Origin of the sequence: Mesorhizobium sp. M0019 (genome assembly GCF_040323975.1) — a bacterium.
Classification (GTDB): Bacteria; Pseudomonadota; Alphaproteobacteria; order Rhizobiales; family Rhizobiaceae; genus Mesorhizobium.
Genome location: NZ_JAMYVK010000053.1, coordinates 1 through 43,434 on the forward strand (window position 1 = coordinate 1; position 43,434 = coordinate 43,434).

Annotated in this window: 46 protein-coding genes and 1 pseudogene; 16 read left to right on the top strand and 31 right to left on the bottom strand. The window is 63.2% G+C overall.

Features of this window, described 5'->3' with window-relative positions; genetic code table 11:
• Both NKK47_RS28400 and NKK47_RS28405 read right to left on the bottom strand, forming a co-directional pair.
• Positions 1–181: pseudogene (locus tag NKK47_RS28400) on the bottom strand (FadR/GntR family transcriptional regulator); the annotation flags it as partial.
• A gap of 147 nt (positions 182–328) precedes the next feature.
• Positions 329–1,318, bottom strand: coding sequence for a sugar-binding protein (locus NKK47_RS28405; RefSeq protein WP_023675805.1), 990 nt, complete (start codon positions 1,316–1,318; stop codon positions 329–331).
• Between the two features lie 427 nt (positions 1,319–1,745).
• Here NKK47_RS28405 and NKK47_RS28410 point away from each other — a divergent pair, with 427 nt between their 5' ends.
• The 11 genes from NKK47_RS28410 (at position 1,746) to NKK47_RS28460 (ending at position 12,111) form a co-directional block, all read left to right on the top strand.
• On the top strand, positions 1,746–2,486 hold the full coding sequence (locus NKK47_RS28410) for an ATP-binding cassette domain-containing protein (RefSeq protein WP_023675804.1): 741 nt from the start codon (positions 1,746–1,748) through the stop codon (positions 2,484–2,486).
• Positions 2,487–2,520: 34 nt separating this feature from the next.
• Entirely contained in the window at positions 2,521–3,519 is a 999-nt protein-coding gene (locus NKK47_RS28415) for an ABC transporter permease (RefSeq protein WP_352458732.1), read from the top strand.
• 314 nt (positions 3,520–3,833) lie between these two features.
• Positions 3,834–4,661 (top strand): AraC family transcriptional regulator, encoded by an 828-nt coding sequence (locus tag NKK47_RS28420; protein WP_352579097.1) that lies wholly within the window; start codon positions 3,834–3,836, stop codon positions 4,659–4,661.
• Positions 4,662–4,769: 108 nt separating this feature from the next.
• On the top strand, positions 4,770–5,213 hold the full coding sequence (locus NKK47_RS28425) for an SRPBCC family protein (protein ID WP_352579098.1): 444 nt from the start codon (positions 4,770–4,772) through the stop codon (positions 5,211–5,213).
• 33 nt (positions 5,214–5,246) lie between these two features.
• The gene (locus NKK47_RS28430; protein ID WP_352579099.1) at positions 5,247–6,041 is read left to right on the top strand and encodes an FAD binding domain-containing protein; all 795 of its coding nucleotides are present in this window, start codon (positions 5,247–5,249) and stop codon (positions 6,039–6,041) included.
• Between the two features lie 49 nt (positions 6,042–6,090).
• On the top strand, positions 6,091–6,573 hold the full coding sequence (locus NKK47_RS28435; protein WP_352579100.1) for a (2Fe-2S)-binding protein: 483 nt from the start codon (positions 6,091–6,093) through the stop codon (positions 6,571–6,573).
• 14 nt (positions 6,574–6,587) lie between these two features.
• Positions 6,588–7,955 (top strand): xanthine dehydrogenase family protein molybdopterin-binding subunit, encoded by a 1,368-nt coding sequence (locus tag NKK47_RS28440; RefSeq protein ID WP_352579101.1) that lies wholly within the window; start codon positions 6,588–6,590, stop codon positions 7,953–7,955.
• Position 7,956: 1 nt separating this feature from the next.
• Entirely contained in the window at positions 7,957–8,961 is a 1,005-nt protein-coding gene (locus NKK47_RS28445) for a xanthine dehydrogenase family protein molybdopterin-binding subunit (RefSeq protein ID WP_023675798.1), read from the top strand.
• 9 nt (positions 8,962–8,970) lie between these two features.
• Complete coding sequence (locus NKK47_RS28450) at positions 8,971–9,852, top strand: AAA family ATPase (protein ID WP_352579102.1); 882 nt, start codon at positions 8,971–8,973, stop codon at positions 9,850–9,852.
• 235 nt (positions 9,853–10,087) lie between these two features.
• Positions 10,088–11,224, top strand: a complete 1,137-nt coding sequence (locus tag NKK47_RS28455; protein WP_352458741.1) for a vWA domain-containing protein — start codon at positions 10,088–10,090, stop codon at positions 11,222–11,224.
• Positions 11,224–12,111, top strand: coding sequence for an amidohydrolase family protein (locus tag NKK47_RS28460; protein WP_352579120.1), 888 nt, complete (start codon positions 11,224–11,226; stop codon positions 12,109–12,111). The genes NKK47_RS28455 and NKK47_RS28460 overlap by 1 nt, the downstream gene beginning before the upstream one ends.
• Before the next feature lie 218 nt (positions 12,112–12,329).
• Here NKK47_RS28460 and NKK47_RS28465 read toward each other — a convergent pair whose 3' ends face one another.
• The 21 genes from NKK47_RS28465 to NKK47_RS28565 form a co-directional block, all read right to left on the bottom strand.
• Positions 12,330–12,737: a carboxymuconolactone decarboxylase family protein gene (locus NKK47_RS28465; RefSeq protein WP_352458743.1), complete on the bottom strand. Its 408-nt coding sequence runs from the start codon at positions 12,735–12,737 to the stop codon at positions 12,330–12,332.
• A 367-nt stretch (positions 12,738–13,104) separates the two neighbouring features.
• Complete coding sequence (locus NKK47_RS28470) at positions 13,105–14,601, bottom strand: sugar ABC transporter ATP-binding protein (protein WP_352458297.1); 1,497 nt, start codon at positions 14,599–14,601, stop codon at positions 13,105–13,107.
• Entirely contained in the window at positions 14,601–15,659 is a 1,059-nt protein-coding gene (locus tag NKK47_RS28475; protein WP_352579103.1) for an SMP-30/gluconolactonase/LRE family protein, read from the bottom strand. Before NKK47_RS28475 ends, NKK47_RS28470 begins: the two co-directional genes overlap by 1 nt.
• Complete coding sequence (locus NKK47_RS28480; protein WP_352579104.1) at positions 15,656–17,779, bottom strand: ABC transporter permease; 2,124 nt, start codon at positions 17,777–17,779, stop codon at positions 15,656–15,658. The genes NKK47_RS28475 and NKK47_RS28480 overlap by 4 nt, the downstream gene beginning before the upstream one ends.
• 83 nt (positions 17,780–17,862) lie before the next feature.
• Positions 17,863–18,888: a sugar ABC transporter substrate-binding protein gene (locus NKK47_RS28485; protein ID WP_352579105.1), complete on the bottom strand. Its 1,026-nt coding sequence runs from the start codon at positions 18,886–18,888 to the stop codon at positions 17,863–17,865.
• Positions 18,889–18,947: 59 nt separating this feature from the next.
• Positions 18,948–19,934, bottom strand: coding sequence for an ABC transporter permease (locus NKK47_RS28490; protein WP_352579106.1), 987 nt, complete (start codon positions 19,932–19,934; stop codon positions 18,948–18,950).
• Positions 19,935–20,214: 280 nt separating this feature from the next.
• Positions 20,215–21,657, bottom strand: coding sequence for a DHA2 family efflux MFS transporter permease subunit (locus NKK47_RS28495; RefSeq protein ID WP_352579107.1), 1,443 nt, complete (start codon positions 21,655–21,657; stop codon positions 20,215–20,217).
• A 226-nt stretch (positions 21,658–21,883) separates the two neighbouring features.
• Complete coding sequence (locus tag NKK47_RS28500) at positions 21,884–22,684, bottom strand: 3-methyl-2-oxobutanoate hydroxymethyltransferase (protein WP_352579108.1); 801 nt, start codon at positions 22,682–22,684, stop codon at positions 21,884–21,886.
• 37 nt (positions 22,685–22,721) lie between these two features.
• Positions 22,722–23,036 (bottom strand): MocE family 2Fe-2S type ferredoxin, encoded by a 315-nt coding sequence (locus tag NKK47_RS28505; RefSeq protein WP_352465283.1) that lies wholly within the window; start codon positions 23,034–23,036, stop codon positions 22,722–22,724.
• Positions 23,037–23,080: 44 nt separating this feature from the next.
• A complete protein-coding gene (locus NKK47_RS28510) occupies positions 23,081–24,169 on the bottom strand; it encodes a fatty acid desaturase family protein (RefSeq protein WP_352579109.1) in 1,089 nt (362 codons plus the stop codon).
• A gap of 91 nt (positions 24,170–24,260) precedes the next feature.
• Complete coding sequence (locus NKK47_RS28515) at positions 24,261–25,442, bottom strand: aldose 1-epimerase family protein (RefSeq protein ID WP_352579110.1); 1,182 nt, start codon at positions 25,440–25,442, stop codon at positions 24,261–24,263.
• Between the two features lie 34 nt (positions 25,443–25,476).
• Complete coding sequence (locus NKK47_RS28520; RefSeq protein WP_352579121.1) at positions 25,477–26,259, bottom strand: ATP-binding cassette domain-containing protein; 783 nt, start codon at positions 26,257–26,259, stop codon at positions 25,477–25,479.
• Complete coding sequence (locus NKK47_RS28525; protein WP_352579111.1) at positions 26,256–27,260, bottom strand: ABC transporter permease; 1,005 nt, start codon at positions 27,258–27,260, stop codon at positions 26,256–26,258. Before NKK47_RS28525 ends, NKK47_RS28520 begins: the two co-directional genes overlap by 4 nt.
• 61 nt (positions 27,261–27,321) lie before the next feature.
• Entirely contained in the window at positions 27,322–28,263 is a 942-nt protein-coding gene (locus NKK47_RS28530) for a sugar ABC transporter substrate-binding protein (RefSeq protein WP_023675781.1), read from the bottom strand.
• Positions 28,264–28,300: 37 nt separating this feature from the next.
• Positions 28,301–29,215 carry a sugar phosphate isomerase/epimerase family protein gene (locus tag NKK47_RS28535; protein ID WP_352579112.1) on the bottom strand — a complete coding sequence of 305 codons (915 nt, stop codon included), beginning with the start codon at positions 29,213–29,215 and terminating at the stop codon, positions 28,301–28,303.
• Between the two features lie 26 nt (positions 29,216–29,241).
• Positions 29,242–30,330, bottom strand: coding sequence for a Gfo/Idh/MocA family protein (locus tag NKK47_RS28540; RefSeq protein ID WP_352579122.1), 1,089 nt, complete (start codon positions 30,328–30,330; stop codon positions 29,242–29,244).
• A gap of 50 nt (positions 30,331–30,380) precedes the next feature.
• On the bottom strand, positions 30,381–31,442 hold the full coding sequence (locus tag NKK47_RS28545) for an ABC transporter ATP-binding protein (protein ID WP_352579113.1): 1,062 nt from the start codon (positions 31,440–31,442) through the stop codon (positions 30,381–30,383).
• 1 nt (position 31,443) lies between these two features.
• Positions 31,444–32,535, bottom strand: a complete 1,092-nt coding sequence (locus NKK47_RS28550) for an ABC transporter ATP-binding protein (RefSeq protein ID WP_352579114.1) — start codon at positions 32,533–32,535, stop codon at positions 31,444–31,446.
• Complete coding sequence (locus NKK47_RS28555; RefSeq protein ID WP_352579115.1) at positions 32,532–33,491, bottom strand: carbohydrate ABC transporter permease; 960 nt, start codon at positions 33,489–33,491, stop codon at positions 32,532–32,534. The genes NKK47_RS28550 and NKK47_RS28555 overlap by 4 nt, the downstream gene beginning before the upstream one ends.
• Positions 33,488–34,348, bottom strand: coding sequence for a carbohydrate ABC transporter permease (locus tag NKK47_RS28560; RefSeq protein WP_254820511.1), 861 nt, complete (start codon positions 34,346–34,348; stop codon positions 33,488–33,490). Before NKK47_RS28560 ends, NKK47_RS28555 begins: the two co-directional genes overlap by 4 nt.
• A 78-nt stretch (positions 34,349–34,426) precedes the next feature.
• Positions 34,427–36,040 carry an extracellular solute-binding protein gene (locus tag NKK47_RS28565; RefSeq protein ID WP_352458310.1) on the bottom strand — a complete coding sequence of 538 codons (1,614 nt, stop codon included), beginning with the start codon at positions 36,038–36,040 and terminating at the stop codon, positions 34,427–34,429.
• Between the two features lie 372 nt (positions 36,041–36,412).
• On the opposite strand from NKK47_RS28565, the gene NKK47_RS28570 reads away from it, so the two are divergent.
• The 3 genes from NKK47_RS28570 to NKK47_RS28580 are packed head-to-tail and all read left to right on the top strand — an operon-like array spanning position 36,413 to position 37,835.
• Positions 36,413–37,444: a LacI family DNA-binding transcriptional regulator gene (locus NKK47_RS28570; RefSeq protein ID WP_352579116.1), complete on the top strand. Its 1,032-nt coding sequence runs from the start codon at positions 36,413–36,415 to the stop codon at positions 37,442–37,444.
• Positions 37,445–37,455: 11 nt separating this feature from the next.
• A complete protein-coding gene (locus NKK47_RS28575; protein ID WP_023675774.1) occupies positions 37,456–37,668 on the top strand; it encodes a hypothetical protein in 213 nt (70 codons plus the stop codon).
• A gap of 2 nt (positions 37,669–37,670) precedes the next feature.
• Positions 37,671–37,835 (top strand): SIP domain-containing protein, encoded by a 165-nt coding sequence (locus NKK47_RS28580; RefSeq protein WP_023675773.1) that lies wholly within the window; start codon positions 37,671–37,673, stop codon positions 37,833–37,835.
• Here NKK47_RS28580 and NKK47_RS28585 read toward each other — a convergent pair.
• The 3 genes from NKK47_RS28585 to NKK47_RS28595 all read right to left on the bottom strand — a co-directional run bounded on the left by NKK47_RS28585 (position 37,832) and on the right by NKK47_RS28595 (position 39,934).
• Positions 37,832–38,254: an aconitase X swivel domain-containing protein gene (locus tag NKK47_RS28585; protein WP_352458313.1), complete on the bottom strand. Its 423-nt coding sequence runs from the start codon at positions 38,252–38,254 to the stop codon at positions 37,832–37,834. The genes NKK47_RS28580 and NKK47_RS28585 overlap by 4 nt on opposite strands.
• Positions 38,251–39,498, bottom strand: coding sequence for an aconitase X (locus tag NKK47_RS28590; RefSeq protein ID WP_352579117.1), 1,248 nt, complete (start codon positions 39,496–39,498; stop codon positions 38,251–38,253). The genes NKK47_RS28585 and NKK47_RS28590 overlap by 4 nt, the downstream gene beginning before the upstream one ends.
• 184 nt (positions 39,499–39,682) lie before the next feature.
• Positions 39,683–39,934 carry a hypothetical protein gene (locus NKK47_RS28595; RefSeq protein ID WP_352579118.1) on the bottom strand — a complete coding sequence of 84 codons (252 nt, stop codon included), beginning with the start codon at positions 39,932–39,934 and terminating at the stop codon, positions 39,683–39,685.
• Positions 39,935–40,209: 275 nt separating this feature from the next.
• On the opposite strand from NKK47_RS28595, the gene NKK47_RS28600 reads away from it, so the two are divergent.
• Positions 40,210–40,542, top strand: a complete 333-nt coding sequence (locus NKK47_RS28600) for a hypothetical protein (protein ID WP_352458316.1) — start codon at positions 40,210–40,212, stop codon at positions 40,540–40,542.
• Between the two features lie 289 nt (positions 40,543–40,831).
• Here NKK47_RS28600 and NKK47_RS28605 read toward each other — a convergent pair whose 3' ends face one another.
• The 4 genes from NKK47_RS28605 to NKK47_RS28620 form a co-directional block, all read right to left on the bottom strand.
• Positions 40,832–41,050, bottom strand: a complete 219-nt coding sequence (locus NKK47_RS28605) for a DUF2934 domain-containing protein (RefSeq protein WP_352458317.1) — start codon at positions 41,048–41,050, stop codon at positions 40,832–40,834.
• An 86-nt stretch (positions 41,051–41,136) separates the two neighbouring features.
• Positions 41,137–41,349: a hypothetical protein gene (locus tag NKK47_RS28610; protein WP_352458318.1), complete on the bottom strand. Its 213-nt coding sequence runs from the start codon at positions 41,347–41,349 to the stop codon at positions 41,137–41,139.
• A 124-nt stretch (positions 41,350–41,473) separates the two neighbouring features.
• Positions 41,474–41,779 (bottom strand): DUF1236 domain-containing protein, encoded by a 306-nt coding sequence (locus tag NKK47_RS28615; RefSeq protein ID WP_023675766.1) that lies wholly within the window; start codon positions 41,777–41,779, stop codon positions 41,474–41,476.
• Between the two features lie 342 nt (positions 41,780–42,121).
• Complete coding sequence (locus tag NKK47_RS28620; protein WP_352458319.1) at positions 42,122–42,418, bottom strand: hypothetical protein; 297 nt, start codon at positions 42,416–42,418, stop codon at positions 42,122–42,124.
• A 169-nt stretch (positions 42,419–42,587) separates the two neighbouring features.
• Here NKK47_RS28620 and NKK47_RS28625 point away from each other — a divergent pair, with 169 nt between their 5' ends.
• Positions 42,588–42,863: a hypothetical protein gene (locus NKK47_RS28625; RefSeq protein ID WP_352579119.1), complete on the top strand. Its 276-nt coding sequence runs from the start codon at positions 42,588–42,590 to the stop codon at positions 42,861–42,863.
• Between the two features lie 51 nt (positions 42,864–42,914).
• Here the strand turns inward: NKK47_RS28625 and NKK47_RS28630 are convergent, their stop codons facing one another.
• On the bottom strand, positions 42,915–43,214 hold the full coding sequence (locus NKK47_RS28630) for a hypothetical protein (RefSeq protein WP_023675763.1): 300 nt from the start codon (positions 43,212–43,214) through the stop codon (positions 42,915–42,917).
• Positions 43,215–43,434: the final 220 nt, after the last annotated feature.

Below are 43,434 nucleotides of genomic sequence, written 5' to 3' on the forward strand. Positions count from 1 at the left end.
TGGGCAGGATGGTTCCCGGCGGATAGTCGCCGCGCACGATCCTCAGCCCGATTTCGTTGGCGAGCGAGGCGTGCACACTCGAGCCGGGAAAGTGTGCGGCATCGGCACGCCGAACGACGGCCGGCCGCTCAGCCTCGGCCTTGAATTTGGCGGGTCGCTTTTTTGATGTCGCGTCCGGCATTGGTATTCCCCGGCAACTGCTTGTCGAAAGCCTGAACTCAGGGCACGACAAAGCAGCGGCCTACGCTCCAAAGCAGCGTCGCCTCGTGCGTTTTGTATGGACAGTGCGAACGGGGCGCCCGTCGAAGGGCGCCCCGAAATTGCGAACCTACTTCTGGATGCAGGTGTCGACGGTGTCCTTGGTGCATTCGTCGAGGCCGGTGAACACCGGATCGGCGACTGGCTTGCCGTCGACCAGGTCGATCATCACCGAGGGCGCCTTGTAGCCCATCTCGAACGGCCGCTGGCCAACCAGCGCGGTCACCAGCCCGTCACGAGCAATCGCCACCTCGTCGCCGATCGTGTCGGCGGCGCCGATGACGAAGGCGTTGCTGGCGATCTTGTCGGCCATCGGCTTGAACAGGTCGCGGTAGGGCTGCGGAGCACCGAACAGCGGCCAGCCGCCCATGATGCCGAAGGCGTCGAGATCGGGATTGGCGGCGAGGATGTCGGTCATCGCCTGCACGCCCTTGGCGCCGTCGTCATTGGTGAACACCGGGCAGCCGGCAACTTCCGTCCAGCCGCCTTCGCCCGCCAGCGCCGCGAGGCCGTCCTTGCCCGACAGCGCGTCACGCATGCCCTGCGCGCGGCGCAGGATGTTGTCGGCGGCCGGATTGCCTTCGATGGTGCAGATCTTGCCGCCATTCGGCTTGGCCTTCTTGATGTATTCGCCGATCTTGTGACCCATCAGGTAATTGTCGGTGCCGAGATAGGTCTTGCGCAGCGCCGCATCTTCCTTGCTGAGGTCGGCGTCGAGGGTCATGATCGGGATCGACGGATTGGCGCTTTTGATCGTCTGCGCGATCAGCGGCGCGTTCGATGGCGAAATCGCCATTGCCACCGTATCGGGCTTGCTCAGCATGTCCTGGACGATCTGGGCTTCACCGGCCTCATCCGAGGTCGATGCCGGTCCGGTGTAGAAGCACTCATATTCCGAGCTGGCGTTTTCCTTGTTCCATTTCTCGCAACCCTGGTGGATGGCCTCGAAGAATGGATTGTCGAGACCCTTCACCACGATGACGAGCTGTTTCTTGGCCATAGCCGGCCCGGCACCCAACGCCATGACGGCGGCGGCAGCGAGCAATAGTGATTTCCTCATGTCAGTCCTCCCTTTTGAAACAAACGGACACCGCGTGCCCGCCACACACAGACCGACCCGGAGCAAGATGACAGAGGACGTCGCACTCGTGTCGCCAAGCCAGGTCGATAAGCATTTTCATATTCAGTCTCAGACCGGCACCGACAGATATCGCTGGTTACCAAATCCCTGACCGACAAACCCTCACCGATTCCTTCCGGCAACCCGGTGCCTCGGCGCAAGCTCCTCCGACACTTAGCTAATATCGCCTTGTCACCGACGTCAATGCTATTTGTCCTACAAAACTGATTTTTCGAAAGAAGCCGTGGTTGACGCCAAGGAGGCTTATGCGTAAATGGGCAAAATCGCTGCTTCCGGGAGGAACTGGGGAGAGCGAATGGCCGCGGCAGAACCGCAGGCCGCAAAGCACGGGGAGGCAAGAAGGCTGGTGGCGGTTCTCGAACTCACCAACATCTCGAAGCATTTTGGCGCCATCCAGGCGGTCAACGACGTTTCGTTGTCGATCGAGGCCGGACAGGTTGTCGGCCTGATGGGCGACAACGGCGCCGGCAAGTCGACGCTGGTCAAGATGATCGCCGGCAATTTCCCGCCGAGCCATGGCACGATGCAGATGGACGGCAAGGAGCTGATCCTGCACAAGCCGGTCGAGGCGCGCCAGCACGGCATCGAAATCGTCCATCAGGACCTGGCACTGTGCAACAATCTGACGGCCGCCGCCAACGTCTATCTCGGCCGTGAATTGCGCCGCGGCCTCGGGCCGCTTCGCATCCTCGACTATGCCGCGATGTACAAGCGTGCCGGCCAGATCTTCGCCGAGCTGAAATCCGAAACCCGCCCGCGCGACCTGGTCAAGCAAATGTCGGGCGGCCAGCGGCAGGCGGTGGCGATCGCCCGCACCATGCTTTCGCAGGCCAAGATCGTGCTGATGGACGAGCCGACGGCGGCGATCTCGGTGCGCCAGGTCGCCGAGGTGCTGAACCTGATCCGCCATTTGCGCGACCAGGGCATCGCCGTCGTGCTGATCAGCCACCGCATGCCCGACGTCTTTGACGTCGCCGACCGCGTCATCGTCATGCGGCGCGGCCGCAAGGTCGCCGACAAGACGATCGCATCGAGTTCGCCGGAAGAAGTCACCGGGCTCATCACCGGCGCCATCGAACAGGTATGATTGACGCCTCAACCATGAGTAAAAAAGGTCGATAATGGCAGTCACCCTTGATCAGACGATCGCGCACAAGCAGCACACCTTGCTGAGCAAGGTGTTTGCCAGCCAGACCTTCTGGGTGGTGATCGCGGTCATCCTCGCCTGCCTGTTCCTGTCGGTGGCAACGGATTCCTTCGCCACGACGAAGAACCTCTACAACATCACCCGCAACGTCACCTTCGTCGCCATCGTCGCGCTCGGCATGACCTTCGTCATCATCACCGGCGGTATCGACCTGTCGGTCGGCTCGGTGCTTTGCCTGTGCTCGATGGTGCTGGCCGTGACCATGCATGCCGGCTACGGCATCGAGATCGGCATTGCCGCTGCGATCGCCACAGCGCTGATCATCGGCGCCTTCAACGGAGTTCTGATCGCCTATCTCGGCTTTCCGCCTTTCGTGGTGACGCTCGGCATGCTGTCGATTGCGCGCAGCCTAGCCATGGTCGCCTCCAACAACACCGTCGTCTTCCAGTTCGGGCCGGATCACGACAAGCTGCTGGCGCTGGGCGGCGGCGCCTGGGTGTTCGGCATCGCCAATCCGGTGCTTTACATGATCGTGCTGGCGTTGATCACCGGCTTTGTGCTGCGCTGGACGAAATTCGGCCGGCACATCTTCGCCATCGGCGGCAACGAGCATGCGGCAACGCTGACCGGCGTTCCGGTGCGCCAGATCAAGGTCGTCGTCTACATGATCTCGGCAATGGCGGCTGGCCTTGCCGGCATCATCCAGACCGGCTGGCTGGGCGCGGTCACCACCAATCTCGGCAACGGCATGGAGCTTCAGGTGATCGCCGCCACCGTCATCGGTGGCGCCAACCTGGCCGGCGGCATGGGCACAGCCTTCGGCGCGGTCGTCGGCGCGGCGCTGATCGAGGTCATCCGCAACAGCCTCGGCCTGCTCGGCATCAATGCCTTCTGGCAAGGGGTGTTCATCGGCGGCGCCATCCTGCTCGCCGTGCTGTTCGACCGCATCCGTAATTTCAGGCGCAACGACTGACGTTCAAGCGCAGCCTCCCCCTTCTCCCCTTGTGGGAGAAGGTGTCGCCGAAGGCGACGGATGAGGGGTGCTCCAGCTTGGCATCGCCTCATTTCTTCCAACACCCCTCAACCGTCTCGGCGCTAGCGCGCCGATCCACCTTCTCCCACAGGGGGAGAAGGGGACGCGCTCCTATCGCCGAGTCTGAAAATCCGCGGTGCGGCGCGTGGCCGGCGCCCGGACGTGCGCATCGGTCTTGACGCAAGCCCGAACTGAGCCGCACAATCGCTCGCAGCAGGCGAAGGGAGGCCAGTCGCCTGCGGGAGGATATACCCATGACGGAAGCGATCAGGCTCTACTGGGGCCGGTTCGGACATGTTTCTGTCCTGAACGTCGCCAGCGACTTCGTCACCCATGCCCATGTCGAGGCGCATATCATCATCTGGCTGGAAGGCACCGCCGGCGAGATGACCATCGGCCGCGAGACGGTGCGGCTTGGACCGGGCACCGCCGCCGGCATCAATTCCTTCCAGCCGCACAGCCACGCTCTGTCCCGCGACGGCACGCCCGGCCTGTTCCTCGCCTTTTACATCGATCCGGACTGGGCTCGAAGGCGCCGCGAGCTGCCTTCCTCCGCGCCGCTGTTCTCCACCCCGGCAATCACGCTCGAGCCTTGGCTGCACAAGGCAGCGGCCAACCTTCTCGATCATCTCAGCGACAATGAGAGCATCGAGGACATCGCCAACTACGAGATCGAGCGCTTCATCGACAGCGTACTCGACGCCGCCGATGCCTCCGCACCGCAGACGGTGCGCGCCCGCGTCAACACCATGCAGGATTTCCGCGTCCGCAAGGCGATCCAGCTGATGAAAGCCAATGTCTGCGAGCGTATCTGCTTCGACGACGTGGCGCGCAGCGTCGGCCTGTCGCGGCCGCATTTCTTCGCGCTGTTCAAGGAACAGACCAATCTGACGCCCAACGTCTATTGGAACACGCTGCGCATGGAGGAAGCGGTGCGGCAATTGCAATGGTCGCAGGAGCCGCTGATCTCGGTCGCCTGCAATCTCGGCTTCACCACGCAAGGCAATTTCTCGCGCTTCTTCCGCGACCATGTCGGCGTCCCGCCGACGCTTTACCGCGAGGCGGCGCGGGCGATCAGCTGAGCGCCCGTTTTTTCAGACTATTTGATAGGCGTTCAAGACGCATTGATAAGCGCTGCCGAGCCTGCCGCCCTACCCTCCCAAGCAGCTGATTTGCAAGGGAACGATCATATGGCGAAAGTCACCATCTCCAGTGTCATCGACGCGCCGGTCGAAAGGGTCTGGGCGCGCATACGCGACTTCAACGGCCTGCCGACCTGGCACCCGCGCATGGTCGAAAGCCATATCGAAGACGGCAAGGATGCCGGCACGATCGGCTGCGTGCGCAATTTCCAGCTCGCCAGCGGCGCCCGCCTCCGCGAAAAGCTGCTCGATTTCTCCGACGAGAATTTCCTCGTCAGCTACTCCATCCTGGAGACGCCGCAGCCGCTCACCAACCACAAGTCGACGCTGCAGTTGCGGCGGGTGACCGACGGCGACCGCACCTATGCCGAATGGACCGCCAGCTTCGACGCCGCTCCCGAGGAAGCCGATAAATTGGTCGAAGGCATGGGCGCCAATGTTTTCCAGGGCGGGTTCAACGCCCTGAAGAACCACTTTGCCGGCCAGAGTTGAATGACGGACTAAGCCCGAAAAAGGGAGCGTTCCATGGCGCTTGCACTGCAGACTTTCGCGACGGTGAAGGACGCCGGCGCGGCGCTGAAAGCCGCCGGCACCCGCTATCTCGGTGGCGGCACGCTGGTCGTGCGCGCCGTCAATGAAGGCGACGTGTCGATCTCCGGTTTCGTCAGGTCGACCGACCCGGCGCTGTCAATTATCCGCATTTCCGGCGGCGAGGTCCGCATCGGCGCTTCGGTGACCATGGCGGCGGTCGCCCGTCACCCGGATCTCACCCCCCTTGCCCACGCCGCGCGCGCCGTCGGCGGCCCGGCGATCCGCAACATGGCGAGCGTCGGCGGCAATCTCTTCGCGCCAACGCCTTACGGCGATTTCACCGTTGCGCTGCTGGCTTTGGATGCAACCGTCAACACCGGCGACGGCGAACTCCCGATCGAAACCTTCCTGGCGAAACGCGAAAGCAACCACGCCATCGTCACTGCGGTCGGCTTCACGCTTCCGAAGGAAGGCGGCTTTCGCTTCCTGAAAGTGTCGAGGGTCAAGCCAAAGGGCATTTCGGTGCTGAGCATCGCGACCGTGCTGGAGCACGCACCGGACGGCACTGTGTCGTCCGCGCGGATCGCGCTCGGCTGCATGGCCGACCGGCCGATCCGTGCCAGGGCGGCGGAGAAGGCCCTGATTGGCCGGGAACTCACGAGCGAGGGCATCGCACCGGCACTGGCTGTTGCCCGCGACGGCACTTCGCCGCGAACCGATCCCATCGCCAGTGCCTGGTATCGCAACGAAGTCCTGCCGGTCCATCTCGGCCGGCTGCTGCTCGCCTGAAAGACCGTGGCGCGTATGTCCGCCTGGCTGCGGCGAAAGGAGTAAAAAGATGGCAAAGGTCCCGGTTCAGTTCACGCTCAATGGTGCGGAGAAAGCCGAGTTCATCGACAGCGGCACAACGCTGCTTCACGCGCTGCGCGACAAGATCGGCGACACCTCGCCGAAGGGCGGCTGCCACCAGGGCACTTGCGGCGCCTGCTCGGTCATCATCGATGGCGAGCTCAGGCTGTCCTGCCTGACGCTGGCCGAGACCTGCAACGGTGCGACCGTCACCACCACCTCGGGACTGGCGGATGGCGGCGTGCTGCATCCGCTGCAACGCGCTTTCCTCGACGCCTTCGCGACCCAATGCGGTTTCTGCACGCCGGGCATGATCATGGCCGCCAAGGTGCTGCTCGACCAAACCCCGAACCCCAGCCGCGAGGATGTGGTCGAGGCACTGTCCGGCAATATCTGCCGCTGCACCGGTTACGAGCCGATCATCCAGGCAGTTCTGACCGCCGCGCGCTCCAATTCGCAGAACGCGGCTTGAGGGGAGTTAAGAAAATGGAACTCCGCAAGAGCTATTTCGCCGACCAGCGCAAGGACGATCTGCACGAGATCGGCCAGCCGCGGCCGCGTTCGGATTCGCCCGGCCATGTCACCGGCAAGACCGCCTATTTCGCCGACCGCAATTTTCCCGGCATGCTGCACCTGAAGATGGTGCGCAGCCCGCATCATCACGCCCGCATCCGCAGCATCGATACGTCAGAGGCGGAAAAGCACCCCGGCGTCGTCAAGGTGCTGACCGCCAAGGATGTGCCGCACAATGTCTACACCATCCTGATCCTGATCCAGATCGGGCCGGAGGACGAGACGGTGCTGGCCGACGGCAAGGTGCGCTGGAAGGGCGAGGCCGTGGTGGCGGTGCTGGCCGAGACCGAGCGCGCCGCGCAGCAAGCCGCCGCCAAGGTCAAGGTCGATTACGAGGTGCTGCCCGCCGTCTTCGACATGGAGGAAGCGCTGAAGCCCGGCGCGCCGATCGTCAATGAGTACCATGGCCGGAACTACTATCTCTACGATAGCGGCGAATGCCGCAAGGTGCGCTTCGGCGATGTCGAGGCAGGCTTTACAGGAGCCGACCACGTGCTCGAACAGACCTACCAGTCTTCACCGATCGAGCATGCGCCGACCGAAACGACCGGCTGCATCGTCGCGCCGGAGGGCAACGACCGCTTCACCTGCTACACCAACACGCAGGCGATGTTCTTCACTCTCGATAACGCCTCGATCATCCTGCGGATGCCCGGCAACAAGCTGCATTTCGTCGGCGGCACTGTCGGCGGCGGCTTTGGCGGCAAGGTCGACGTCATCGTCGAGCCGATCGCCATCCTTGGCGCCAAAATAACAGGACGACCGGTCTGTTTTATCTACAGCCGCGAGGAAGAGATGCAGATTTCCTCGCCGCGCGCCGCCGAGAAAGTCGTCATCAAGGACGGCGTCATGAACGACGGCCGCATCGTCGCGCGCAAAGTGACCGGCTACACCGACGCCGGCGCCTATTCGCGCCATTCGCCCTACGGCGCGCAGAAGGGCGCCGGGCATTATCCCGGCCCGTATACGATCCCGAATGTCTGGATCGACACCTACTGCGTCTACACCAACCGCACCCCGTCCTCGGCGATGCGCGGTTTCGGGGTTACCATCGGCGATTTCGCGCTGGAGGTGCAGATGGACAAGCTCGCCCGGCTGATCGGCATGGACCCGCTCGAATTCCGTTTCATCAACGCCTATCGCGATGGCGACATGAAAGCACATCGGCAGCCGACCGAGGGTGCTGCGCTGATCGAGTGCATGCAGGAAGCCTCGCGCGCCGCCAACTGGCCCGTGGCAGAAAAATTCATGGCGATGTCGTCTTACGCGAAGGGAGTTTGAGATGGCGATCAGGCGCGGACGCGGAGTCGCCGCGATCAATTATCCGACCGGCATGAATCTCGGCGGCGACCCGACGCAGGCGCTGGTCCATTCGACGCCGACCGGCAATTTCATGGTGACGCTGTCGAGCGTCGATCTCGGCCAGGGCATGAAGCAGATCATGGCGCAGATCTGCGCCGAGACGATCGGCGTGCCGACCGACCGTGTCGTCGTCGACACCGCCGACACCGACACCGGCCCGCATTGCATGGGCACCTTCGCCTCGCGCGGCACGCACCGCGCCGGCAACGCCGTCATCCAGGCGGCCAGGGAAGCCCGCCAGGTGATGCTGGAAGTGGCGGCCGAGGAGCTGGAAGTGAACGCGTCGGATCTCGAGACCGACGGCCAGGGCAACATCCTGGTCAAGGGCGCGCCGCAGAAATCGATCTCGATCTTCGATGTCGCGCTGTCGGCGCATTTCAAGCGCGGCCGTTCGATTTCCGGCCGCGGCATGTTTTTGATCCCGCGCTCCTATCCGGAAAAGGAAACCGGCGCGATGAAGCCGTCGACCTGCTATGCGCATGCCTGCACGGTGGCCGAGGTCGAAGTCGACGACGAGACCGGCGAAGTCACCGTGCTGACGGTGAAGAACGTGTTCGAGATCGGCCGCGCGCTGAACCCGAAAATGGTCGAGCAGCAACTCGTCGGCGGTTCATGGATGGGCATCAGCCATGCGCTCTACGAGACGACCGAACCCTATTACCCCAACCGCGACCATGGCGGCACCGACTTCAACCAATATCTGATGCCGGGTCCTGGCGATCTTGCCGAAACCGAGATCATCGTGCTGGAACGGCCCTCGGCGGACGGGCCGTATGGCGCCAAGGGGCCGGGCGAAATGTGCGCCAACCCGCAGATCCCGGCGGTCGCCAATGCCGTCTTCGACGCCGTCGGCGTGCGCATCGACACGCTGCCGATCACGCCGGAGCGCATCCTGCGGGCGCTGAAGGCGCAAGCCCCGAACTGAGTGCTGGAAATGCCCAAGAGAAGCGCCGAGACAGTCGCGACTTCGCCGGAGGCGGTGGCGTCCCGCCTCGCCGCCTCGCGCTATCTCGCCGATGAAAGCCTGGCCACCGCAATCTTCCTGGCGATCAGGCTGGGTAAGCCGCTGCTGCTCGAAGGCGCGCCCGGCGTCGGCAAGACCGAAGCGGCGAAGGCGACAGCCGAACTGCTCGGGCGCGATCTGGTGCGGCTGCAATGCTACGAGGGCATCGACGCCGCACATGCGCTCTACGAGTGGAACTACCAGCGCCAGCTGCTCGCCATCCGCCATGCCGGCGAGCACGAGATCGACATCTATGACGACCGCTTCCTGATCGCGCGGCCGCTGCTGCAGGTGCTGAAGGCACCGGAAAAACGCGTGCTGCTGGTCGACGAGATCGACCGGTCCGACCATGAATTCGAAGCGCTGCTGCTGGAATTCCTCTCCGATTTCCAGATCAGCATTCCCGAGCGCGGCACCATCCGCGCGACGGCGCAGCCGATCGTCATCCTGACCTCGAACCGCACCCGTGAACTGGCCGAAGCGCTGCGGCGGCGCTGCGTCTACCACTGGATCACCTATCCCGACGCCGGGCGCGAAGCCGAGATCATCATGCTGCGCGCCGGCGATGTCGCCGAGGCCACGGCGCGCGCCGTGGCTGCTGCCGTGCGCGACATTCGCGCGCGTCCGTTGGCCAAGCCACCAGGCATCGCCGAGGCGGTCGAATGGGCCAACGCCGCGACCATCCTCGAAAAGGGCGGCAGCCCGTGGCCGGAAGCGTTTCGCCGCGCCATCGGCGTGCTGATCAAGGACGAGGAGGATCTATCCTGCATCGCGCCGGAGCTCGGCAAGATTGTCGAGGAGGCGCTGGCGTGAGCCGGGAAGTCGGCAATCCCCTCCTCCCGTCCATTCCGCAACGTTGGCGGGACAGCACCCCCCTCTGTCCTGCCCTCTTTGCCACCACTTGGCATCTCCCCCTCAAGGGGGGAGATCAGATGTCATCCCGGCTTTCGCTAAACTCCAACATTGCAGAAATGAGCGGAGCGTCAAAGCTGCCAATCTCCCCCCTTGAGGGGGAGATGTCCGGTAGGACAGAGGGGGGCGCGAAGGAATGATGCGGGGAGAAAGCTTGCCGCGCGCCGCAACCCCAATGCTCGGCTTCGGCCGGCTGCTCCGCCGCTATGGCTTTGCTGTCGCGCCGGAGCAGGTATTAGACTTCATGCAGGCAGTAACCCTGCTCGGTCCCCGTTCGATGGCCGACATCCGCGAGGCCGCCCTCGCCACGCTGGCGCCGCCGCCCGACCGCCGCGACGAATTCGAGGCGCATTTCCGGAGCCATTTCTATGGGGATGCCGCGGCGCTGGTCGAAGGCGACGCCGACGAGGAAGCCCGCATCAAGGACGACGGCAAAACCAGCAAACAAGAAATCGAAGTGGTCCACCAGGAGGAAGGCGGCGAACTGTCTTCGGCCAGCGAACAGTTGAGCGTCCGCGAGTTCCAGCGTGACAGCGACGGGCTTGCCGCCTTCCGCCGCAAGCTCGCCACCGCCTTGCCCGCCCGCCGCTCCTTCCGCACCGTGCGCACGAATGCCCGCGGCAAGCTCGACCTGCGCCGCTCGCTGCGCGAAATCGTCAGTGCCGACGGCGATATCCCCTCGCCGCTGCTGCGCCGGCGGCAGACAGTGCCGCGCAAGCTACTCATGCTGATCGACGTGTCCGGCTCGATGAAGCTCTACACATCAGACTATCTCAAGCTGGCACACGCGGCGGTGCAAGGGGCCGACCGGGCGGAGGTCTTCACTTTCGGCACACGGCTGACCCGCATCACCTCGGCGCTGCGCATTCGCGACCGCAATCAGGCGCTGGCCCGCGCCGCTGCCCAGGTCGACGACTGGGACGGCGGCACCCGTATGGGACCGACGCTGCTCGCGTTTCTATCGGTGCCGCGCTTCTCCGCCTTTGCACGCGGGGCGGCGATCATCATCCTGTCCGATGCGCTGGAGCGCGGCGATCATGCCGAGCTGGAGACCGCGATGCGCCGGCTGAGCGCCCGCGCCTTTCGGCTTTCGCTGGCGACGCCGTTGGCCGGCGACCCGCGCTTCCGGCCGGCAACGGCAGCGCTTCGCACCGTCCTGCCAGTGCTCGACGATCTGGTCGACGGCTCCTCGATCGCCGGTCTCACCGAGTTCATCCTGTCGCTCGCCCGCCCAGCTCCGGCGGCCGCGGCAATCTGGAAAAGGGTTTCGTGATGCAGAAGGCGATCGACGCGCATTTCCACATCTGGCGCCGAGAGGACCAGCCCTGGCTGCGCGGGCCGATGGTGCCGCGCATCTTTGGCCCCTACGAGCCGATCCGCCGCGATTATCCGATCGAGGAATTCCTCGCCGACCAGCAAGGTTCGGGTGTCGAGAAGGCGGTCTATGTGCAGACCAACTGGGCGAAGGAGGATTTCGAGAACGAGGTCGCCTTCCTGCAGAAGACCGCGGAAGAAACCGGCTGGCCGCACGCCATCGTCGGCTATGCCGACATGACGGTGGACGACGTGCGTCACCAGATCGACCGGCTGATCAAATACCCTCTGCTGCGCGGCGTGCGCATGCAGCTGCACTGGCACGGAACGCCGGCCTTCCGCTTCGCCGCCTCGGCCGATCAGGTCATCGACCCCAAGGTGCGGGCCAATGTCGCGCGGCTGAAGGATTACGGCCTGTCCTTCGACCTGCAGCTTTTCCCCGCCCAGATGAAGGACGGGCTGACGCTCGTCGGCGACAACTCCGAGACGAATTTCATCCTCACCCACGCCGGCATGCTGACCGACATGGAGCCGGAGACCACCGAGGCGTGGAAGTCCGGCCTGCGCACGCTGTCAGCGGCGCCCAACCTCTATGCAAAGCTGTCCGGCCTCGGCACCTTCGTCCACCGCAACGACCCGGCGCTGATCAGCTATATCGTCGACAACGCCATCGACATCCTCGGCAGCAATCATCTGATGTTCGGCTCGAACTTCCCGATCGAGAAGCTGTGGACCAGCCATGCCGAGCTGATCAAGGCGCATCGAGAGGCGGTGGCGAAACACGGCGCGGCGGCCGAGGCGGATATCTTCTGGAACACGGCGGAGAAGGTATATCGGCCGGTGTGAGGCGCATCCCTTCTCCCCTTGTGGGAGAAGGTGGATCGGCGCGCAGCGCCGAGACGGATGAGGGGTGCTGGAATAAACTCGGCGGAGAAAATCCCAGCGATTTGAAGCGCTTACGTCTCCAATGCCGCGATCCGTCCAACACCCCTCATCCGACCGAGCTTCGCTCGGCCACCTTCTCCCACAAGGGGAGAAGGGAAGGCGCCGCGCCGCGCCTCGCCTCACCTCACCTCGAACTGCGGATCGACCGGTATCTGCATCGCGGTGACCATCTGGTTGGTCTGCCCGGCCAGCCCGATGATCGAGACCAGCTCGCCATGCTGCGCGTCGGTCATGCCTTTGGCCCGCGCTGCGGCGGTGTGCGAGTGGACGCAATAGGAGCAGCCATTAGCGGTCGAGACGGCGATGTAGATCATTTCCTTGGTCAGCGGGTCGATGGCGCTGTCAGCGACCATTACCGCCTTGAGCTGTTCCCAGACCCGCTTCAGCGACGCCGGATCATTGGCCAGCCCGCGCCAGAAATTGTTGACGAAGTCGGATTTGCGCGTCGCGCGGATGTCGTCGAACACAGCCTTCACGGCGGGAATCGCCTCGACGTCGGCATCGGTCAGAAGTTTCGTCGTGGCCATGGCTTGGTCCTTTCGTTTGGATCGTTATGCGAGGTCGTTGAATCAGGTCGGGAGAAAAGGCGGCTAACCGCCTTGGATGAATCAGCAATTGACGCGCTGAGGCAAGATCGTAAGGCTGGCCGAGGCCCCTCACCTTCGTCATCCCTGGGCGAAGCAGGAGCGAAGCTCCGTCGCGGAGACCCTGGGATCCATGCCGTGACCTCTGCCGATGGGTGCAGCGGAGCAGGATGCTGCACCGCTGCAGCGATCGGATGTCGCGGCATGGATCCTGTGGTCTGCGCCGCATCGCTTCGCTCCTTGCTTCGCCCCAGGATGACGAATGGATTGGCGACTCGGCCAATTGTCGAAGTACGCATCTGCCAGAAACCTAATGCACCGCCGCATACATGATCTTCTCCTCCGTCGCCTCCGCAGGCGAGAACTCCTCGACGATGCGGCCTTGCCGGCAGACCAGGATGCGGTCGGACAGGTTCATGATCTCCGGCAGGTAGGACGAGATGACGACGACGGCCAGGCCCTCGTCGGCCAGTCGGTTGATGATCTGGTGGATCTCGGCGATGGCGCCGACATCGACGCCGCGCGTCGGTTCGTCGAAGATGACGATGCGCGGCTTCTGCACCAGCCCCTTGCCGATCACCACCTTCTGCTGGTTGCCGCCGGAAAGCTCGACCACCCGGGCATTGTCGTTGATCGCCTTGACGTTCAGTGTCTTGGTCCATTTGGCCGACAGCGTCCGCATCTCCTGTGCATTGATCACCCAGCCCTTTTCCCGCCCCGCTGCCAAAAAGCCGCCGAACAGGTTCTCGGGAATGTCCATCGTCTCGAAAATCCCCTCGCTCTTGCGATCTTCGGTGACATAGACGATGCCGTCCGCCACGGCCTCGCTCGGCACGAGATAGCGGACCGGCCGATCGTGCAGCTCGATAGTGCCGCCGCGCAGGAAGTCGCGCTTGTAGATGCCGGAGACGATCTTGAACGTCTCGGTGCGGCCCGAGCCGATCAGCCCGAACACGCCGGTGATCTGGCCCTCGAAGATCGAGAAGGAATTGTTGCGCACGACATTGCTCATCGAGATGTCCTGTACCGACAGCACCTTCCTGCCGGCCCTGCGCAGCCTGGCCTCGTCGCGCTGGCTGTAGAGCTGTCCCGAAAGCGTGCGCCCGACCATCGCCGCGACGATCCTGTCGCGATCGAAAGCGGCGGTATCGTCGGTGATCACCAGCTCGCCGTCGCGCAGGATGGTGATGCGGTCGGCGATATCAAGCGCCTCTTCGAGCGCATGGCTGATGAAGACGATCGACACACCCCTTGCCTTGAGCCGGCGGATCAGCGCGAAGAAGTGCCGCTTTTCCTCTGGCGTCAGCGTCGCCGTCGGCTCGTCGAAGATGATGATCTCGGCATTGTGGTGGACGGCGCGTGCAATTTCGACCATCTGCCGCTTGGCCGCGCCCAGCGTCGCCACCATGGCATTGGGGTCGACGGGAAAATTCAGCGACTGCAGGAACTGCTGCGCCGAGATGTAGGTGCCGCGCAGCCGGTTGAGAAAGCTTTCCGTGCCGAGATAAAGGTTCTGCGCCACCGTCATCGACGGCACCAGGCTGGTCTCCTGGAACACCATGGCGATGCCGGCCTCAAGTGCCGCATGCGGCGAGGCGTAGGCGATCTCCTGCCCCTTGTGGAACATCTTTCCCGATGTCGCGTCGACGACGCCGGCGATGATCTTGGTCAGCGTCGATTTTCCCGCGCCGTTCTCGCCGAGCAGCGCGTGAATCTCGCCCTTGCGCAGCTCGAAGCTGATATTCTTCACCGCGGGCACGCCGCGATAGGTCTTGGTCACGTTCTCCAGGCGGACGATCGGTTCCATCAGCGATGCCCTCCTGGAGCCAGGTCGATAGCCAGCAGGCAATCGCCGCCTTTCGAGGCAATGAACAGGCGACCGTCTTTCTCCGCCACGCTGCAGATGCCGTGGCGCGTGCCGTTGGCGCGGCTGTGCAGGCTGTACTGCGGCCGCATGTCCCGATCGAGCCTGACCACCAGCCCGTAGGAGCGGCTCGGCGACCATGGCTTGTGCATGCCCATGGTGCGGATGCCGCCGCATTGCAGCGGCTCGAGGAAGCTGCGGTTGGAGGCGAGTGCCGGCGCGATCCAGTGCTGCGGCGGCACTTGCGCCAGCATGTCGTTTCGATAGTGCTTTTCCTGCAGCACGAATTCGATCAAACGGTTGCGGGGCGCAAACAGTGCCAGCCAGGCGCCGCCATCGGCGGCAGGCGATAGCCGCGCGGGATAGCCGGGAAGATGCGCCAGCACTGTCGAGCGGCTGCCTGTCGCGCCGTCGAAGCGGATAAGTTGGTGCCGCCAGCTCTCGCTGACCAGCACATCCTTGCCTGTTGGATGCAGCCCATAGGGAAAGGCGATGTCACCGGCGAGCTTGCGGAATTCGCTGCCTGCCGGATCGCGCTTCCACAGCGAACCCGACGCACCCTTCTTCATCAGATCGGCGGCCCATTGCGACGGCCCGTGGTCGGCCGAGCCATTGGCCAGCCAAAGCGTGCCATCTTCTGCGTAGACGAGTGCCGTTATGCAGCGGATCTCGGCCGGCAGGGCGGCCTCCTTGGCTGCAATCAACAGCCTGCCGCTTTCGAGCCCAACCGTCAGTTCGCCGGCGGGCGAGCGCGCGAGCGCGGTGACTGCGGCCGGAAATGTCTCGACCAGAACAGGCGCGCCACCGGCGGTGACCGCGTAGACGGCATTGCCGCTGGACGCCAGCAGCCGGCCGTCGGCGACCAGCAGATTATCGGGCTCGAGCAGTTCGGCGAAGGCCGCAACATCGTCCAGCAGCGTGTTCGGCCTGAAGGCGCCGTCGAGCGGCGGGATGGTCACCGCCTTGCCGCGGAAGATGTCGAGGATCGGGTCCAGCATCATGCCTTCGCCCCCCAGTAGGAAGCGGGGCTGGTCCAGTTCGGGTCGGCCCCGGCAATCCGGTAGCGGCCGATGCGGTTGTTGAGAATACCGCCGACGAACAGAAAACCCTTGTGCTCGCGCATCGAAGTCACCATCGGATGCGCGGTGCCCGACAGATCGCCCATCGCTTCGACGATGCCGCCTTTCTCGTTGAATTTCACCACACCGCCGGTGTTGATGTTGGGAAAAAGCCATTCGTCCTGCGGCAACCGGCGCGTCATGCGCTTGCGCATGTCGGGGTGGCGCAGCGACAGGTCGAAGCTCGGCGTGCGCATGCCGAGCCAGGCCATCCAGTAATTGCCGTCTGACGCTCGGTTGATGTTGTCGGGGTAGCCCGGCATGTCGCGAATGACGCATTCGGCGGCGCCCGCTTTCGGCCCCACCAGCCAATAGCGATGCACGCGGCACGCCCAGCTTTCGGCAAAGAACAGCGACTTGCCGTCATGCGCCATGCACACGCCGTTGGTATAGCGATAGCCGTCGAGCAAAGTCTTCGTCGAACCGTCCTTCGGGTCATAGACGAGCAGCCGCCCGGTGGCGCGGTTCTCGATCGAGTCCAGCGCCCAGTCGTGCGCGTCATAGCGCTTGGTGGAATCGGTGAAATAGATGCGGCCGTCCGGCGCGATGTCGCAATCATTGGGATCGCGCAGCCGCGCATCGTCGACGATGGAAGTCCAGGAGCGCGACGTTTCCGCCGAAAGCCGCTTCACCTCCCGCTCCGGCGAGACCGAATAGAGGCCCATCGCGCCGACGCAGCTGATCAGATTGCCTGTTTTGTCGAAGGCCAGGCCGAGTGGAAAGCCGCCAATATGGGCAAAGACCTCCGAGCGCTTATAATCCGGCGCGAAGAAACGGACGATCTCGCCATGCCTCGTGCCGCAATAGAGATGGTCGTCGCGGTCGAGGATGACGTCTTCCGGCCCTTCCAGCTCGCCGAGCCCGATATGGTCAGCCTCCGACAGCCGATTGTCGAGCTCGTAAGGCGTGCCCGAGCCCGGTGCCGCCGACTGCGTTGCGCCCATCTTCAGATAGACCGGTGCGACATAGACCTCGTCCAGCACCTTGTGTCGGTTCTTCAGCCAGCGAATGTCGATGGTGACTGCGACGGCCAGCATGATGCCCAGCACCATCTGGTTGGTGCCGGTGCCATAGCCCAGTCGGATCAGCCCGTTGGTCATCGTCAGCACGATGATCGCGCCCATCAGCCCCTTGATCACCGAACCGCGGCCGCCGCCCAGGCTGACGCCGCCGACGACCGCCGCCGTCAACGCCATGACCTCGAGGTTGAGGCCTGTGCCCGGCCCTGCCCCGCTCAGCCGGCAAGCGATGAGGAAGCCGCCGAGCGAGGCGCAGAAGCCGGAGAACACATAAGTCATGAACACGGTGCGGCGCACGCGGATGCCGGCATTGTGGGCCGAGCGCCGCGACCCGCCCACCGCCTGCACATGCCAGCCGGGCCGCGAGCGCGTCAGCGCGACGTGGGTGATGATGGCCAGGATAATCGCCGCCCACACCGCAACCGACAGGCCCCAAAAGGTATCGTCGCCGATGAAGTCCAGCACATCCGATGTGGCATCGGAAAGCTGCACGTCGGCGGCATAGGTGGTGACCAATATGTCGAACAGCGCCCGCCCGAAGATGAAGGTGACCAGTGTCGTCAGGAAAGCGCGCAGGCGGAAATAGCCGATCAGATAGCCATTGATCGCGCCGAACAGCAGGCCGGTGACGATCGAGGCGGCCAGCGCCAGCCACACCGACTGTTCGAGGATGAAGAAGACGAACACGGCGGAAAAGCAGGACAGCGCGAAGATCGAGCCGACCGAAAGGTCGATGCCGCCGCCCAGCATAACCACCGTCATGCCGGTGACCACCAGCGAGAACTCGCCGAGCTGGCGGGTCGATTCCTGCAGCGACATCGGCTTGAAGAAGCCGGGGATGATCGAACCGAACACACCGAGCGTCGCCACCAGCGCCAGGAAAGGAATGGCGTTGTCGGTCCAGCGCTTGCTTAGGATCTCGCCGACGAGGTGGTCGGGCACGAGATTGTAGCGCCAGGATTGAAGGCGTTCGCGAAAGGACATCGGTTGCTGCTGCCACTCAAGAGAGAAAGAGGCGGCCGAACCCGGTCCGGCCACCTCGTCGATGCTTGCAACGGACCCGCCGTTTACTTGGCCGCAGCTTGGGCTTGCAGTGCTTTCAAGTCCCAGCAGCTGTCTGGCTTGAGGTCGGCCTTGGTCGTCGCCTTCTCCAGCGTGTAGATGTAGGTGTGCGAGGTGCCGGCCGGCTGGCCGCTCTGCAACAGGAACTTGATGACGGCGTTCATGTCGCCCGACTGGCGGGCAAGATCGGTCATCACCACCGCGCCATAAGTGCCGTCCTGCAGCTTGTCGCAGTCGGCGGTCTTTTCGCCACCGCCGGTGGTGACCAGAAAGACTTTGCCCTCGAGCTTGGCATCGCGGATCGCAGCCGATGCGCCGGTCGCGTCGCCGTCCCAGAAATCGATGATGGCGCAGATGTCGGGGTTCTGCTGCAGCATCGTCGTCGTCACGTTGCGCGAGGTCGTCGCATCCCAGTTGGAGTCAGGCTTGGCCACGACCTTGAAGTCGGGGTTCTTGTCCAGCACCTTCATGATGCCGGCATACTGGTACAGGCTCGACGAGTTGGCCTGGTCGCCCTGCACCAGCCCGATCTTCTTGGACGAGTTCGGCCCACAACCCTTGATCGCCGCTTCGGCTTCCAGCTGGCCGAGCCGATCCCAGTCGCTGCCGACAAAGGCATCGGCCGGGAAGTTCGCCGGATTGTCGACCAAAAGCACATAGGTGCCGGCCGCCTGCGCCTTCTTCATCAGCTTGGCATAGGAGTTGAGGTCGGGCGAGTGGATGATCAGCACGTCCGGCCTGGCGTCCGACGAGATCGCGTCGGTTATCGCCTGCGCGCCGGCATCGACCACCCAGTTCGGGTCACGCGTCTCGAACACGCCACCCCAGGCCTCGACCTCCGTCTTCAGGTAATGCGCCCAGCCCTGTGCCAGGTCGAAGCCCATCGCCATCGGTACCAGCATCACGCGCTTGCCCTTGAGTGCTTGCGAATAGGCGCCCGGACCCGGATCTTCGGCCGCGAAGCCTGGCGCCACAAACGCGGAGACGGCAAGCGCTGCCGCGGCAGCCATAAATGTCCTGATGATTTTCATGTCACATCCTCTGGTTTGGTCGTTGTCGTTCGCGGCCGGCCCCAACCGTTCGCGTCAGTCTAAATGTCGCCTTGCTGCGCGGTCTGCTCGTCGCGCGGATTGATGAATCCGTCGACGATGATCGCCGCCAGCAGGATCGCGGCCTTGATCAAGTTCTGATAGAGCAGCGGAATGTCGATGATGGTCATCGCGTTGAGCAGGATGCCAATCAGCGCGGCACCCACCAGCACGTTGCGCACCCCGCCCCGCCCGCCAGACAGACCGATGCCGCCGATCACCGCCACCAGCACGATGTCGTAGAGCAGCGTGGAATTGACGATGCGGGTGTTGATCGAATGCAGGCTGGCGGCGGTGAGCAGGCCGGCCACCAGAGAGACCAGGGCCGACAGCACGTAGCGCAGCACCAGCATCGGGCGCACTGGAATGCCGATGTTGCGCGCGGCGACCGGGTTGTCACCGGCGAAATAGACGTAGCGGCCCCATTTGGTGTAGCGCAGGAACAGGAAGAAGGCGAAAGCCAGCCCGGCGAAGACAAACACCTCGACCGGGATGTCGAGGAAACGCAGCCCGCCCAGAAGCTCGACCCAATGGCCGGGCGGCACCGGCACGGCGTCCTGCGTGATCAGTTGTGAACGCACATAGCCGAAGACGAAGGATGCGGTCGCCAGCGTCACGAAGATCGCCGGAACCTCGGCGTAGGCGACCAGGATTCCGTTCAACAGCCCGATGGCGAGAACGCCAGCGAGCACATAGGCGAAGGCCAGCCCGTCGGATGTTCCCGAATTCAGCAGTTTCAGATACCAGGCGACCGACATCGCCATGATCGCCACCGCCGACAGGTCGATGCCCCTGCCGATAATGACGACCGCCATGCCAAGCGCCAATATTCCCAGCACCGAGACCGAGCGCACGATGGCAACAAGATTGTTCGAGTTGATAAACCCAGGCAGTCCGATGGCGGCGGCAATGAACAGCACAACCGCGATGGCAAAGACAATGCCCTCCTGGTTCAGGCTTCTCCAGTTTAGCCAGCCGGTCGCGTTCATTGCCCGCTTTCACCCGCGATGGCTACGCCCTGCTCCCTCTGCGGCCATCGGAACGAAAGCTAATCGGCTCAAGACCAATTCGTCAAATGAATCCGCGCATTGCAGGCCGGCTTGCGAGGAAATTCTGCGGTTGGACGCGCCGAGTGGCGAGGCTGGCGCAATGCCAGGAACTCAAGCACTTTTGCAATTAACCGTGCCGATCGGAGCGCTCGTAAAAGTTTGTTCCACAACGAGCGAAGCAGGCAGAATTTATGTCCGCGCTCGCCGCTGGATTCCCGCGTCAAATCCGCAAAGCATGGCCCGAGACCTCGGCGCCGGCAGCGTTCGGTAACGCCAGAAAGCGGAACGAGGCGACGAGACCGATTGCGCCGATCACCAGGAAGGCAAGGCGGAAGTCGACGAGATCGAGCGCTGCCGCGCCCCTGGCGATCTGTGACAGGTTGAGCAGTGCCGCCGCCACCGCCACGCCGAACAGCATCGCCACCTGCTGCAGCATGCTGGACAACGTCGCTGCCGAGCTGCGCTGCTGTGAGGCCACATCGGCGAAGGCCAGCGTGTTGAGCGCGGTGAACTGCATCGAACGCGACAGGCCGGCGATCAGCATCAGCACCACCACCAACGCTTGCGGCGTCTGCGGCGAAAGCGCCGCGCAGGCCATGATCGACAAGGAGGCGATCACCCCGTTGACGATCAGCACCGAACGGAAGCCGAAGCGCCTCAGCGTCGGCGTCGTCACCGCCTTCATGCCGAGATTGCCGAGGAAATAGGCCAGGATCATCATGCCCGCATCGACTGGGCTCAGTCCGAAGCCGACCTGGAACAAAAGCGGCAGCAGGAACGGCGTGGCGTTGATGGCGATCCGGAAGATCGTGCCGGCCGACAGCGTCGAGATGGCGAAGGTCTGCACCTTGAAAGCTGTGAGATCGAGCAGCGGATGGTTGGCGCGTCGCAGATGCCGCACCGCCAGCCAGCCGACCAAAATGCCCGCGCCGAGCAGTGCCACGGTCGGCAACACACCCTCCTGCGGATGCGCGATGCGCTCGAGGCCATAGAGCATCGCGGCGAGCCCCACCGAGGTCAGCAGGAAGCCCGGCCAGTCGAGCGGCCTAGCGCCGCCTTCGCGGTCGCCGGGAATGAAGCGGGCGACCAGTGCCAAACCGGCAACCCCAAGCGGAATGTTGATAAAGAAATTCCAGTGCCAGGAGAGATAGGTGGTGATGAAGCCGCCAAGCACCGGCCCGACCACCGGCGCGAACAGCGCCGGCCAGGTGATCAGCGCCGTGGCGTTGAGAAGCTCGGATTTCGGCGCATTGCGCAGCACCAGGATGCGGCCGACCGGCGTCATCAGCGCGCTGCCCAGGCCCTGAACCGCGCGTGCGGCGACGAACTCGGCCAGGTTCTGTGAGATGCCGCAAACGAGCGAGGCCAGCGTGAACAGGGCGATCGCCACGAGGAAGATGTTGCGCGCGCCAAAACGGTCGGCAAGCCAGCCGGACAGCGGCACGAACACCGCCATGGTCAGCATATAGACGGTGATGCCGATGCTCATCGCCACCGCCGGCACGCCGAAGGATTCTCCCATCTGCGGCAGCGAGGTCGAGATGATGGTCGAATCCAGAAGCTGCATGAAAAAGGCGACGGCGACGATCAGCGCCACCCGCCGAGCTTGCCGCGCCGCCGGCGCGGTTTCGGGCAAGGCTTTGTTTTCGGGAATGGCGGTCATGCAAAGAACTGTCCGAAGGGGAATTTTCACCCGCTCCATCGGCAACCGCACAATTGTCCGGCAAACCGATGACGCACCGGTTTCAACAGCATCTGGCCGGTGCCGTCCAGACCTGGTCCAACAAACTTTCGTGTGGCATCGCAGCCGGCCATGCGATGACCTGGCCCTGGCGCCGAACCGGCCTTTTACGATCCGCGATGACGCTTCGTGCCGCTGCCGGCGTGTCTTATACGGCTTCGATCTTCTCCAGGAACAGGCTGAGCTGGTCCGGGTCCATGTGGACGACGTGCCTGTCTTCGGGATACGCCAGGCTGTTCACATCGGCGACGTATTCGGAGAAGGCGGCGATGCGTTCGGCCTGCAGGCGATCGTATTCGGCGGCGAAATTGCGATAGACCTTGGAATGGCGCGGCATGTGGCCACGGTTCTGGCCGAGGATGTCGTCTGCGAACAGATACTGCGCGTCACAGCCGGTGCCCGCTCCCATCGACAGCATGATCAGCGAAGTGCGCTCCGAGATCGCCTTGGCCACTTCCACCGGCACCACTTCGATCTCGGCGCCGATCGCGCCGGCGGCCTCCAGTTGCTTCACCGCCTCGAACACCTGCATGGCGGTATCGGCGGTCTTGCCGACAGCCTTGAAGCCGCCTGTCCAGGTGGCGCGTGACGGGATGAGGCCGACATGGCCGATTACCGGAATGGCGTCGTCGGCCATCCGCTTGATGGTGGCATAGCCGGCGCTACAATAGACCGCATCGGCGCTGGCCTTGTAGAGCCGGAACGCCCAGCGGACGAAATCATCGGCGGTGCCGATCTCGAAGAAATTCTCGCCCGGCATGGTGAACAGGCTGGGTGCCGCATCGCGGTATTGCGGATTGAGCACCAGCTCCGGCGGCACCGAGACGATATCGACGCCGGCGCGTTCGGCGGCCTCGGCCTCGTCCATCGTCAGCACGCGCAGCATCGTCAGCTGCCGCTTGCCCTTCATGGCACGCAGGTCTGCGACGGTCGGTCTTTTCCGGCTCATGGATTTTGGTCCCCTTTGCTACGTGACAGAAGGCCGGTCAGGCGATCTGGATCATCACCTTGCCAGCTTCCACCTTGACCGCATAGGTCTGCAGATTGACACAGACGGGAGCCCCTTTGGCCTGGCCGGTCTTGTAATTGAAGCGGCCATTGTGCTTTGGGCATTCGATGATGTCGTCCATGACAAGCCCATCGGCCAGATGCGCCTTCTCATGCGTACAAAACCCGTCGGTGGCGAAGAATTCATCGTCCGGCGAACGGTAAATCGCGAAGGTGCGGCCGCCATGGTCGAAGCGGATGACATCTTCCTCTTCGACATCGTCCACGGCGCACGCTTCGACCCAATCGGCCATTTTATATCTCTCCTGAAATTTTCTGCTTGGCGCCGGTGCGGTGCCTATTCAGCCGCCGCCGACATGTTCACTTCGTGGAACTCGCCACGATAGGGCCTGGCCGTCGGCGGCAGTTCGCGCTTGAGGAAATAATCCTCGTATTTGAGCTGCCTGAGCAGGACAGGCCAGACCTCGCGATAGGCATGCCATATCGACGGGTTCGGCTCCGGCAGATCGTGCTTGATCAATTCATGCAGCTTGGGCAGCGCGTGATAGGGCACCATCGGAAACATGTGGTGCTCGACGTGGTAGTTCATGTTCCAGTAGATGAACCGGCTGATCGGGTTCATGTACACGGTACGGGTGTTGAGCCGGTGGTCGACGACGTTGTCGGCCAGACCGATGTGTTGCAGCAGGCCGGTCATCACCATGTGCCAGGTGCCGTAGAGGCGCGGCACGCCGATGAGCACCACCGGTATCCACGACCGCATGAAAACGGCGAGCGCGATCGTCGCGATGTAGATGGCGATATGCCAGCGCCCCGCGATGACGGCCTTGTGCTGTTCCATCTCGGGAACGTAGCTTTTCTCGTCGGGCGTCAGCTTGCCGAACGCCTGGCGTACCAGCGCCGGAAGCGAATAGCGGAAATCGAGGATGCCGGTGAAAGCCAGCGCCGCACGCAAAAGGTCCGGCGGGCGCATCACGGCGATCTCGGCGTCGCGGCCGACGATAATCGTGTCGGTGTGGTGGCGGGCATGGCTCCAGCGCCAGGTCACCGGGTTGCGCATCAGCATGAAGCTGGCGATCTGGTAGACGACATCGTTCATCCAGCGCGTGCGGAAGGCAGTGCCATGGCCGCATTCGTGCCAGCGCGAGTCGCTGGACGAGCCGTAGAGCACGCCGTAGACGAAGAAGAACGGCACGCACCACCAGGTACCCCAGAAATAGATGGCGCCGGCGGCCGAGCCGAGGATGGCGACGATCCAGATGATCGTGTCGCGGATCGCCGGGCCGTCTGAGCGCTGCATCAACTCCTTGATCGCCTTGCGGGGGACATCCGTGTGGTACCACTCCGCCGAGGCCAGTCCCGTCTCGATTGCCCTGCGCGTGCTTTCGCCGACCAGGCTGTAATCGCGCTTTACCGTGCCAGCCATTGTGACCTCCAATTCCCGATCGGCCGCGAGCCCTCCCCGCTCCGGCCGGAGCCAGCCTCCCAACTGGTGTCCCGTATCCTGTTCGCCATTATTACGACCTGCCTCCAAGAACAGGAAAACGGCCCGACGGCTGGGGATAATCCGGCTGCGGCTGCCTGGCGATTGCCGCGATCCGGCTCTCGGCGGCGGCGATCTCGCCGGCGCCGTCGAGAACCCGGAACACGGCATCGTAGGAGCGGCTCTCGCCGTGCTCCAGCCAAATCATCTCGCCGCGTTCGCGCGCCGCCAGATTTCCCAGCACATGATTCGTCGAGGGCTCGATCCCAAGCGCGTACTGCCCGGCCTGGAAATTCTGCCATTGATAGGCGCAGGGCAACTGGTCCTTGCGCGTGACCACCTCGAAGCCGAGGCCGAGCCTGTCGTTGACCACCGCCACCGGCACTTCGCCGGCGCTGTCGGCGCCGAGTTCGTGCTGCCAGACCTGTTCCTTGAACCCCAGTTGCGGCGCCGGCACCGTGCGGTAGCCGACCTTCTGCGCTTCATAGCGCTCGCCGGCATGGCCTGCCCAGATGACGTCGCGGATCGGCGCCAGGTAGCGCGCGCCCTCGTCGAGCACCGGATGGCTGACATTGATGTGGTAGAAATACATATGCGGCGTACGGTTGAAACCGTGATTGACGACACGGTCCGAAAGCCGGATCTCGTTGCCGCCGACATCGGCCTCGATCCGCCGCAGCAGGTGCAGATCCTCGCCGAATACAGTCGATTGCTGGACGATGCCTTCGGCCCACAACACGCAGCGGTCGCCGTCCCAGGTCTCGCCATAGCCGGTCAGCCGCGCCGGGATGGTGCTGACGCGGCCGTGCAGCGAATGGCGCACCATCGTCTTCGGCGGGTAGTTGTAGGTATCGGCCGGTACTTCGTTCATGAACAATATATGGTCGAGGCCGCAGGTCAGCAGAAGGCCGGAAAACGACCGCGCCCACGCCAATCCCTCCTCGCCTTCATACTCGTGCAGGCCGGGATGGCGAAAACCGCTCGGCGAGTGCCAGCCGATCGCCTGGCCTTTGAAGTCGCAGTCGGCGATATCGAGCGCCCGGTCGACCAGCGCGGTGAAGCGCAGGCCGGAGCCGGTGCGGAATTCGAGCATGCGGATGCCGCGCTCGACGCCGTCGCCAAGCGTCATCAGCCGCACGCCGGCGAACTGCGACAGCATGCCGGACCGTTCCGAGACCTGCCGGCGCGACAGCGTCTTGCCGTAAAGCTCTACCATGTGACGGCCAGTTCTTTCACTTTGCTCCCGTCCTTCACTTCGCTCTCGTCTCCTTGAGCAGGGCCGACATGTCGGCGCCGGTGATGATGCTTTCCACGGTCAGCAGATCGGTGTCGGCGACCGTCTGCTCGGCGACGATCTCGCCGCGGCGCATGACGATGATGCGATCGGCGACCTGGAAGACGTGATGGATGTTGTGGGTGATCAAAAGCACCGAGTGACCGGCGTCGCGCACTTCCTTGACGAAGCGCAGCACGCCGTGCGTTTCCTCGACGCCGAGATTGTTGGTCGGCTCGTCGAGGATGATGACCTTGGCGGCAAATTGCATGGCACGCGAAATGGCGATCGATTGGCGCTCGCCGCCCGACAATGTGCTGACCAGCGCATCGGCGTCGAGTTTTTTCGAGATGCCGACGCGCTTCAATAGAGCCGACGCAGCATCGCGCAATCGAGCGAGATCGAGCGGCGCGAACACGCCCAGCCATTTGAGATTGACCGGCTCGCGGCCGAGGAAAAGATTGCGCGCAATGCTGAGATCGGGCGCCAGCGAGGTGTCCTGGTGGATGGTCTCGATGCCGAGATCCATCGCATCGCGTGTCGAGCGGATCGAGACCTTCTGGCCGCGCACATAGATCTCGCCGCGATCGACCGGAAACACGCCCGAGATCGCCTTGATCAGCGTCGATTTGCCGGCGCCGTTGTCACCGAGCAAGGCCACCACTTCGCCCTCGTTGAGCGCGAAGGACGCGTTCTTCAGGGCGCGGACGCTGCCGAAGGACTTTTGCAAATTCTGCAGCCGAAGCACTTCCATGGTCAGCTCCTGGCGGCGTTCTTCTGCAGCAAAGCGTGCAGGATGAGCATGGCAAGGATGATGATGCCGACGAAGATGTTGTAGGCGAGCCCGGGCACGCCGATCAGCACGATGCCGTTGCGGATGCTGCGCAGCATCAGCGCGCCGACGATGGTGCCGAAAATGGTGCCGCGCCCACCGGTCAGCGCGGTGCCGCCGACCACCACCATGGCGATCACTTCGAGCTCGTAGCCGGTGCCTGCCACCGGCGAGGCGGCAGAGATGCGGAAGGCGCTGATCATGCCGGCGAGACCGGCCAGCACCGAGGTGAGGATGAACAGCCAGATCTTAACCGCATCGGCCGGCACGCCGCGCGCCACGGCAGCGTTACGGTTCGAGCCGATAGCACTGATCCAGTTGCCGAGCTTGGCGTAGCGCAGCACATAGATCGCCAGTAGCGACAGGCCAATGAACCACCACAGCGAGGTATAGAAACGGAACGTTCCGATATTGAAGCTGCCGGCCAGCAGCGTCACGAAGAAGCCTGGCTGGTTCCAGGATTTCAGCGGAAAGCCTTGGGTGATGTAAAGCGCTGCCCCACGCACGACGAGCAACATCGACAGTGTCACCAGGAAGGACGAGATCCCGATCTTGGTGACGATCAGGCCGTTGATCGCACCGATCGCTATGCAGAGCAGCAGGCCGGCCAACAGCGCGACGCCAATATCAAACCCGCCGTTCTGCACCAGCAGCATGACGACGACCGGCGCCAGCCCGAACACGGCACCGACCGAAAGGTCGAACTCGCCCGCCGTCAGAAGCAGCGTCATGCCGAGCGCGATGATGCCGAGCTCGGGCAGGAACGCCATCATGTTGGAGATGTTGAGCGGCGACAGGAAATTCGCGTCGGCGATCGCGAACACCGCCAGCAGGACGATCAGGATGACGAGCGAAGAGAACTGCGGCGAGCGCATCAGGCTCGACCTGCGTTTGGTACGCGGCATTTCCTCTTCTGCGGCAATTGTCATGACTGTTTCGACCATATTTCAAGGTGACGCCCGCCGCCTGCGCGGCGAGCGTCAATTTCAATCACTTGTTGTAGAGTTTCAGGATCGGTTCGACGCTCGACGCGTCGTAGAGGCTGAACGTGTGGATGTCGTAGCCGATCGGTTCGCCAGCGGCGGCCAGCCCGAGCAGCGCCACCGGCATGAAGCCTTGCGCCGAGGGAAACTGCCAGGCAGCCGCGTTGATGAACCCAGACTTCACTGACTCGGCCGTTTCCTTCGAATTGCCCCAGCCGACGACCGGGATCTTGCCGGCCGGCACGCCGGCGCCGTCGAACACCCGCTTGACGCTGGCCGCAACGGAATCGCCGAGCGCGATGATCGCCGGCGGGTTGTTGGCCACCATGTAGTCGGTCATCTTGGCGATGATGCCGGCCGGATCGGTGCCGCAATCGACCACATCATATTTGATGCCGAGCGGATCGAAGACGCTGGCAATGCCTTCGGTCTCGAGCTGCTGGTAGCTGGCGCCCGGCACTTCGACCGGCAGGAACACCTTGTCGCCCTGCTTCACCATCTTGTGGTCGACCAGATATTTCGCCCAGATGACACCGGCTTCCTTAAGGTCGGCGCCGACATAGGCCTGCCGGCCGGTTGCCGGATCGTCGGTATTGAAGAACACGATCGGGATGCCGGCCGCCTTGGCTGCCTTGACCTCCTCGGTCCACAGGCCGGGCTGCGCCGAGGTCGTGGCGATGCCGTCCGGTTTGGCGGCGAGTGCCGAGTTGAAGGCTTCCTTCTGCGCCGCCATGTCGCCGCCGCTGAACGAGATCTTGCAGGTCACCTTGAGCTGGTCGCAGGCCTTGGTGGCGCCGGCATTCCAGTCGATCCAGAAGGCATCCGACGGGCCGCCATGCGACAGCAGGTAGAACGTCTTCTGGGCGTCCTGCGCCAGCGCCGGCGTACCCAGCGCAACACCGGCGAGAACCGTCGCCGCGGCAGCGATTTTCAACGCGAATTTCAACATTTCTCTTCCTCCCTTGTTTCGTAGCCGAACCGCGCCATCACAGTCCGTTGGCGCGGAATTTCCCGTCGAGGAATTTCTTGGCACGGGGCACGTCGTCTTCCGAAAGATGCTCGATGATGAGCGGGATGTTCGGATGCTTTTCGGCCAGCCGCTTGAGATAGAGGTCGTAATTCAGCGAACCGAGGCCGGGCGCCGGCAGCTCGATCTCGCCGACGCCGCGGAAGGTGTGGCTCTCCAGCGCGTCCTCGTCGCCGATGTCTGCGTGCTTTTCCGACTTGTCGCCGCCGGAACGCTTGACGTCCTTGGCGTGGGCAATCTTGATCTTGTCGGTCAATGTGTCGAACACCTGGTTCAGGATCTGGTCCATCCTGTCGATGTTGTGCGTTTCGAAATAGTTGGTCGGGTCCATCAGCAGGCCGAGGCCTGGGTGGTCGACCTGCGCGAACATCCTCACCGTCTCCTCGACCGAACCGACGACATTGTTGACATAGGTTTCGAGCAGGAAGACCGCGCCGTGGTCATAGGCGGTCTGGGCAAGGTCGGCGATGACCTTGCGGCATTCCTCAAAACCTTCCTCGGTCTTGTTCTTCGGGTGATGCACCCAGTCGGACTCGGTGTTGTAGGTACCGGTTTCCGAGATCACGTAAGGGGTGCCGAAATGGCGTGCGTTGCGGATGATCTCCTTCAAATAGCCGACGCGCCGCTCGCGCTCGGCCATATCCGGATGGATGATGTTGGTATAGCCCGATACGCAGCAGATCGGCAGATTGTGATCGCGAAACGTATCGCGGACGGTCTTGGCCTTGTCCCTGGTGATCTGCCCGGCCGACAGATCTATGTCCTTGAAATGCAGGTCGAGCTGTACGGTGTTGAAATCGAGCGCACGGATCTTCTGCGCGGTTTCCTTGAGGCCATACGGGAAATAACCCGTGAAAATACCTGCCTGCATCATGGTGTGAAGTCCTCCCTGTAAGTAATTCAGTCAGTTGATATTTCGGAAAGTTTGACTGTCCGGCCCATGTCGATCGAGCGATAGCCGGCTTCGACCAGCGCCATGGTCTTGACGTTGTCGGCGACCGAGAGCGCCGGCGGCTCGCCCGTCTTAACCGCGTGCTGGAGCTGCTCCATGACGCCGATGAAGGCATGCGGGAACCACATCGTATCCCATTTGGGTGTCACCCATTCGCCACCGGTGGTCTCGGTCGAGGCATAGGTCAGCGTCGAGGCAGAACCTGTCGGCCAGCCGATGGTGCCCTTGGCGACGCCCTTGGTGCCGTCGACGCGCCAATTGATGTGCTGGTCGTCCTTGTAGCCCTCCTGGCGCGGACCGGACCAGACATCCTCAAGCGATACGGCGAGCACGCCCGACGGGAACTTTATCGTCGACACGGTGATGCCGTCCGAATGATCGAAGCGGGTGCGCGGATCCTTGCGGGTCAGGCTGGTGATCTCCAAGGGATCGCCGAACAGGAAGCGCAATACGTCGAGATGGTGGACGCTCATATTGGCGAGCGTCAGCCGGTCATAGTCCTCGAGGAAGCTCTGCCAGTGCGGGATCGCATGCATGTCGATCTGGGCGAAAACGATGTCGCCGAGCGCGCCGCTGTCGATGATCTGCTTCAAGACGCGCATCGACTGGTCGTAACGCATGTTCTGGTTGACCGAGAGGATCTTGCCTGCCTTGGCCGCCTCGTCGCGAAGTTTGACTGCCTCTTCAAGGGACAGCGCCAATGGCTTCTGCGCCAGGATCGCCTTGATATGTGCCTGCTTCAGCGCATGGCGGATCAGCGCCGGCTGCTTGTCCGGCGGAAAGGCAAGGTCGATGATCTCGACGTTCTTGTCCTCGATGAGCTGTTCCGGCGTGTCGTGGACGGTTGGGATATCCCAGCGTTTGGCGACCTTCTCGGCGCTGGCCTTGGTCCGCGAGGCAATCGCCACCACGGGGAAACCGGCTTCCTTGTAGGCGGCAAGGTGACATTCGGCCATGATCATGCCGGCGCCGACGCAGCCGATCCTGTATTCTCTGGTGCGGACTTTAACGTCCGGCTCGAAGCCGTTGCCCACCATTTCTTGGCTTGCCATATATTCCTCCCGAAGCTCGTTCCTTGCAGCCACCGTCATCTTGCCAGCGCTCCGCCGCCTTGCCCGAAATAATGCACCCTGCCCGGCTCGCAGGATATCGCCACCATCGCGTCCGGCCTGATGTCCGGCTGGCCGCGCAACAGCGCCCGCAGACGCGCCTGCCCGGCGGCGAGCGTCACAACCGTGTAGCCGCCGAGCGGCTCGACCTCGAACACTCGCGCCGCGCGGCCCGCGCCCCCCTCCGACCAGCCCTTAACCTTGATGTCTTCCGGCCTGAGTCCAATTTCCACGGCATCGGCCGGGGCGCCGGTATCCGCGATGCGGATCGTGCCTTCCGCCGCCTCCACGCCTTCAGCGCCGTGCACCGACTTCAATATATTCATCATCGGCGAGCCGAGCAGCCGCGCCACATAGGTGCTGGTCGGCCGGTCATAGATCTCGGCCGGCGCGCCGATCTGCCTGATCTTGCCGTTCTCCAGTATGGCCATGCGGTCGGCGACCGACATCGCCTCTTCCTGGTCGTGCGTGACATAGATCAGCGTCTTGCCAAGCTCGCGCTGGATGCGCTTGAGCTCGACGCGCGTCTCCTCGCGCAGCCGGGCGTCGAGCGCCGAAATCGGGTCATCCATCAGATAGGCGGCCGGGTCGCGCACCAGCGCGCGGGCAATCGCCACGCGCTGCCGCTCACCTCCGGAAAGCTGTGCCGGCGGCTTGTGCAGGATATGGCCTATATGCAGCTTGGCTGCGACGTCGGCGACGCGCTCTTCGATCTCGGCTTCGGCGACCCGGCGTTCGACCAGCGGAAAGCGGATGTTGTCGCGCGCGCTCATATGCGGAAACAGCGCCAAATTCTGGAACACCATGGCGACGTTGCGGTCGGCCGGCGACACTGTGTTGACCGGCTTTCCGCCGATCAGGATCTCGCCCGCGTCCGGGGTTTCCAGCCCGAGCACCAGACGGAGTATCGTCGACTTGCCCGACAGCGGCGGCCCGAAGAAGCAGAAGAATTCGTTGTCGTTCACCGCGAACGACGCATCGTCGACGGCAAGCGTGCCGCCATAGCGTTTTGTCACATTACGGAAAACGATATCGGCCATCTCAACCTGCTCTCAATGCAAGACCGGAGGCGGCGTCGAAGACGCGCACCGCCTCCGCCGCAGGCGCGACGACAGCTGTCTGCCCGATCGCCAGCCCGACATCATTGTCGAACACCGCCTTCACCGCAGTCTCGCCGTCGCCAAGGTGGATGATGGTGCGCGCGCCGATCCGCTCGACGAAACTCACCGGCATGGACAGGCCACGGCCACCTTCAGCCAGCGTCACCTGCTCCGGTCGAAAGCCATAAAACACCTCGCCGCGCATCCTGGGTACGGCATCGGCGATCTCGACCGGCAGCGGCGGTGTCACGCCGAGCGGGCCGAGATCGATGACCAGACCACGGTCGCTTTCCGCCGGCCTGCCCTTGAGCAGGTTCATGCCCGGCGCGCCGATAAAGCGGGCGACGAAGACATTGGCCGGATTGTTATAGACCTCGAGCGGCGTGCCGACCTGCTGCAGCACGCCGTGGTCCATCACCGCGATGCGGTCGGCCATGGTCATTGCTTCAAGCTGATCGTGGGTGACGTAGACCATGGTCTGCCGGAACTGCCGCTGCAACTGCTTCAGTTCGGTCCGCATCACTGCCCGGAAGGCGGCGTCGACATTGGAAAGCGGCTCGTCGAGCAGGAAGATCGCCGGCTCCATGATCGCCGAACGGCCGATCGCCACCCGCTGCAATATGTTGACCGACAGTCTGTCCGCCTTGCGGTCGAGCAGCGGCGTCAGTTGCAGCATCTCGGCAATGGCGCCGACACGGCGGCCGATCTCGGCCTTTGGTGCGCCGCGCATTTTCGGCCCGTAGGCGAGGTTCTGCCGCACGCTCATATGAGTGAAGATCGCATAGTTCTGGAAGACGAAGCCGACGCCGCGCCGCCCCATCGGCACGCCGGCCATGTCGCGCTCGCCAAACAGGATCTTGCCGCTGGTCGGCCCTTCCATGCCGGCGATCATATTCATCGTCGTCGACTTGCCGCAGCCAGACGGCCCGAGCAGCGCCATGAACTCGCCGTCGGCAATGGCCAGGTCCATCGTCTTCAGCGCGGTGAAGTCGCCGAATTTCTTGACCAGGTTCTGCAGGTGGATGGTGCTCATGCCGCCACCTCGCGTACCCGAGCCATGCATTTCATGGCAAACACCGCAGCGATGGACAGCACGATCAATATGGCCAGCGCGATTGCTGCCACATAGCCCCAGATCAGGTCCTGGGTGGTGAGCTTGTAGATGTAGACGGAGATGGTTTCGGTAGCGACGCCTGGACCGCCGCCGGTCATGATGTAGAGCGTGTCGAAGATCTTGAAGTTCTCGATCACCCGGATCGCCAGCGCGATGATGATGATCGTCTTCATCTTCGGCAGCACGATGGTGACGAAGCGCTGCCAGGGATTGGCGCCAAGCAGCGTCGCCGCCTTGATCTGGTCCTCGGGCACGCCGACCAGGCCGGCAAGCAGGATCAGGAACATCAGCGGCGTCCACTGCCAGATGTCGGCGACCATGACCGCGATGAGGGCCAGCGTCGGGTCCGACAGCCAGGCAATGGTGACAGGAAAGCCTGACAGCGCCGACAGGATGTCGTTGACCGGGCCGCCTGACTGAAACAGCATGAAGAACATGTAGCCGGCCACCGCCGGCACCACCATCATCGGCATCAAGAGGATCGAGTAGAAGATCCGCTTGCCGGGGAACTCGTCGGCAAACAGTGTCGCGAGCGCCAAGCCGAGCAGGAACTCCGCCGGCACGCAGACGATCATGACGATGGCCGTGCGCTTCAGCGCACTCCAGAAGCGCGCATCGGCGGCAAGGTCGGTGTAGTTGGCGAAACTGTTCCACATCGACCAGGCGTTCCACCAGCCGGTGCCCGACAGCGGCGACCAGTCGGTCAGGCTGATGTAGAGCTGCATCAGGAGCGGGAAGACGGCGATGAACAGCACCAGGATCTGCGCCGGCAGCGTCAGCCGGAAGCCGAGCTTTGCGCCCTCGTCCGGCAGCACCGACGCCGCTTTGGAGGCTTGCATGTCGCCCTCCGAAATCGTCGCAGTCACCGCGCTCATTGCTTGAGCGCCCCGAAGGTCAGCCCGCGCACCAGATGGCGCTGGATGGCGATGCCCATGATGACAGGCGGCACTGCGGCTATCAGGCCGAGCGCTGCCTTGGCGCCGTAGAGTTGGCCGGTCATCGAGGAGGACAGCGAGGCCATGTAGACAGGGACCGTCACCCATTCGCGCGTCGTCAGAAGCAGCGCAATCAGATAGTCCGACCAGTTGAGGATGAAGACGAACAGCGCGGCACTGGCCAGCGGCGCGCGCATCATCGGCAGCGTGATGCGCGTGAAGACGCGCCACCGCGAACAGCCCTCGACCAGTGCCGCCTCCTCAATCTCGCGCGGCATGTCGTCGAAGAAGGTCTTCATCAGCCAGAAGGCGAAAGGCAGCGTGACGATGCCGTAGATCAACGACAGCCCCCACCAGCTGTCGGTGAAATTGAGGAAGGCCCACATGATCATCACCGGGGTCATGACCGCCATTGGCGGAAACAGGCGAAGCTGGATCAGCGCCAGCGGCAGGTTCTGGCCCGAGCCGAAGCGCGACAGCCCGTAGGCCGCCGCGGTGCCCGCCGACATGGCGATTGCCGTACCGAATGTGGCCGACAGCAGCGACGACAGGATCGGCTTCAAAGCTGTGCGGTCGAGGGCGACGATCAGATTGTTGGTCGATTCACCGAAGACGAAGCGGAAATTGCTGAGTGTCGGGTTCTTCGGCCACCAGGTCAGGTCGGCGCCGGTCGCCGACCATTCGGCGATCGGCTTGAACGCCATCGACACCATCCACAGGATCGGCACCAGCGTCACCGCCATCGCCGCAAGGATCGCGGCATAGCGGAATATCTCGAAAGGAACTGAACGCTTCATCTTGCGGCTTTGCTGGGTCCTTCGTTGCCGAGGAGAAGAGCGACCGCTCCTCCCCTTCTTGGTAAGATCCTGCGAGGATCAGGCGATCGGATCGAGGACGGTCGGCCAGGCCTCCTTGTTGGTCTTGATGGCTTCGAGAAGCTTCTCCTCGCCGGTGCGGCGGGCAATCTTCTTCCACTCGGCCTCGGTGTCGGCCATCGCCTGCTCGGCTGTCTTGGCCTTGGTCAGCGCGGCGACGAGGTTCTCGTCCAGCGCATTGTGGAAGGCGGTGGCGCCGGGATAGTTGATGGTGGGCACGGTGCGGGCGACCGTCTCGCGCACCACGTCCATGTGGTAGGCGTGATAGGTCTGGCGAACCAGCGGATCCGAGAAATCCGATAGCCGGAACGGATCGAAGTAGCCGCCCGGATTGGCAGTCATCCAGGCGTAGATGCGGCTTGAGCCCAGCCACTGCAGGAACAGGTAGCACGCCTCCGGATTCTTGGCTTGCGAGGACACCGACGCCGACAGATTGAGCCACAGCACCGACCGGCTGACCAGCTTGCCGTCGATTTCGCGGCCGGGCGGCAGCATCGAGCCGATCTTGCCGGTGACAGCTGAATCCTTGTTGCCGGCATTGTCGAGGAATTTCGGCAGATTGGAGAAGGCACAGGTCATGGCCGCGCCGCCCTTGGCGAAATTGCCGTACTGCTCCGGCCAGCCCCAGGAGATCGCATCCGGCGAATGATGCGAGAGCGACGCGATGTACTCGCTGGTCGCCGCGATACCTTGCTCAGAATTGATCAGCGGCTTGCCGGTATCGTCGAACAAGAACTGATTGGGCGAAGCCATTGAGACATAACGCTGATACCAGTTGGTGTAGCCCCAGCCCTGGTTGCGCAGATCGGTCGAGCCGAACAGGCCCTTGTCCGGGCGCTGGAAGAAAGCCGCGATCTCGTCATGCTGCTTCCACGTCTTCGGCGCCGCCAGTTCATAACCGTATTTGTCGGAGAAGGCCTTCTTCTCGTTTGCGTCGCCGAACAGATCGGTACGGTAGACCCAGGTCTGGAAGTCGCCATCCAGTGACACGCCATAGGTCGAGCCGCGATACTGATTGAGCAGCGAGACGCCCTTGGCGCCGTCGACATAGCCGCGCTCGGGATCGTCCCATTCCGGCTTGTATTGCGCGACGAAGTCGTCGAGCTTGAGGATGCCGCCGGTTTCGGCGAGGTCGCCAAGGCGGTTCCATTCGACCGCGTAGATGTCATACGCCCCACCCTTGGTGGAGATGTCCTGCATCGTCTTGGTGAATTCCTGGCCGTTTGGCACACCGACGATTTCCAACGGAATGCCGGTTTCCTTCTCCCAGAGATCCTTGATCGACGGCGCGCCGGCCGGAAACGGCTGGGTTAGCTGGCCGATCGAGCCGTCGGACAGGCCAAGCACGATCTTGGCCGGCGCCTTGCCGGCGCCCTTCATCGCCTTGGCCGCCTCGATGGCGCGGCCCTCCGGCGTATCGGCGCCATATTGATAGCGCTCCGAGCCGTCGAAGCCCGTCGGACCACCGATCATGCCGGGCGCCAGGGCATCGGCCGCATAGGCACGGCTTGGGCGAATGAATTTCGGTGCAATACCTGCGGCGGCAACAAGGACTGCCGCCTTTCCACCGGACGCCAGCAAACGGCGCCGCGACACGCGGATCAAATTCGACATTGGAACTCCTCCCTCAGGGCCTTGTTCCTCGACGGCCCTTATGATGGATATTGACGGCACTATACGAAGGCTGTCAACATCATAAATAATCAATACACCTCATAACATCTCATGGGAGGGGAAGGATGGCGTTTATCAAGGCTCTCACACTGAAGCCGGTGCTTGAATTTGAGGGAGCCCGGCTGCCCACCTCCCCGCTTTGGTCCGCTTGGGCATTTTGGTGTAGCGCAGCGGCTTGCGCATCGGCCAAGGCCGGTTACATCATTTCCCATCAGAATCGCGGACGGCGATGAAGCCGCTCTGCGACATCGGACCCATGAAATGCGTAATCTCGATGCGCCCTTGGCGCATTTTGGAATGAGGTGATCGACAGTGCGGTCCACCCTGACAGACATAGCCCGGGAGGCCGGCGTTTCGGCCGCCACGGTCGACCGTGTGCTCAACAACCGCGCCGGGGTTCGGGCGCGCACCCGCGAGGTCGTGCTCGAAACGGCACAGCGGCTTGGCTATATCGCTGAAAATTCGAATAATCCGAGCTCGCTCAACGCGCTGCGCGGTGAGGTAATACGGCTCGATTTCGCCCTGCCCGCCGGCACCAATTCCTTCATCAAGATGCTACACCGCCAGATCGAGGCGCAGGCGCAGGCGCGGCCCGGCCTCGACGTCCGCGTCGCTACTATCGAAGGCTTCAATCCGGACCGGCTTGCCCGTCTGCTGCAGGAACTGCACGGGCAGACGCAGGGCGTTGGTGTGATCGCGCTCGACCATCCAACTGTGCGTGAGGCGATCCGCTCGCTTTCGGCCAGCGGCGTCAGGGTCGTCACCATCGCTTCCGACATCCTGCATGTGCCGAGGGTTGCCTATATCGGCATCGACAACCGCGCCGCCGGCCGGCTCGCCGGCTACCTGCTCAACCGCTTCATGGGCGCAGGGCGTCCGGGCAAGGTCGCGCTGTTCGCCGGTTCGCTCTCCTACCGCGGCCACGAGGAGCGCGAGATGGGCTTCCGCCACATACTGGCGGAAGAATCGCCCAATCTGCAGATCGTCGAGATGCGCGAGATGCTCGACGACCGGGAGAAGGCCTATTCGGAGGCCTCCGCCCTGCTCGACCGGCACCCGGACCTGGCCGCCATCTACAATGTCGGCGCCGGCAACACCGGCATCGCCCGCGCACTCAAGGAGCGCGGGCGCGCGCTGTCGACGGTCTTTCTCGGCCATGAGGTGACGGAAGGCACCAAGGAGCTTCTGCTCGACGGCACGCTCGACGCGGTCATCGACCAGAACCCGCGTGTCGAAGCCCGCGAGGCGCTCAACACCTTGAGCCATGCGGTCAGGGGCTTGCCTTACGAACTGCACCAGCCACGGCTGCAAGTGATCTTCAGGGAAAGCATCCCGGAGATCTGAAAGAAGGGCCGATGCCGATCATAGATGCGCCGCCCAATACGAACAGCGCCTTCGTCTCCGCCGCCGGCGACGACCGTCTCGGCGGCCAGTGCCTTGAACCCGCAAGACGGCGCAAGGACAGACACGCCATCGGCAGCATAACCGTCATGCTGCCCGATCGAAACCAGCGCATGTGCCCGCGCCGGCTATCACTGCCGACCATGCCATTTCGCCCCTGTGGGTAAGCTTGCTCGCATGGCCGACCGGTTCGGCGTTCGGCTGGTTTGCGGCCGAAGCGGCAGCCGCCACGACGGTGCGCGAACACTGGCGCGGCACGCTGGCGCTCGGCCGCAACGAAACACTGGCGGCAGCCTACTGGCGGCGGGGCGCGGCGGGACTGATGGCCGGCTAGAGCTTGCTCACCATCGCTTGCGCATCTTCGCCCAGACCGATTGCGATCCGGTCGCCGGAGACAATGCCTGACATGTCGCAGACAACCAGCGGCATGCTGATTTCGTAGAGGAATTCGGCAACGATGGCGCCGACGGCAAGGATCGGGTCCGGCCGCTCCAGGATAATGCCGGCCGGCGCCGTGCCTCTGCGGATCGCTTCGGCCAGAACCGAAGACGAGGACGACGACCCTCGCCCGCTCGGCATCACCAGGATCTTGCCGGCGATATTGCCGCCCAGGTCCGGATGCGAATGGTCGATGATGTCGCCCGTTTCGACGTCGATCCCGCCCCAGAAGCTGAGCGCCTGCGAAAGCACCAGCGCTGGGCCTTGTGCCGAGCCGGCAAGGTGGAATGTACCGGTTCTGGCCGGCGTCTTCATGGCGCGCCTCGCACGACGCGGCCGGCCGCAGCCGAGCGGACGCAGTCTTCCATGTCACCGAAGGCCACCGAGACACCGATATTGCCAGGTGCGTAATGCGCCCATTTGCCCGAATTGGTCATCACCACGCCATCGAGACGCTCGAGGATCGACGTGACATAGGTGCAGGTGTCGGTGACCGGAACGAGGCCGAAGGCTTCCATGCCGGCCAGTGCGCCTTCGTCCTGCAGCCGCATCAGCGTCGCGCGCCCTGTGTTGACATAGATTGGGATACCCTTGCCTGGACCGACTTCGCGCAGCAGCGGCAACAGGCGCATCCATTCGTCATAGGAGAAATGCGGCGTGCCTAACGACACGGCTGCAACCTGCACGCCGTCGGGGACGCTCGACAGCCTGGCCAGCGCATGGTGGATGTCAGCGCGAGAGATCCGGATTTTTTCCTCCGGCGCCAGGCCGTGCAACGCCTCATCCGGCGTCTTCGCCTCCGGCGTGATGCCGACGGCATGAAACAGCGCCACGGCACCCGTCGTTGCCGCCGCCGCCCCCAGCGCCTTCAATTGGTCCTCGTCGCGCGGCTGCGGCAGGCCCGATATGACAGGGATGCGGTCGCGAGCCCTTTGCCCGACAAGTAGTCCGACACCCACGAACAGGGCGTCGCTGGTCTCGAGACCGCCAGTCAGCTCGAACAGGACCTGGCCGCGTCGATTTTCACTCAGATGCAGCCCCCATGCCGGCGCGCGCCCGGTCATTGCGCAGCACAAATCGATAAAATCGCCATAGCGGTTGGTCCGCGCGCCGATCACCGAATTGGCAAAGACGATGGCGTTGGATTCACCCCAGGCGATCTGCTCGCCGAACCTTGGCCGGAACCGGGTCTGATAGGGTGCGCAGGTGAAGGTCGCCTGGCAGCCGAGTTCCAGATGCGCCTTCATCAGGCGTCGCGCCGGCGTTTCTTGCGACACCGGCATCTTCACCAATCCGGGATGGATGAGGTCGAACGAACCGACATTCAGCGTCGTCGGCACCCGAACGCGGCCGCCGCCCTCGATCAGCCTTTCGACGAAATCGAGGCTGGCCTGGCCGTGATAGAGGCAGCCGTCGATATGGGCACCGGCAATGTCCAGCAATTTGCGCGCGCCGACCGCCTTCGCGAAAGCGACCAGGATCTTCATGGCGGCAGCCGCTGCCGAGCCTTGCTCGCCATGCAGCATCGACTGGTCGCCGCCCGTCAATTCCAGCGTCATCGGCAAATTCCCGAGCCCACACTATGCCGATCGAGCACTCCCTGATTGCGGAGCGTCTGGCAAGACAGAGCTTTGGATCTCTTCTACTTCGCGGCGATCAGCGGACCAGACGTTCACAGCTCATCGCGAAGCAAGAGAGTCGCGAAGCACGGTCGCAGAGCGGGCGATCGCCGCGGAAACGACGCTATTCCTTCTGGGGCACCCCGTCGACTGCCCCGTCGCCATCTGCAGAATGCGGCAGGATGCCGAAGTCGCGCGACTTGGTCCCGTGCGCCGCCGTCAGGAAACCATCGGCTGTGAGGCCTCGCCTCAAAAGTTCCCGTATCGCGGCCGACCGGCTCGGCATGCGCTTGTCGAAGCGCCAGTTCTCCAACGCCGCCAGTTCATCGACGGTCAGCATGATCTGCAATCGTTCCGGGCGTTCCAGTTCGGACATCTCGGCCTCCAGTCATACCAGCCTAAATGCAGCTGAGTTAGTATGTTCCTACTTTTCTGTAGAGTTAGGTACGTGAGCAGAATGCGTCAAGGCCTTCAGATCAGCGAGTCATGCAGAAGTCCGATGAAGCGGATCAAGCATCAAATGGACAATCAACAAAATACGCTAACTATTTGACATAAAATGAGTTTTTAAGGAATTTCGCTTGCCAATCGCGAATCCTGGGCGCATCGTAGAACACGAGGGACAAACCGCTCCTGAAGGGAAGGTTTTCCATGCGCTACGGATTTTCGGTTCGCCTGCACGAAGACGTCAGTTCCCGAGTTCGGGCTACATTGCGGTCCGGGATTGCCATCAATCTGACTGCTGTCGCCGAAGCCGCGCGACTGCAGAACCTCGCCGAGAATGTTGCGCGCGAAGACATCGAATGGCTCGTCATGCAAGCAGCCCAGCTCTACGGGGCGGCTATCGAGTTCGACGGCTTCGCGGAAACCGATCTGACGGAGTTCGCGTGCCCCGAACTGATGCAAAGCAGTCCCGCGCCGGGCTGGGACGCCTTGGAAGACGGAGCGTCCGCTTCGCCGGATCCTGGCCGTCAAACGCATTGAGGCGCGTGCTCGTGTGAGCCCCCGCCATGCTGCCGCCACGTGCAAGGCGGTAAGTAGCCCGCCATTGGGATGGCGGGCTTGGCGCCGACCAATCTCGCGCCTGAATATGAGCTCTGCACTGGCAGGCACGAGGAATGGCTGTTGCCATTGCCTTGGGCAGGGCAGTTCCGCCGTGACCGGACCGATCCGGACAAGGCGGCCGGGCCTATACCATGAACGTAGCCTATGATGGATCTGAATTCTGCCGTTTGGACGCGTTCAATCCAAGTCTGCCTAAATCCGCTCGAGTTCACGCTTTGCGTGGTCGCGCCTTGGATTTGGTTTCCTCCTTGGCGGCCGGCTTAGCTTTCGGCTTCGGCCGGCTGGCGGTCTTCTCTTTCGCGGCGATTTCCGTGTCGATTTCGGCGGTAGCCTGATCCCAATGCTGCTGATGCGCCCCATCGGGCCTGCCTGCCTGTTCCCAGATCGCGTGTGCCCGCTGGCGAATCCGTTCCTGCCTGTCCGTCACTGATACCTCCGTCGGCTCGGTTCATGCGTAAGCAACCTTGTTCTAGCTGAAATTTCGACCCGCGTCTTGAGCGGCAGGCAACACCGTTATTGAACCTCTCTGTCACACAGGACAGCAACGCCGAGGAGCGCCGCCTTCTTGATGATCAACCCTTCAAGGTCGGCGTCCGAGCGCTCCGTTCCGGTGCGTTTGCGCAACAGTGCGATCGCCGCCTTCATCGACAGCAGGCCATCGCCTCGTTCAGCAAGCAGTTTGTCGACGGCGGCGGCCACGTTGACCGGCTCGACATGCGGCAGCATGGGAATGGCTCCTTTCCTTGTTTCGAGACGACAGCGGCTCCATCCCGATCGCTCGGGATGGAGCTCTGATTTGGTTATTAGACCGTGACCTTTCCAAACCCGGTTCGCGGTTTGGCAACGCCGATCACTCGATGACCTGCACGATCTTGCGGGTGCCTGGGTCGACGAGCACGGTGCGATTGCCGACGACGACGTATCTGTACCGCACGTCTGGAACATCGATCGGTTGCAGCTCGACCGTATCGGGCAACGTGGAACCGATATTGAGCTCCACCCCCAGAAGACTGATCGACGCAAGCGGGTGCTTGTGGACGTATTCGCGGATGACCGTCTGCTGTTCGGGCGTGACAATCACCTGGTCCGCGGTGGCCACGCCGACGCCGGCAAGCAACGCCAATCCCGCCGCAGCAGGAACAAGGTGGATTTTCATCGTCTACTCCTGTTGTTACGGGCCTCGCCCTTACAATTGCGACGCGGCATTCCGGTCGAAGCGGCGAACCCTCTAGGCAAACGCCCACGCCACCTTGTTGTTCCGTAAGTGGCGGCTAATCGAACAGCGGTGAAGTGCCCGCGCGATGCGGCGAATGGACTGCGAATGAACTGCGGTGGCCCGCGTCGCAAGACGCGGGCCGATCGGTTTCCCGATCAGCAGCGATACCGGAGGGGGGTGATATCTACTGCGTCTGAAATAACATTTAGGACAAGCTAATGTTCCTAAGCGAGTGCAACAAACCTGCCGGCGCAAGCGGCGCGAAGTTGCCGCTCGTCGCTGCTACTGCTTTGGCGGCTGTGGCGGCACCTCGCCGGGCTTGATCACCGGGGTCCTGCCCTCGTCCGGCGGTGGCGCCGCCATGCCCTGATCGCCCGTTGGCGGGGGCTTCAGGACCCCACCGCATGGCTCGAGCGTATCGGACAAATTGTTGCCGGCCGGCTTCTGCTGCTCGCTGTTCTTGTCGGGCAGCTCGACTTTGCAGCGGTCGGATTGCGCCTGTTCGCCCGGCTGCGCGGCCGCCGGCACCGCCAGCAGCAGCGCACCTAGCATATACGGCAAGAAAATGAGCGGTCTCATGTCGAGCTCCTTTCGCGCCAGTATCTTCTGAATGTGAAGGGCGGCAGGCGCGATTGGTTCCGTCGTGCGGCAATGCGCCCGGACCGCAGTGGCCTGGGAACCGGCCGCCAGACTTATGAGTTCAACCACTGAGCCAATTCAGGGCCGCTGACATTATGGAGAACCGGCGATGGAACCGCGCAGGAAAGAACGAACCGACGACGAGACGGAGAGCCCGACCATCCAGCAGCAGGACTGGGACGCCATCCGGAGCGGGAGAATCCTCCCTGATGGCGTGCCGCAAAACGGCGACATTCGCTATGACGTCGAGAAAAGCGGCGAACTGCCGGAGGAGGACGACGATAACGCTTACCAGGAAAGCGACGAGGCCTTGCCGGACGACACCGATGAACGCGTCATTTCGCACGATCTCCAACGGGAAGGTGGTCCTTTCGACGAGGAATGAGCCACCGCCTTCCGCATTCTGCATCGGCGGTCGGATGAAAAACACTTGCTTTCAGTCCGGGAGGTCGAAGACCGGATCCTGGCAGCGATAGACCGGACATTGACCGTCACGCGTCTTGATATAAGCGGCGCGCGGCACCTGCGGCCAGTCGCATTCATTGCCGAATTGGCGGACGTATCGGTCGTAGGTGTTCTGGCCGGTGGTCAGCACCACCGAGCGATGCCTCTGGATCAGAAGCTGTGTCTGTTCGCACGTCATCGCGCGGCTGTCCGGCCGGGCGTGGGCCGTCGCGGCAAACAGAAGCGCCCCGGCTGTCAGGACTGCCGCTTGTGTCAGGACCTTGGCAAGCATGACACCATCTCCCATGCCTAACGCGCATCTTGGTCGGGCAGCGCCGGATCGAGCCGCCCTGTCGCGAAAGAAAGATCGTACAGAATGCGAGGGAAAATGCAAAAAGCCCGCCGCACCGTTTGGTGGGGGGGGGGCCAACTGCACGGGACTATTTAGTCCTGTGGCGTATAAACAACTCCGCGCCCCCGAGACCAGGAGAAATATGGGTTGGCGGGGTGTG

What these genes read in the sequence shown, in the direction of transcription:
- NKK47_RS28405 (WP_023675805.1), bottom strand. Translation starts at nt 1,318, where the DNA reads ATGAGGAAATCACTATTGCTCGCTGCCGCCGCCGTCATGGCGTTGGGT.
- NKK47_RS28415 (WP_352458732.1), top strand. Translation starts at nt 2,521, where the DNA reads ATGGCAGTCACCCTTGATCAGACGATCGCGCACAAGCAGCACACCTTG.
- NKK47_RS28420 (WP_352579097.1), top strand. Translation starts at nt 3,834, where the DNA reads ATGACGGAAGCGATCAGGCTCTACTGGGGCCGGTTCGGACATGTTTCT.
- NKK47_RS28425 (WP_352579098.1), top strand. Translation starts at nt 4,770, where the DNA reads ATGGCGAAAGTCACCATCTCCAGTGTCATCGACGCGCCGGTCGAAAGG.
- NKK47_RS28430 (WP_352579099.1), top strand. Translation starts at nt 5,247, where the DNA reads ATGGCGCTTGCACTGCAGACTTTCGCGACGGTGAAGGACGCCGGCGCG.
- NKK47_RS28435 (WP_352579100.1), top strand. Translation starts at nt 6,091, where the DNA reads ATGGCAAAGGTCCCGGTTCAGTTCACGCTCAATGGTGCGGAGAAAGCC.
- NKK47_RS28440 (WP_352579101.1), top strand. Translation starts at nt 6,588, where the DNA reads ATGGAACTCCGCAAGAGCTATTTCGCCGACCAGCGCAAGGACGATCTG.
- NKK47_RS28445 (WP_023675798.1), top strand. Translation starts at nt 7,957, where the DNA reads ATGGCGATCAGGCGCGGACGCGGAGTCGCCGCGATCAATTATCCGACC.
- NKK47_RS28450 (WP_352579102.1), top strand. Translation starts at nt 8,971, where the DNA reads ATGCCCAAGAGAAGCGCCGAGACAGTCGCGACTTCGCCGGAGGCGGTG.
- NKK47_RS28455 (WP_352458741.1), top strand. Translation starts at nt 10,088, where the DNA reads ATGATGCGGGGAGAAAGCTTGCCGCGCGCCGCAACCCCAATGCTCGGC.
- NKK47_RS28460 (WP_352579120.1), top strand. Translation starts at nt 11,224, where the DNA reads ATGCAGAAGGCGATCGACGCGCATTTCCACATCTGGCGCCGAGAGGAC.
- NKK47_RS28465 (WP_352458743.1), bottom strand. Translation starts at nt 12,737, where the DNA reads ATGGCCACGACGAAACTTCTGACCGATGCCGACGTCGAGGCGATTCCC.
- NKK47_RS28470 (WP_352458297.1), bottom strand. Translation starts at nt 14,601, where the DNA reads ATGGAACCGATCGTCCGCCTGGAGAACGTGACCAAGACCTATCGCGGC.
- NKK47_RS28475 (WP_352579103.1), bottom strand. Translation starts at nt 15,659, where the DNA reads ATGATGCTGGACCCGATCCTCGACATCTTCCGCGGCAAGGCGGTGACC.
- NKK47_RS28480 (WP_352579104.1), bottom strand. Translation starts at nt 17,779, where the DNA reads ATGTCCTTTCGCGAACGCCTTCAATCCTGGCGCTACAATCTCGTGCCC.
- NKK47_RS28485 (WP_352579105.1), bottom strand. Translation starts at nt 18,888, where the DNA reads ATGAAAATCATCAGGACATTTATGGCTGCCGCGGCAGCGCTTGCCGTC.
- NKK47_RS28490 (WP_352579106.1), bottom strand. Translation starts at nt 19,934, where the DNA reads ATGAACGCGACCGGCTGGCTAAACTGGAGAAGCCTGAACCAGGAGGGC.
- NKK47_RS28495 (WP_352579107.1), bottom strand. Translation starts at nt 21,657, where the DNA reads ATGACCGCCATTCCCGAAAACAAAGCCTTGCCCGAAACCGCGCCGGCG.
- NKK47_RS28500 (WP_352579108.1), bottom strand. Translation starts at nt 22,684, where the DNA reads ATGAGCCGGAAAAGACCGACCGTCGCAGACCTGCGTGCCATGAAGGGC.
- NKK47_RS28505 (WP_352465283.1), bottom strand. Translation starts at nt 23,036, where the DNA reads ATGGCCGATTGGGTCGAAGCGTGCGCCGTGGACGATGTCGAAGAGGAA.
- NKK47_RS28510 (WP_352579109.1), bottom strand. Translation starts at nt 24,169, where the DNA reads ATGGCTGGCACGGTAAAGCGCGATTACAGCCTGGTCGGCGAAAGCACG.
- NKK47_RS28515 (WP_352579110.1), bottom strand. Translation starts at nt 25,442, where the DNA reads ATGGTAGAGCTTTACGGCAAGACGCTGTCGCGCCGGCAGGTCTCGGAA.
- NKK47_RS28525 (WP_352579111.1), bottom strand. Translation starts at nt 27,260, where the DNA reads ATGACAATTGCCGCAGAAGAGGAAATGCCGCGTACCAAACGCAGGTCG.
- NKK47_RS28530 (WP_023675781.1), bottom strand. Translation starts at nt 28,263, where the DNA reads ATGTTGAAATTCGCGTTGAAAATCGCTGCCGCGGCGACGGTTCTCGCC.
- NKK47_RS28535 (WP_352579112.1), bottom strand. Translation starts at nt 29,215, where the DNA reads ATGATGCAGGCAGGTATTTTCACGGGTTATTTCCCGTATGGCCTCAAG.
- NKK47_RS28540 (WP_352579122.1), bottom strand. Translation starts at nt 30,330, where the DNA reads ATGGTGGGCAACGGCTTCGAGCCGGACGTTAAAGTCCGCACCAGAGAA.
- NKK47_RS28545 (WP_352579113.1), bottom strand. Translation starts at nt 31,442, where the DNA reads ATGGCCGATATCGTTTTCCGTAATGTGACAAAACGCTATGGCGGCACG.
- NKK47_RS28550 (WP_352579114.1), bottom strand. Translation starts at nt 32,535, where the DNA reads ATGAGCACCATCCACCTGCAGAACCTGGTCAAGAAATTCGGCGACTTC.
- NKK47_RS28555 (WP_352579115.1), bottom strand. Translation starts at nt 33,491, where the DNA reads ATGAGCGCGGTGACTGCGACGATTTCGGAGGGCGACATGCAAGCCTCC.
- NKK47_RS28560 (WP_254820511.1), bottom strand. Translation starts at nt 34,348, where the DNA reads ATGAAGCGTTCAGTTCCTTTCGAGATATTCCGCTATGCCGCGATCCTT.
- NKK47_RS28565 (WP_352458310.1), bottom strand. Translation starts at nt 36,040, where the DNA reads ATGTCGAATTTGATCCGCGTGTCGCGGCGCCGTTTGCTGGCGTCCGGT.
- NKK47_RS28575 (WP_023675774.1), top strand. Translation starts at nt 37,456, where the DNA reads ATGCCGATCATAGATGCGCCGCCCAATACGAACAGCGCCTTCGTCTCC.
- NKK47_RS28585 (WP_352458313.1), bottom strand. Translation starts at nt 38,254, where the DNA reads ATGAAGACGCCGGCCAGAACCGGTACATTCCACCTTGCCGGCTCGGCA.
- NKK47_RS28590 (WP_352579117.1), bottom strand. Translation starts at nt 39,498, where the DNA reads ATGACGCTGGAATTGACGGGCGGCGACCAGTCGATGCTGCATGGCGAG.
- NKK47_RS28595 (WP_352579118.1), bottom strand. Translation starts at nt 39,934, where the DNA reads ATGTCCGAACTGGAACGCCCGGAACGATTGCAGATCATGCTGACCGTC.
- NKK47_RS28600 (WP_352458316.1), top strand. Translation starts at nt 40,210, where the DNA reads ATGCGCTACGGATTTTCGGTTCGCCTGCACGAAGACGTCAGTTCCCGA.
- NKK47_RS28610 (WP_352458318.1), bottom strand. Translation starts at nt 41,349, where the DNA reads ATGCTGCCGCATGTCGAGCCGGTCAACGTGGCCGCCGCCGTCGACAAA.
- NKK47_RS28615 (WP_023675766.1), bottom strand. Translation starts at nt 41,779, where the DNA reads ATGAAAATCCACCTTGTTCCTGCTGCGGCGGGATTGGCGTTGCTTGCC.
- NKK47_RS28620 (WP_352458319.1), bottom strand. Translation starts at nt 42,418, where the DNA reads ATGAGACCGCTCATTTTCTTGCCGTATATGCTAGGTGCGCTGCTGCTG.
- NKK47_RS28625 (WP_352579119.1), top strand. Translation starts at nt 42,588, where the DNA reads ATGGAACCGCGCAGGAAAGAACGAACCGACGACGAGACGGAGAGCCCG.
- NKK47_RS28630 (WP_023675763.1), bottom strand. Translation starts at nt 43,214, where the DNA reads ATGCTTGCCAAGGTCCTGACACAAGCGGCAGTCCTGACAGCCGGGGCG.